General features: G+C 52.1%; 54 protein-coding genes, 1 tRNA gene and 1 pseudogene (2 of these 56 cut by a window edge). 28 read left to right on the forward strand and 28 right to left on the reverse strand.

Going from position 1 to position 57215, the window contains the following annotated elements:
• The 6 genes from recG to HMPREF3119_RS07080 form a co-directional block, all read right to left on the reverse strand.
• A protein-coding gene (gene recG, locus HMPREF3119_RS07050) for an ATP-dependent DNA helicase RecG (protein WP_070579124.1) crosses the window boundary here: on the reverse strand, positions 1–1313 show its 5' portion. 769 nt of this gene lie to the left of the window's left edge; the window shows 1313 of its 2082 coding nt (coding positions 1–1313); the start codon lies at positions 1311–1313; its stop codon lies beyond the left edge, outside the window.
• Between the two features lie 18 nt (positions 1314–1331).
• A complete protein-coding gene (trmH, locus tag HMPREF3119_RS07055) occupies positions 1332–2027 on the reverse strand; it encodes a tRNA (guanosine(18)-2'-O)-methyltransferase TrmH (protein ID WP_070579127.1) in 696 nt (231 codons plus the stop codon).
• Between the two features lie 9 nt (positions 2028–2036).
• Complete coding sequence (spoT, locus tag HMPREF3119_RS07060) at positions 2037–4142, reverse strand: bifunctional GTP diphosphokinase/guanosine-3',5'-bis pyrophosphate 3'-pyrophosphohydrolase (RefSeq protein ID WP_004236566.1); 2106 nt, start codon at positions 4140–4142, stop codon at positions 2037–2039.
• 17 nt (positions 4143–4159) lie between these two features.
• Entirely contained in the window at positions 4160–4435 is a 276-nt protein-coding gene (gene rpoZ / locus HMPREF3119_RS07065) for a DNA-directed RNA polymerase subunit omega (protein WP_004236565.1), read from the reverse strand.
• A 54-nt stretch (positions 4436–4489) separates the two neighbouring features.
• Positions 4490–5113, reverse strand: coding sequence for a guanylate kinase (gmk, locus tag HMPREF3119_RS07070; RefSeq protein ID WP_004236564.1), 624 nt, complete (start codon positions 5111–5113; stop codon positions 4490–4492).
• A 296-nt stretch (positions 5114–5409) separates the two neighbouring features.
• The gene (locus HMPREF3119_RS07080) at positions 5410–6027 is read right to left on the reverse strand and encodes a trimeric intracellular cation channel family protein (RefSeq protein WP_004236560.1); all 618 of its coding nucleotides are present in this window, start codon (positions 6025–6027) and stop codon (positions 5410–5412) included.
• A gap of 138 nt (positions 6028–6165) precedes the next feature.
• Between HMPREF3119_RS07080 and HMPREF3119_RS07085 the strand changes: the two genes are divergently transcribed.
• A complete protein-coding gene (locus HMPREF3119_RS07085; RefSeq protein ID WP_070579131.1) occupies positions 6166–7446 on the forward strand; it encodes a YidR family protein in 1281 nt (426 codons plus the stop codon).
• A gap of 10 nt (positions 7447–7456) precedes the next feature.
• On the opposite strand, the gene HMPREF3119_RS07090 is transcribed toward HMPREF3119_RS07085, so the two are convergent.
• Together HMPREF3119_RS07090 and HMPREF3119_RS07095 are read right to left on the reverse strand one after the other, a co-directional pair.
• Entirely contained in the window at positions 7457–7795 is a 339-nt protein-coding gene (locus HMPREF3119_RS07090; protein ID WP_015422403.1) for a YceK/YidQ family lipoprotein, read from the reverse strand.
• A gap of 487 nt (positions 7796–8282) precedes the next feature.
• Positions 8283–8855, reverse strand: coding sequence for a DNA-3-methyladenine glycosylase I (locus HMPREF3119_RS07095; protein ID WP_004240757.1), 573 nt, complete (start codon positions 8853–8855; stop codon positions 8283–8285).
• A 185-nt stretch (positions 8856–9040) separates the two neighbouring features.
• Between HMPREF3119_RS07095 and glyQ the strand changes: the two genes are divergently transcribed.
• Together glyQ and glyS are read left to right on the forward strand one after the other, a co-directional pair.
• Complete coding sequence (gene glyQ, locus HMPREF3119_RS07100) at positions 9041–9949, forward strand: glycine--tRNA ligase subunit alpha (RefSeq protein ID WP_004236554.1); 909 nt, start codon at positions 9041–9043, stop codon at positions 9947–9949.
• Positions 9950–9958: 9 nt separating this feature from the next.
• On the forward strand, positions 9959–12028 hold the full coding sequence (gene glyS / locus HMPREF3119_RS07105) for a glycine--tRNA ligase subunit beta (protein WP_004236552.1): 2070 nt from the start codon (positions 9959–9961) through the stop codon (positions 12026–12028).
• A gap of 42 nt (positions 12029–12070) precedes the next feature.
• On the opposite strand, the gene HMPREF3119_RS07110 is transcribed toward glyS, so the two are convergent.
• The gene (locus tag HMPREF3119_RS07110; RefSeq protein WP_070579134.1) at positions 12071–13348 is read right to left on the reverse strand and encodes a two-partner secretion domain-containing protein; all 1278 of its coding nucleotides are present in this window, start codon (positions 13346–13348) and stop codon (positions 12071–12073) included.
• Between the two features lie 267 nt (positions 13349–13615).
• Between HMPREF3119_RS07110 and HMPREF3119_RS07115 the strand changes: the two genes are divergently transcribed.
• The 9 genes from HMPREF3119_RS07115 (at position 13616) to HMPREF3119_RS07155 (ending at position 24323) form a co-directional block, all read left to right on the forward strand.
• Positions 13616–13692: transfer RNA gene (locus HMPREF3119_RS07115), tRNA-Pro, on the forward strand.
• Between the two features lie 163 nt (positions 13693–13855).
• Positions 13856–15409, forward strand: a complete 1554-nt coding sequence (locus HMPREF3119_RS07120; protein ID WP_070579136.1) for a ShlB/FhaC/HecB family hemolysin secretion/activation protein — start codon at positions 13856–13858, stop codon at positions 15407–15409.
• Between the two features lie 438 nt (positions 15410–15847).
• A complete protein-coding gene (dppA, locus tag HMPREF3119_RS07125; protein ID WP_036409105.1) occupies positions 15848–17461 on the forward strand; it encodes a dipeptide ABC transporter periplasmic-binding protein DppA in 1614 nt (537 codons plus the stop codon).
• Positions 17462–17661: 200 nt separating this feature from the next.
• Positions 17662–18681: a dipeptide ABC transporter permease DppB gene (gene dppB, locus HMPREF3119_RS07130; RefSeq protein WP_015422405.1), complete on the forward strand. Its 1020-nt coding sequence runs from the start codon at positions 17662–17664 to the stop codon at positions 18679–18681.
• Between the two features lie 12 nt (positions 18682–18693).
• Positions 18694–19596 (forward strand): dipeptide ABC transporter permease DppC, encoded by a 903-nt coding sequence (gene dppC, locus HMPREF3119_RS07135; RefSeq protein WP_004236547.1) that lies wholly within the window; start codon positions 18694–18696, stop codon positions 19594–19596.
• A gap of 10 nt (positions 19597–19606) precedes the next feature.
• Positions 19607–20590, forward strand: coding sequence for a dipeptide ABC transporter ATP-binding protein (gene dppD / locus HMPREF3119_RS07140; RefSeq protein ID WP_004236546.1), 984 nt, complete (start codon positions 19607–19609; stop codon positions 20588–20590).
• Positions 20583–21581 (forward strand): dipeptide ABC transporter ATP-binding subunit DppF, encoded by a 999-nt coding sequence (dppF, locus tag HMPREF3119_RS07145; RefSeq protein WP_004236544.1) that lies wholly within the window; start codon positions 20583–20585, stop codon positions 21579–21581. Before dppD ends, dppF begins: the two co-directional genes overlap by 8 nt.
• Before the next feature lie 190 nt (positions 21582–21771).
• The gene (locus tag HMPREF3119_RS07150) at positions 21772–22479 is read left to right on the forward strand and encodes a HAMP domain-containing protein (protein ID WP_004236543.1); all 708 of its coding nucleotides are present in this window, start codon (positions 21772–21774) and stop codon (positions 22477–22479) included.
• Between the two features lie 164 nt (positions 22480–22643).
• On the forward strand, positions 22644–24323 hold the full coding sequence (locus tag HMPREF3119_RS07155) for a M16 family metallopeptidase (RefSeq protein ID WP_036417396.1): 1680 nt from the start codon (positions 22644–22646) through the stop codon (positions 24321–24323).
• Positions 24324–24379: 56 nt separating this feature from the next.
• On the opposite strand, the gene HMPREF3119_RS07160 is transcribed toward HMPREF3119_RS07155, so the two are convergent.
• The 4 genes from HMPREF3119_RS07160 to HMPREF3119_RS07175 all read right to left on the reverse strand — a co-directional run bounded on the left by HMPREF3119_RS07160 (position 24380) and on the right by HMPREF3119_RS07175 (position 27517).
• Positions 24380–25408 carry a serine hydrolase domain-containing protein gene (locus tag HMPREF3119_RS07160; RefSeq protein WP_004236541.1) on the reverse strand — a complete coding sequence of 343 codons (1029 nt, stop codon included), beginning with the start codon at positions 25406–25408 and terminating at the stop codon, positions 24380–24382.
• Positions 25409–25410: 2 nt separating this feature from the next.
• Positions 25411–25617, reverse strand: coding sequence for a 2-hydroxymuconate tautomerase family protein (locus tag HMPREF3119_RS07165; RefSeq protein WP_004236540.1), 207 nt, complete (start codon positions 25615–25617; stop codon positions 25411–25413).
• 67 nt (positions 25618–25684) lie between these two features.
• Positions 25685–26716 carry an inner membrane protein YhjD gene (gene yhjD / locus HMPREF3119_RS07170; RefSeq protein WP_070579139.1) on the reverse strand — a complete coding sequence of 344 codons (1032 nt, stop codon included), beginning with the start codon at positions 26714–26716 and terminating at the stop codon, positions 25685–25687.
• 411 nt (positions 26717–27127) lie between these two features.
• On the reverse strand, positions 27128–27517 hold the full coding sequence (locus HMPREF3119_RS07175; RefSeq protein ID WP_070579142.1) for a DUF1090 domain-containing protein: 390 nt from the start codon (positions 27515–27517) through the stop codon (positions 27128–27130).
• A gap of 189 nt (positions 27518–27706) precedes the next feature.
• Between HMPREF3119_RS07175 and HMPREF3119_RS07180 the strand changes: the two genes are divergently transcribed.
• Positions 27707–28549, forward strand: coding sequence for a 23S rRNA (adenine(2030)-N(6))-methyltransferase RlmJ (locus tag HMPREF3119_RS07180; RefSeq protein WP_036417394.1), 843 nt, complete (start codon positions 27707–27709; stop codon positions 28547–28549).
• A 69-nt stretch (positions 28550–28618) separates the two neighbouring features.
• On the forward strand, positions 28619–29971 hold the full coding sequence (gene gorA, locus HMPREF3119_RS07185) for a glutathione-disulfide reductase (RefSeq protein WP_004236534.1): 1353 nt from the start codon (positions 28619–28621) through the stop codon (positions 29969–29971).
• A gap of 621 nt (positions 29972–30592) precedes the next feature.
• Here gorA and HMPREF3119_RS07195 read toward each other — a convergent pair.
• From HMPREF3119_RS07195 to mobA, 5 genes and pseudogenes are all read right to left on the reverse strand, one after another.
• Entirely contained in the window at positions 30593–30994 is a 402-nt protein-coding gene (locus HMPREF3119_RS07195) for a GNAT family N-acetyltransferase (protein WP_036417392.1), read from the reverse strand.
• Positions 30991–31512 (reverse strand): isopentenyl-diphosphate Delta-isomerase, encoded by a 522-nt coding sequence (gene idi, locus HMPREF3119_RS07200; RefSeq protein WP_015422407.1) that lies wholly within the window; start codon positions 31510–31512, stop codon positions 30991–30993. The genes HMPREF3119_RS07195 and idi overlap by 4 nt, the downstream gene beginning before the upstream one ends.
• 127 nt (positions 31513–31639) lie before the next feature.
• Positions 31640–31942 (reverse strand): HdeA/HdeB family chaperone, encoded by a 303-nt coding sequence (locus tag HMPREF3119_RS07205; RefSeq protein WP_004236529.1) that lies wholly within the window; start codon positions 31940–31942, stop codon positions 31640–31642.
• A gap of 209 nt (positions 31943–32151) precedes the next feature.
• On the reverse strand, positions 32152–32670 hold the full coding sequence (mobB, locus tag HMPREF3119_RS19715; protein ID WP_225806429.1) for a molybdopterin-guanine dinucleotide biosynthesis protein MobB: 519 nt from the start codon (positions 32668–32670) through the stop codon (positions 32152–32154).
• Positions 32671–32706: 36 nt separating this feature from the next.
• Positions 32707–33249 (reverse strand): annotated as a pseudogene (gene mobA / locus HMPREF3119_RS19720) (molybdenum cofactor guanylyltransferase MobA); the annotation flags it as partial.
• A gap of 220 nt (positions 33250–33469) precedes the next feature.
• On the opposite strand from mobA, the gene HMPREF3119_RS07215 reads away from it, so the two are divergent.
• The 4 genes from HMPREF3119_RS07215 to polA all read left to right on the forward strand — a co-directional run bounded on the left by HMPREF3119_RS07215 (position 33470) and on the right by polA (position 38514).
• Entirely contained in the window at positions 33470–33739 is a 270-nt protein-coding gene (locus tag HMPREF3119_RS07215) for a YihD family protein (RefSeq protein WP_004240741.1), read from the forward strand.
• 8 nt (positions 33740–33747) lie between these two features.
• The gene (locus HMPREF3119_RS07220) at positions 33748–34734 is read left to right on the forward strand and encodes a serine/threonine protein kinase (RefSeq protein WP_370531212.1); all 987 of its coding nucleotides are present in this window, start codon (positions 33748–33750) and stop codon (positions 34732–34734) included.
• A gap of 18 nt (positions 34735–34752) precedes the next feature.
• Entirely contained in the window at positions 34753–35376 is a 624-nt protein-coding gene (gene dsbA, locus HMPREF3119_RS07225; RefSeq protein ID WP_004236525.1) for a thiol:disulfide interchange protein DsbA, read from the forward strand.
• A gap of 345 nt (positions 35377–35721) precedes the next feature.
• On the forward strand, positions 35722–38514 hold the full coding sequence (gene polA, locus HMPREF3119_RS07230) for a DNA polymerase I (protein WP_036417388.1): 2793 nt from the start codon (positions 35722–35724) through the stop codon (positions 38512–38514).
• 305 nt (positions 38515–38819) lie between these two features.
• Here polA and def read toward each other — a convergent pair whose 3' ends face one another.
• Both def and yihA read right to left on the reverse strand, forming a co-directional pair.
• Positions 38820–39332, reverse strand: a complete 513-nt coding sequence (def, locus tag HMPREF3119_RS07235) for a peptide deformylase (protein ID WP_036413535.1) — start codon at positions 39330–39332, stop codon at positions 38820–38822.
• Between the two features lie 448 nt (positions 39333–39780).
• Positions 39781–40404, reverse strand: coding sequence for a ribosome biogenesis GTP-binding protein YihA/YsxC (gene yihA, locus HMPREF3119_RS07240; RefSeq protein WP_004236522.1), 624 nt, complete (start codon positions 40402–40404; stop codon positions 39781–39783).
• Between the two features lie 556 nt (positions 40405–40960).
• Here yihA and ppiA point away from each other — a divergent pair.
• From ppiA to HMPREF3119_RS07255, 3 genes are all read left to right on the forward strand, one after another.
• Positions 40961–41527, forward strand: coding sequence for a peptidylprolyl isomerase A (gene ppiA / locus HMPREF3119_RS07245; RefSeq protein WP_004236521.1), 567 nt, complete (start codon positions 40961–40963; stop codon positions 41525–41527).
• A gap of 266 nt (positions 41528–41793) precedes the next feature.
• Entirely contained in the window at positions 41794–42369 is a 576-nt protein-coding gene (locus HMPREF3119_RS07250; RefSeq protein ID WP_004236520.1) for an aminodeoxychorismate synthase component II, read from the forward strand.
• Between the two features lie 112 nt (positions 42370–42481).
• Positions 42482–43702 carry a bifunctional acetylornithine/succinyldiaminopimelate transaminase gene (locus HMPREF3119_RS07255; RefSeq protein ID WP_024473599.1) on the forward strand — a complete coding sequence of 407 codons (1221 nt, stop codon included), beginning with the start codon at positions 42482–42484 and terminating at the stop codon, positions 43700–43702.
• A 67-nt stretch (positions 43703–43769) separates the two neighbouring features.
• On the opposite strand, the gene crp is transcribed toward HMPREF3119_RS07255, so the two are convergent.
• Complete coding sequence (crp, locus tag HMPREF3119_RS07260) at positions 43770–44402, reverse strand: cAMP-activated global transcriptional regulator CRP (RefSeq protein WP_004240730.1); 633 nt, start codon at positions 44400–44402, stop codon at positions 43770–43772.
• 303 nt (positions 44403–44705) lie between these two features.
• Here crp and HMPREF3119_RS07265 point away from each other — a divergent pair, with 303 nt between their 5' ends.
• The gene (locus tag HMPREF3119_RS07265) at positions 44706–45113 is read left to right on the forward strand and encodes an OsmC family protein (protein WP_015422409.1); all 408 of its coding nucleotides are present in this window, start codon (positions 44706–44708) and stop codon (positions 45111–45113) included.
• 63 nt (positions 45114–45176) lie between these two features.
• Here HMPREF3119_RS07265 and HMPREF3119_RS07270 read toward each other — a convergent pair whose 3' ends face one another.
• From HMPREF3119_RS07270 to HMPREF3119_RS07280, 3 genes are read right to left on the reverse strand one after another with little or no spacing between them, the layout of a single operon-like run.
• On the reverse strand, positions 45177–46052 hold the full coding sequence (locus tag HMPREF3119_RS07270; protein WP_004240728.1) for a phosphoribulokinase: 876 nt from the start codon (positions 46050–46052) through the stop codon (positions 45177–45179).
• A gap of 21 nt (positions 46053–46073) precedes the next feature.
• On the reverse strand, positions 46074–46292 hold the full coding sequence (locus HMPREF3119_RS07275; RefSeq protein WP_004236514.1) for a YheU family protein: 219 nt from the start codon (positions 46290–46292) through the stop codon (positions 46074–46076).
• Positions 46289–47275 (reverse strand): hydrolase, encoded by a 987-nt coding sequence (locus HMPREF3119_RS07280; RefSeq protein ID WP_015422410.1) that lies wholly within the window; start codon positions 47273–47275, stop codon positions 46289–46291. Before HMPREF3119_RS07280 ends, HMPREF3119_RS07275 begins: the two co-directional genes overlap by 4 nt.
• Positions 47276–47367: 92 nt before the next feature.
• Here HMPREF3119_RS07280 and HMPREF3119_RS07285 point away from each other — a divergent pair, with 92 nt between their 5' ends.
• Positions 47368–47970 carry a LysE family translocator gene (locus HMPREF3119_RS07285; protein ID WP_036413539.1) on the forward strand — a complete coding sequence of 201 codons (603 nt, stop codon included), beginning with the start codon at positions 47368–47370 and terminating at the stop codon, positions 47968–47970.
• Between the two features lie 88 nt (positions 47971–48058).
• On the opposite strand, the gene murP is transcribed toward HMPREF3119_RS07285, so the two are convergent.
• Both murP and murQ read right to left on the reverse strand, forming a co-directional pair.
• Complete coding sequence (gene murP / locus HMPREF3119_RS07290) at positions 48059–49504, reverse strand: PTS N-acetylmuramic acid transporter subunit IIBC (RefSeq protein WP_004236511.1); 1446 nt, start codon at positions 49502–49504, stop codon at positions 48059–48061.
• Positions 49505–49519: 15 nt separating this feature from the next.
• Positions 49520–50431: an N-acetylmuramic acid 6-phosphate etherase gene (gene murQ / locus HMPREF3119_RS07295; protein WP_015422411.1), complete on the reverse strand. Its 912-nt coding sequence runs from the start codon at positions 50429–50431 to the stop codon at positions 49520–49522.
• A 263-nt stretch (positions 50432–50694) separates the two neighbouring features.
• On the opposite strand from murQ, the gene HMPREF3119_RS07300 reads away from it, so the two are divergent.
• Positions 50695–51555: an SIS domain-containing protein gene (locus HMPREF3119_RS07300; RefSeq protein WP_004236509.1), complete on the forward strand. Its 861-nt coding sequence runs from the start codon at positions 50695–50697 to the stop codon at positions 51553–51555.
• A 36-nt stretch (positions 51556–51591) separates the two neighbouring features.
• On the opposite strand, the gene HMPREF3119_RS07305 is transcribed toward HMPREF3119_RS07300, so the two are convergent.
• Positions 51592–53520 carry an ABC transporter ATP-binding protein gene (locus HMPREF3119_RS07305; protein WP_070579145.1) on the reverse strand — a complete coding sequence of 643 codons (1929 nt, stop codon included), beginning with the start codon at positions 53518–53520 and terminating at the stop codon, positions 51592–51594.
• 148 nt (positions 53521–53668) lie between these two features.
• Here HMPREF3119_RS07305 and kefG point away from each other — a divergent pair, with 148 nt between their 5' ends.
• From kefG to slyD, 4 genes are all read left to right on the forward strand, one after another.
• The gene (kefG, locus tag HMPREF3119_RS07310; RefSeq protein WP_004236507.1) at positions 53669–54235 is read left to right on the forward strand and encodes a glutathione-regulated potassium-efflux system ancillary protein KefG; all 567 of its coding nucleotides are present in this window, start codon (positions 53669–53671) and stop codon (positions 54233–54235) included.
• The gene (kefB, locus tag HMPREF3119_RS07315) at positions 54222–56075 is read left to right on the forward strand and encodes a glutathione-regulated potassium-efflux system protein KefB (RefSeq protein ID WP_004236506.1); all 1854 of its coding nucleotides are present in this window, start codon (positions 54222–54224) and stop codon (positions 56073–56075) included. The genes kefG and kefB overlap by 14 nt, the downstream gene beginning before the upstream one ends.
• Positions 56072–56275 carry a YheV family putative zinc ribbon protein gene (locus HMPREF3119_RS07320; protein WP_046024786.1) on the forward strand — a complete coding sequence of 68 codons (204 nt, stop codon included), beginning with the start codon at positions 56072–56074 and terminating at the stop codon, positions 56273–56275. The genes kefB and HMPREF3119_RS07320 overlap by 4 nt, the downstream gene beginning before the upstream one ends.
• 125 nt (positions 56276–56400) lie before the next feature.
• A complete protein-coding gene (gene slyD, locus HMPREF3119_RS07325; protein ID WP_004236504.1) occupies positions 56401–57030 on the forward strand; it encodes a peptidylprolyl isomerase in 630 nt (209 codons plus the stop codon).
• Positions 57031–57099: 69 nt separating this feature from the next.
• Here slyD and HMPREF3119_RS07330 read toward each other — a convergent pair whose 3' ends face one another.
• A protein-coding gene (locus tag HMPREF3119_RS07330; RefSeq protein ID WP_004240722.1) for a SlyX family protein crosses the window boundary here: on the reverse strand, positions 57100–57215 show its 3' portion. It continues 103 nt past the right edge of the window; only the last 116 of its 219 coding nucleotides appear in the window; the start codon falls outside the window, past its right edge; the stop codon is at positions 57100–57102.

Raw genomic sequence — 57215 nt, forward strand, 5'->3', positions numbered from 1 at the left:
GTCATGGCCAGAGTACGCGGGATCGGCGTGGCGGTCATGATCAGCTGATGTGGATGGAATCCCTGCTGTTCGCCTTTTTCCCACAATGCCAGCCGCTGGTGGACACCAAAGCGGTGTTGTTCATCGATAATCACCAGCGCCAGGGAATGAAAACGGATATGTTCCTGAAAAATGGCGTGTGTGCCGATAACCATGGCCACATCACCGGCAGCAATGGCGTCTTCCTGTGCCTGTCGTGCCTTGCCTTTCTGTTCCCCGGCACCCCAGCCGACACTGATACCCAGCGGCTCCAGCCACTGACGGAAAGTACAGGCGTGTTGTTCAGCCAGCAATTCTGTCGGTGCCATCAGCGCCACCTGTCTGCCGTGTGCGATAGCGCGAAGTGCCGCCAGCGCGGCGACCAGCGTTTTCCCTGAGCCGACATCCCCCTGAATCAGGCGCATCATCGGTACCGGTTTTTCCAGATCCTGCTCTATTTCCGCCACCACGCGCTGCTGGGCATTGGTTGGTGAGAAGGGAAGTTGTGCCAGAAACTGATTTTTCAGTGTTTCCTGCGGTGACAGCGGCAGTGCGTGATAACGCTGTGCCCCTGCTCTGACCGCCAGCATGCTGAGGTGATGCGCCAGCAGTTCTTCCAGCACAATCCGTTTCAGTGCCGGATGCTGCCCGCTTTCCAGTTCGGCAAGCTGTGTATCCGCCGGTGGCCGGTGCAGCGTTTTCAGCGCCTGCGGCAGGCTCATCATAGAGCGGGTCAGTTCCGGCGGCAGTAATTCATTAATGGCGCAGGTATCGAGCAACTCCAGCGCCTGATCGAGCAGTTTGCGGAGTGTGGCCTGGCGGACACCTTCGGTGGTCGGGTAGATAGGGGTGAGTGTTTCCTGTAATTCAACGGAAGTATCACTCTGGCGGACTTTGTATTCGGGGTGGAAAATCTCCGGGCCATTTTTGCCGCGCCGGATTTCACCGTAAGCGGTGACCTGTTTTCCGGCCACCAGCGCATTTTTCATCGCCGCTGAAAAGTTAAAGAAACGCAGGGTTAAGATGCCGGTACCGTCGCTTATCTGGCAGGTCATCATCCGCTTGCGGCCAAAGACCACATCGGTGCGCAGCACTTCGCCGCTGACGGTGGCATAAATCCCGGGTAACAGATCGGTAATGGTATAAAGCCGGGTCTGGTCTTCATAACGCAGCGGCAGATGGAAAAGCAGATCCTGAAGGGTGTGCAGACCGATACCGGCCAGTTTGCCTGCCTGCCCGGCCCCGACGCCGTGTAAAGTCGTGAGTGGGATAGCATCAAGCAGTTGACCTTTCATTTTCTGCTCCGTTTCGTATCAGGCGGATGGTTTCTTCTGTTGCATGGCAGCCCACCAGCTGTCCGGCGCAATAATATGACCCTGTTCATCAATCTGCGGACGGGGCAGTTTTTTCTCGCGGGCGACCTGGGCCAGCACCGGATAACCGCGTTCAAACAGCAGGCGCTGCTGTTCATCCTGTGCCAGGGCACAACGGGGATGCTCATAGAGACCGGCAGCTTCACGCTGGCGTTGTGCCTCATAGAGGATCACGGCGGCGGCAACAGACACATTCAGTGACTGTACCATGCCGGACATCGGGATCATAATATGCTGATCTGCCAGCCGGATGGCTTCCTGAGATATGCCGGTTTTCTCCGAGCCCATGATAATGCAGTTCGGGCGGGTAAAATCGATCGCCCGGAAATCCACCGCGCTGTCAGACAGATGAGTGGCAAGAATCTGCATACCCTGTGATTTCAGGAGGGTCACGGCATCAGCGAGTGTGTCGTGGTTATGCACATTCACCCAGCTGTTGCTGCCGGCGGCGGAAGAGACCAGCGTTTTGATTTTTTCCGGCCAGACCGCATGCAGATCATGGATACCGACTGCATCCGCACTGCGGATCACGGCGGAGACATTGTGCGGCTTATGCACTTCCTCGAGACACAGGGTGAGGTCAGGCTGGCGCATCGCCATCATCCGGCAGATGCGCTCATAACGTTGGGAATTCATACCGTGTGATTAATTCCGGTTACGGCTGACGCGCAGGACATCCGGCATAATGCGGATCTTACGCATAATATTCGCAAGCTGGATACGGTCTTTTGCGGTCAGGCGGATAAAGGCGCAGTAAACGCGGCCATCTTTCTCCTCGGTATTCATGCTCTGAATACTGGAGTTGGCATCATTAATTGCGGCAGTCAGGTTAGCCAGTGCGCCCTGGTGGTTAAACATATCCACTTTGATTTCAGCAATAAAATCGGTGTCGATATCATTATCCCACTCAACAGCCATGAATTTTTCCGGCTCTTTTTCATATCCGCGGATATTACGGCAGGATTCATGGTGGATAACCAGCCCTTTACCCGGACTGATATGGGCGATAATCGGGTCACCCGGTACCGGACGGCAGCATTTGGCGAAGGTGATAAGCACTCCGTCCGCGCCTTTGATCGGCAGCTTGCGGGTGGTGCTCTCTTCGGTATTACTTTCCGGCTCGTTCAGCAGGTTACGGGCAACCACCACACTCATGGCATTCCCCAGGCCGATTTCCGCCAGCAGGTCATCCAGAGTCGCCAGTTTCATCCGCACCAGCTCACGGCTGATATTTTCCTGAGGGATATCTGTGATCTTACGGCCGTTACCGAGTGCATGGTTGAGCAGACGGCGGCCCAGGTTGACAGAATCATCCCTTTTGAGGTTTTTCAGTAACTGACGGATTTTCGCCCGGGCTTTTGAGCTGACAACAAAGTTCAGCCACGCGGCATTCGGCCGTGCGCCCGGTGCGGTAATAATTTCAACGGTTTGTCCGCTGGTCAGTTGCTGGGAGAGCGGATACGGCTGGCGGTCAACGCGCGCGCCGACACAGGAGTGGCCGATGTCCGTATGCACGGCATAGGCGAAATCCACCGGGGTGGCGCCGGTCGGCAACTCCACAATCCGGCCTTCCGGCGTGAAGACATAAATTTCATCCGGGAAGAGATCGGATTTCACGCTCTCAATAAATTCAAAGGTGTTGCCGGTGCTTTGCTGAAGTTCTATCAGGCTCTGCATCCAGCGGTGGGCACGCACCTGTGCGGTAGTGCCGGATTCACCGTGCTCTTTATAAGCCCAGTGTGCTGCCACCCCCATTTCCGCCATCTGATCCATATCTTCGGTCCGGATCTGCACTTCCACCGGCACCCCGTGAGGGCCGATAAGGGAGGTGTGTAATGACTGATAGCCGTTGGCTTTCGGGATGGCGATATAATCTTTGACGCGGCCGGGACGCGGCTTGTACAGGCCGTGAACCTGACCTAATACGCGGTAACAGGTGTCGACAGTGCTTACAATCACGCGAAATGCATAAATGTCCATGATCGAGTGAAAACGCTGCTCTTTCAGGTGCATTTTCCGGTAGATGGAGTAGAGATGTTTTTCCCGTCCGCTGACTTTGCAGCTGATCCCGGCTTCCGTCAGACGCCCTTCGATTTCGGATAAAATCTTCTGGATCATCTCTTTACGGTTGCCGCGCGCGGCTTTCACCACTTCTTTGATGACGCGGTAGCGGTTCGGGTAAAGGGCTTCGAATCCCAGCTCCTCAAGCTCCGTTTTGATATGGTGAATACCGAGACGGTGAGCCAGAGGACTGTAGATTTCAAGGGTTTCGCGCGCAATACGACGACGCTTATCGGGACGCAGAGACCCGAGCGTGCGCATGTTATGCGTGCGGTCTGCCAGCTTGATGAGAATGACACGGATGTCTTTCACCATCGCCATGACCATTTTGCGGAAGTTTTCAGCCTGAGCTTCTTTTTTATCGCGGAAGTTCAGTTTGTCTAACTTCGATACCCCTTCCACCAGCCCGGCAACCGTGGTGCCGAACAGTTGTTCAATATCCTGAAAGGTGGCAGGCGTATCTTCAATAACGTCGTGCAGCAGTGCTGCCATCAGTGTTTCGAGGTCGAGACGCATCTCGGCCAGGATACAGGCAACAGCGACCGGATGGGTAATATACGGTTCGCCACTGGAGCGGGTCTGCCCTTCGTGAGCATCCCGCGCAACGATATAGGCTTGTTTTAACAGATCAATCTGCTCTTTCGGCAGATAATCCTTAACAATATGGTTCAGGCTTTCAAACAGGTACAAGGCAGACCTACCTTAACTTAACGACGTCCTTCGGCGATTGCAGAAACCGCTTGCATTTCAGCAGCTTCCTGCTCCTGTTGTTCCTGGCGCTCACGGGCGTCAAGGATCTGGCCGTTGATCAGATTTTCTTCGATTTCGCGCAGGGCGATCACGGTGACTTTATCGTTTTCTTCCGGAACCAGAGGCTCTTTGCCGCCGGCCTGTAACTGACGCGCACGGCGTGCTGCCACTAATACGAGGTCAAAACGGTTACCAATTTTTTCTACTGCGTCCTGGACTGTTACGCGTGCCATAGGTGTGCTACTCCACAGATAAATAAATGACTCGGCATGATACTGAAAGTTGTATCACTGTGCCAATAATTTGGCGATTAAAGCATCATGTCGCTGAACCTGGCGACCTGAACGCAGACGTTCCGCACGGATAATCGTCTGTAAATCGGTCAGCGCGACATTAAAATCATCGTTCACAATCAGATAATCGTACTCGCCATAGTGCTGCATTTCACTGACCGCCTGTGCCATACGTCCGGCAATGACTTCGTCAGTGTCCTGACCACGGCCGCGCAGGCGGCGCAGCAATTCCTCACGGGACGGCGGCAGAATAAAGATACTGCGGGCTGCCGGCATCTGTTCCCGGATCTGGCGGGCTCCCTGCCAGTCAATATCAAGAAATACATCAACACCGGAGTTCAGGATATCTTCCACTGTTTTACGGGCGGTTCCGTAGTAATTTCCGAAGACACAGGCATGTTCGAGAAACTCATTACGGCCGATCATGCTTTTGAATTCATCTTCAGTGGTGAAGAAATAATGCTCTCCGTGCACTTCGCCCGGGCGGATACCACGGGTGGTGTGCGAAACAGAAACCTGGGTGTCATATAAAGGCTGTGTTTTCAGTAATGCCTGAATAAGACTCGATTTTCCCGCACCACTCGGCGCAGAGACAATATATAACGTACCTTGGGTCATTGTTGATGTCTTGTCTGATTGGGGGTTGAAAAAGCCTCGGGGAATAAATCCCCGCATATAGTATACACACACGCGCAGCGACATGCAGCGTTCAGGTGATTATCTGCTGAAAATTTCTTATTTTTCCGGGCAGATGAATACGGATGTTTCATTTTTCCGCACCGGCGGAATAAAAATGTATGCATATACCCGTCAGTTACATGACAGTGCGGGACAACAGGAAAAAACAGACAAACAGGGCAGATAAGCAGAACCGGAACCGGTATTGTCCGGTTCCGGGTGAGCGGTTATTGCCGTTAATCCTGATTTTCGTAATTAAAGACCGGTAACCCGAGGCGGTAGCGGATGGCAATTAACCGGGACGTCAGGCCGGCCACCAGGGTAATAATAATGACGGCATCGCGCGGCAGCGGCGTGTAAAACAGTAATCCCATATAGAGCCAGGCAGCGGCAAAGGAGATACCGGCATATAATTCTTTCTGGAAAACCAGCGGAATGGTGTTACACAGCATATCGCGCAGCACACCACCGAAAACACCGGTGATAACGGCGGCAATAGCCGCAATGATCGGCCCGTAGTTCATATCGAGTGCTATCTGAGCGCCGATAATGGAAAATACCATCAGCCCGATAGCATCCAGGATCAGGAAAAGGCGGCGCAGATGCTTCATCATCGGCGCAACCCAGATAGTAATAACGGCAGCACAGGCAACCGTAATAATATATTCAGGATGTTTTACCCAGCCCAGCGGGTAATGGCCCAGCAGCATATCGCGGACAGATCCGCCGCCGATAGCAGTGGCGGAGGCGATAATAATTACGCCGAAAACATCCATTTTCCGGCGGCCGGCGGCCAGTGCTCCGGTCATGGCTTCAGCGGTAATACCAATAATGTACAGGATACTGAGTAACATAGTCTTATCATTGCCGGTTTATCGGAAGGTTAGCATAGTCAGCACAGCCGAAAGTCTCGACTGAGTTTTTTTAGTCTGACCCAATTGGATTACCTGAGGTTATCCGAACTGATGGTATAAAAAGAGAGTATCACTCTAATGAATGAATATCAGATAACAACAACACCCCGTCATCATCAGCTTACTAATATTAATGTATGGACGCCGGATAGCCAATGGCTGGTTTATGATGTCCGCCCTCAGGGGTCTTCGTTTATCGGTAAAACGATAGAAAAAATTCATGTGAATACAACAGAAATCCGTGAAATTTACCGGGGAACCGCCGGGGCCTGTGTGGGTGTGGTGACTGTCAGCCCGCAGTTGCCGGTGCGGTATGCCTTTATCCGCGGGCCGCTGAACCCGGATCCGCAGTGGCAGTATGATTTCCATCATCGTCAGGGGGTGATGGTCAGTGATGATGTACCGGGTGTTGCACACAATATTGATGCTTTCTGTATTACGCCGCCTTATCAGCCCGGCGCTCTGCGCGGTGGTACACATGTGCATGTGTTCAGCCCGGACGGGGAATGGCTGAGTTTTACTTATAACGACCATGTACTGCACGAGCGGGATCCGGTGCTGGATCTGCGTAATGTGGCGGTGGCGGTTCCGCTGCATCCGGTATGCAGCGGGAAACATCACCCGCGTGAATATGACGGAGAATTTTTTTGCTGTGTGGTCTCGCGGACAACTCCGGCGCCGCAGCCCGGCAGTGATGAAATCAGCCGGGCATACGAAGAGGGCTGGATTGGTGAGCAGGGGTATCTGCGGGCAGACGGCTCCCGTCAGCGGCGGGCGATTGCGTTTATCGGGGATACCCGGTCAGAAAACGGTGAGGTGATCCCGGAGATTTTCCGTCTCGATCTGCCGGAACGGCCTGAAGATTATACCGTTGCCGGCGATTTGCCGCTTGAGGGAACTGACAGTACGATGCCTGCTCCGCCGGCCGGTGTCAGCCAGACGCGGCTGACATTTACTCATCATCGCCGGTATCCGGGGCTGGCAAAACAGCCGCGCTTCTGGCTGCGCAGCTCACCGCAGGGCGACAAAATTGCGTTTCTGATGCAGGACGATCAGGGAATTGTTCAGTTGTGGACGATTTCCCCGCTGGGCGGTGAGGTGCATCAGGTCACTTCCGGCAGTGACAGTATTGAATCTGCATTCAGCTGGGACAGCACCGGGCGGTATCTGGCTTTTGTCCGTAAAGGACTGGTCATGGTGTGTTGTGCTGAAACCGGGGTATGCTGCGCGGTGACGGCACCATCGGCAGAACCGGTGTCAGGGGATGCGGTGGTGTTTTCACCGGATAACAGCCGGGTGGCATTTCTGCGCCGCACAAACGGCTGGCAGCAAATCTGGGTGGCAGACACCGGGCTGTAACGGCGGCAGATTACTCCTGCGGCAATGGTGCCGGGGCGTTATGGGCGGTTTCCGCTGCTTCCAGGCGTTTTACCCGTTCCGCAGGGGATGACTCACTGTTGTCTTTGCCGCCGGTGGCATAATCGACCGGAGCCAGAAGGGTATCGAGGACAGCGGAGAAGGGCAGGTCAATGGCGACAATCGGCTTCATTACCCAGCCGGTTTCGTCATCCTGCAACATGGCGATACTGTTTTTGGTGCCGGGATAGTAGCCCTCTGTCGGGCCGGTCCGGGTCATAATACTTGAGCAGCCGCTGAGTATCGTACTCAGTCCCAGCAATCCGCTTATTATCATACATTTGCGTGTCATAACATGTCCCTGCATATACAGCGGGCGGGTACCGGTAATTATTTCACCCGACCGGCGTACTATTCCATAAATAGAGTGTACTGAGAAGTTTTTGTTTTTTTGTGTGATCCGGATTTCCGTTTAACGGCGGAACGTGAGTGCTGTCACCGGAAAATGATCACCGGCAAATCGTCACCGGTAAAACACGCAGATCACAGGCAAAGGGTACCACCCCCGTGGAATTGTTTTAACAGAACCGGCGGAATTATCTGTCAGAAAGTGTGACTGAATTTATTGAACAGTGCGGTTTGTCGGCGCTAATACAATGATAATAGCAGGATTATTACAGCCATTACCGGAGGCACTTGCGGGTAAACTGGGACGCATTACTGAACGGTGTGAGGTAAATGCCTTGTGCTTTATGCCGGCCGGTGATGTCAGTTAACAGATCCAAAGTCCTCGTTATACCTTTACCCCGTTATGTACTTACCACATAACGGGGATTTTTTTAACGGCGGCTGCAACAGTGCGGCAGATGATCATCAATCATGCCGACGGCCTGCATAAAGGAATAACAGATAACCGGCCCGCAGAATTTAAACCCGCGTTTTTTCAGTGCTTTTGCCAGAGCATGGGACAGCGGGGTATCCGCAGGGATGGTGCTGCTGTCTGTATAGTGGTTAATCAGCGGCGTGTTACCGGTGAAATTCCACAAAAAATCACTGAAATCTTCACCGGCCTCCTGCATCGCCAGGTAGGCTTTTGCATTACTGATAATGGCATTGATTTTCGCCCGCTGGCGGACAATTCCCGGGTTTTGCATCAGTTTGTCCACATCGGCTTCTGTCATGGCCGCCACTTTTTCCGGATCAAACTGAAAGAACGACTGCCGGTAATTTTCACGCTTTTTCAGGATCACCAGCCAGGAAAGACCCGCCTGCTGGCCTTCAAGGCAGATCATCTCAAATAATTTATGGTTATCACGCTCGGGGACACCCCATTCGGTGTCATGGTACTGAATATAGAGCGGGTCATCAGTAACCCAGGCACAGCGGGTCTGAGCAGCGGCGGACAGTGACATTGTGTTCTCCCGGAAGACGGCTTTCCGGTTAATTTATACTGGATAAATATCCATGTAAACGGGTATATTACCGGTTTTTCGATCCGGGCGGAAAAAGATCGGAGAAGCGCTGTATAGTCCGGCGGTCAGAGGGTATACTGAATGACTTTTATTTTATTATTCATTTTCTCGCGTGCGGATCCAACATGCAAAAGTTTGATACCAAAACCTTCCAGGGTCTTATCCTGACATTACAGGATTACTGGGCGCGCCAGGGCTGTACCATTGTTCAACCACTGGACATGGAAGTCGGCGCCGGCACTTCACACCCGATGACGTGTCTGAGAGCGTTAGGGCCGGAGCCGATTGCGGCGGCCTATGTGCAGCCATCCCGTCGTCCGACGGACGGCCGTTACGGGGAAAACCCGAACCGCCTGCAGCACTACTATCAGTTTCAGGTCATCATCAAACCGTCTCCGGATAACATCCAGGAGCTGTATCTCGGCTCCCTGAAAGAGCTGGGTATTGACCCGACGGTTCATGACATCCGTTTTGTTGAGGATAACTGGGAAAACCCGACACTGGGTGCCTGGGGATTAGGCTGGGAAGTCTGGCTGAACGGCATGGAAGTTACACAGTTTACTTACTTCCAGCAGGTCGGCGGACTGGAGTGCAAACCGGTTACCGGGGAAGTCACTTACGGTCTCGAGCGCCTGGCGATGTACATCCAGGGCGTGGACAGCGTTTACGATCTGGTCTGGTGTGACGGCCCGCTGGGCAAAACCACCTATGGTGATATCTATCATCAGAACGAAGTTGAGCAATCCACGTATAACTTTGAATACGCCGATGTGGACTTCTTATTCACCTGTTTCGAACAGTATGAGAAAGAAGCACAGTCCCTGCTGGCACTGGAAACTCCGCTGCCGTTACCGGCCTACGAGCGTATTCTGAAAGCGGCTCACTCTTTCAACCTGCTTGATGCGCGCAAAGCGATTTCGGTGACGGAACGTCAGCGTTATATCCTGCGCATCCGTACCCTGACCAAAGCCGTTGCCGAAGCTTACTATGCCTCCCGTGAGGCACTGGGCTTCCCGATGTGTAAAAAGAACTAAGAGGCTGTCATGACACAACAGACTTTCCTGACGGAAATCGGCACAGAAGAGTTACCGCCGAAGGCGCTTCGTTCTCTTGCTGAATCTTTTGCGGCCAACCTGACTGCAGAACTGGCTGCTGCTAACCTGACTCACGGTGATGTGACCTGGTATGCCGCACCACGCCGCCTGGCGGTAAAAATTGCCGGTCTGGCGGAATCTGCCGCTGATCGCGAAGTGGAAAAGCGCGGCCCTGCTATTGCCCAGGCATTTGATGCCGAAGGCAAACCGACCAAAGCGGCGGAAGGCTGGGCACGCGGTTGCGGGATCACTGTCGATCAGGCTGATCGCATGGTCACTGACAAAGGTGAATGGCTGCTGTACCGCGCGGTGGAAAAAGGGAATAAAGCCAAAGAATTATTGGCAGATATGGTCAGCCGTGCGCTGGCAAAACTGCCTATCCCGAAACTGATGCGCTGGGGTGATAAAGAGACTCACTTTGTGCGTCCGGTTCATACCGTCACGATGCTGATGGGCGCGGATGTTATTCCGGGTGAAGTCCTTGGGATAACCTCTGACCGTGTTATCCGTGGTCACCGTTTTATGGGTGAAGCGGAATTTACTATCGCACACGCAGACGAGTATCCGGCAATTCTGGAAACCCGCGGTAAAGTGATGGCGGATTACGATGCCCGTAAAGCTATGATCAAACGTGATGCGGAAAAAGCAGCACTGGCACTGGGCGGCGTGGCAGACCTGACTGACAGCCTGCTGGAAGAAGTCACTTCACTGGTGGAATGGCCGGTTGTGCTGACAGCGAAATTCGAGGAAAAATTCCTCGCGGTTCCGTCTGAAGCGCTGGTTTACACTATGAAAGGTGACCAGAAATACTTCCCGGTTTACGACAAAAACGGCAACCTGATGCCGAACTTTATCTTTGTCGCCAATATCGAGTCTTCTGACCCGTCGCAGATCATCGCAGGTAACGAAAAAGTCGTCCGTCCTCGTCTGGCGGATGCTGAGTTCTTCTTCAAAACCGACTGCAAAAAGCGTCTGGAAGATAACCTGCCGCGCCTGAGCACGGTTCTGTTCCAGCAGCAACTGGGTACACTGCGTGATAAAACTGATCGCCTTGAAGCGCTCGCAGGCTGGATTGCCGGTCAGATTGGCGCGGATGTGAATCACGCCACCCGTGCGGGCCTGCTGGCCAAATGTGACCTGATGACCAACATGGTCTTTGAGTTCACGGACACCCAGGGTGTGATGGGCATGCACTATGCACGCCATGACGGTGAATCCGAAGACGTGGCACTGGCGCTGAAAGAGCAGTATCAGCCGCGTTATGCCGGTGATAACCTGCCGTCAACGCCGGTGTCTGATGCTCTGGCGATTGCTGACAAAATGGATACCCTGGCGGGGATCTTCGGTATCGGCCAGCATCCGAAAGGGGATAAAGACCCGTTTGCTCTGCGCCGTGCCGCACTCGGCGTGCTGCGTATCATCGTTGAGAAAGGTTACAACCTTGACCTGGAAACACTGACACAGGAAGCGGTCCGCCTGTATGGTGATAAGCTGACGAACGCGAATGTGGTCACTGATGTGGTTGATTTCATGTTAGGCCGTTTCCGTGCATGGTATCAGGAGCAGGGTTATGCGATTGATACTATCCAGGCAGTTCTGGCGCGTCGTCCGACCCGTCCGGCAGACTTTGATGCCCGCATGAAAGCGGTCACTCACTTCCGTACACTGGAGGAAGCCGCTGCTCTGGCCGCTGCTAACAAGCGTGTTTCCAACATTCTGTCGAAGAGTGATGATGCACTGAATGATACCGTTCTGGCGTCATTAATGAATGCACCGGAAGAGATCCGCCTGGCAGCCTATGTGACTGACCTGAAAACGCAGCTGGCACCGCTCTATGCGGAAGGCAAATATCAGGAAGCACTGACTGAACTGGCCTCTCTGCGTGAAGCAGTGGATGCGTTCTTTGATAGTGTGATGGTGATGGATAAGGATGACAATATCCGCCGTAACCGTCTGACATTATTAAATGAACTGCGCAACCTGTTCCTGGGTGTTGCGGATATTTCGCTGTTGCAGTAACCGGTGAAAGAGCTAAAAGCCCGGCAATGCCGGGCTTTCTTTTTACTGAAGTGGTTTTTTTATCTCAGATTCAAATACAGGCACGGATGTGATTTTTCCATTACCTGAATGATAGAGTTCATAAGCTCTGAACTTAGCTGTTTCATTCATTATCTCGCCATCATTAATATAGGCAAGAACATCACTATCTGCAGATATATCCAATGCTTCCAGATATTTTTTATTGTTAAATGCGATTTGATTTGCTTTAACCAATAAACTGCCTGTCAGATTGCCATAGTTATTAATACCAACACCGGATTTAACATTATTCAAACTGGTAATTTCGGTGATATCTGATGACATATTTCCTTTGTTATGGATAACAGCGCTGCCTATTGCCAGCATTTTATGTTTGTTATCAATATTGATATTGCCGTTGTTGGTAATCTGGCTGTTTTCCAGGATTGAATCCGCATCAGTTACACGGATATTACCTTTGCTGCCATTCATCAGGTGTGAATTGACCAAATCCAACGTCAGTTGACTATTCACAGCATGTTGCTTTTGTGCATCACCAACTGTAATCATACCGTGATTTTTTATATCAGTGTTATTTGTACTGATATACATATTATCCGTTTTAATATGGCTGTCTTTGCTGATAGTCAGTTTACTTTTTTGTGTACCACTGCTGCCGGGTAAGGCTTCCAAACCCCGGACTGTATCTGGTGAATATTTTACTAATTCATGGCCGCTGAACATCACCAGATTGGGCGTACTGATTTCACTGTTACGAATAGTGATGTTTTCAGCAATCACATTGAATTTGTTTACGGAAGAAAACGCATTTTCAGTGGTGTTACTAATGCGAATGTTGCTGTTATTTTTACTATTGTGATAACCCAGTAATTCTCCGTCCAGAGAGAATACTATTTTTCCGCCGGTCAGTGTTAACTGATCCGCGCCGGAAACACTGCACCCGTTACAGGCAATACCGTTCGGGTTAGCGATAATGAGATGGGCTTTTTGGCCATCCACATGCATATTGCCGCGCAGTTGTGATTTTTCGGTTGAAAGCACCTCGTTAATAATTATTCCGGCGCCGGATTCGCGGTTATTAAATACCACACCATGCTTGCCGACGTTAAACTTATCATAGGCATTATAAGAAACACCTTGCGTGTTTGCCGGTGCGATATTGATGGTGGTGTTGCTCCCCTGACGGACGATCTGAGTCGTCTCTGATGATACAGGATTAACGGTAATATCCGTTGCAGAGGCGAACTGAGCGAGGAAAAGGGCACTGCTGATAACGGACAGCTTTACTATTTTTGGCATAACCACTCCCTGGTTGTTGCTGAGGTATAAAATCCACGGGCAGGATAAATAAAGTCGCTGACAGCAGATATAAACAGAGTGGTTATTTTTTGTCAGTTTTCAGCATTCCGATAGCAAATAAAAAACATACCGTTTACCAATAAGCGGATAAAAAACAGAAATTTGGCTGATAAACCGGCGAAATAAAAATAATGGGGTGAAAAACAAAAAATTCCGGTTTCTGCTCTTGACGTTTAGCCTTTCCGGCAGTAATATCCATCCCGCTTTCGGCGAGTAGCGCAGCTTGGTAGCGCAACTGGTTTGGGACCAGTGGGTCGTAGGTTCGAATCCTATCTCGCCGACCATATTAAGAAAAACCCTGCTTTTACAGCAGGGTTTTTTGCTTTTCAGCATCTGCCATTTTTCCTCTTCTGTTACTTTCAAAAATTCCGCCGCTTTTTTGATATCGCTGTTTTCTGTTATCCGTTTAACTGCCCGCTGAAAGGATTTCATCAGACGGACGGATACATGATAAAAAAAACAGCGGCTGCTGCTGTGATGGCGGCGGCCTGTGGCTGCGCATGGGGCAGCACTTACACTTCTTCTCCGCCGGTTTCTCCGGCCTTCTGCGCCATACTGTCAGAGGTGGTGATTAAGCAGCGTGAATCAATTGAGCCTTCTTATCTGGCTGATGAATTTGAAAAAAGCATTACCGGACACTGTCTGACATCAGAACAGATGGCAGAAGCGGTAATGACACTGGAGTCGGTGGTGCATCAGGCCGGTTTTATCACAGCACAAATCAGTGTGCCGCCGCAGAATGTCAGCGACGGTACCCTGACACTTCACTATCTGCCCGGTTATCTGAGCGGCTACCGCGATAAAGAGAGCGGAGATGAGCATTTCGGGCTGAACCTGATTTTCCCGCAGCGGGCAGACGGACAGCTGAATATCCGTGATACTGAACTGGGAATGTCCCATCTGAATCAATTGCCCGGTCTGGGGGCTCAGGCTGCCGTTGAACCTGATCCGCAGAACCCCGGCAACAGCATCATCACCATTACCCGGCAGAAAAAACGCAGCATCAGCGGCTCACTTGAAATCAGCAACTACGGTAGCCCGTCAACCGGCAGCAGGCAGATAACTAACCGGCTCAGTCTTGAAAATTCGTTACAGCTGTATGACCGCCTGTTTATTTATACCCTGCGGGATATGGACCGCGACCATTCCGCCGGGGTGAAATTTATTTATGGCCAGTACCGGATCCCTTTCCGGTACTGGGAATTTACCGCAGGCGGCAGTTACAGTGAGCAGAAGCAGCAATACCCGGTATACCGGGGATCACTGGACTATTTTACCCGCAGCAAAACGCTGGATCTGAGCTTCGGCCGTAAGCTCCTTCTGACTCCGGCACATGATCTCACCCTCAGCAGCGGCATTTCTGCGGTAACCCGGCATGTCACACTCGGACATGCGCCGCTGATATTGCCTGAGCGCCGGTCTGTTTACTGGAATACCGGACTGAATCACCGCTGGTATCTGCCGGATTTCACCTTGCAGTATCAGGTGCAGTATAAGCATTCACTGAACCGCTTTGGTGCGCTGCCGGTAACAGAAAAAAAGCTGAAACCGACCCGGCAGCTGATGGCAGAAACAACACTGACAGTACCGTTCCGCCTTGCCAGTCAGCCGTTTTATTATGAAGGCGTTATGCGCGGCTTTATTAATGCAGATAAAGCAGATGAGATGGATTATGAATCCCTGAGTGGCCGTTATTCGGTACGCGGCTATCCGTTTTCCCACAGCATGAGCGCCGCGCGGGCTTTTATCAGCCGTAATGAGGTGGTCTGGCAGCAGGTATTGCCGGGACATAATCTGTATCTGGCAGCAGATGCCGGGCTGCCGGGGGCAAAAATTTCCGGAGGTGCGCGATCTCATAGTCTGGCGGGTACGGAGATCGGGATGAAGGGGTTTTATAAATCACTGAGCTATCAGGTCTTTGCCGGTCTGCCGCTGAAAGAAGCGGAACGTGTACGGGCCTTTTCACCGGCGGGAGGATTTTCTGTCAGTGTCAGTTACTGAGGACCGGTTTGATTTCAGTACGTGATAGTACCGCTGTATATCAGGCAGGGTGCGGATTACAGCGGCAGTTGTGGCAAAATGTGCAACGGAAAACACTGTGACAGTGATATCAGACAAAATAATCGCGCAGTAATTAAGCATTCAGTCACAAAATCCGGATAATTTTTATTAGCTGTTTATTCTGTGAACGTTTTATCCGGCAGCTGAATAAATGCTCAGTTGTGCACCCGTTCAAACATTTTAGCTGTTTTTGTTATCAAAACGTTTGATTTGTGTGTTTTATGTGTAGTCATCGTCCATAGTCAATAGTATTGACTGCCTCTGTGACAGTTGATTTAGTGAAGTGTCAGAAAATAATAAACAAACTGAAATTTGTGGTCCGGCACTGCCGGACGACAGAGCAAACACGACATTCAACGACAGGCGGAGATAATGATGATGAGAAGCGCCAAACGTAAGACAGGATTTGCGAAGCTGGGTATTACACTGGTTGCTCTGGCGGTATCCGCCAGTGTTAATGCGGCGGGAACGCTGGTTTTTTGTTCTGAGGGATCACCGGAAGGGTTTAACCCGCAGCTGTTCACTTCGGGAACCACTTATGATGCCAGCTCTGTGCCGCTGTATAACCGGCTGGTGGAGTTTAAAGCCGGTACCACAGAGCTGGAGCCGGGCCTGGCGGAATCCTGGGATGTGAGCGAAGACGGAAAAACCTATACGTTCCATCTGCGCAAAGGGGTGAAATTCCACAGCAGCAAGGATTTCAAACCAACCCGTGATTTCAATGCGGATGATGTGGTCTTTACCTTCGACCGCCAGAAAAACCCGGATAACCCGTATCACAAGGTCTCCGGCGGTAGTTATGAATATTTCAGCGGCATGGATATGGATAAAATCATCGATAAAGTTGAGAAGGTCGATGACAACACTGTCCGTTTTCAGCTGAGCCGCTCTGAAGCGCCGTTCCTGGCAAACCTCGGGATGGACTTCGCCTCCATTCTTTCCGCTGAATATGCCGATCAGATGCTGAAAGCCGGTACACCGGAGAAAGTCGACCTGAACCCGATCGGCACCGGGCCGTTTGTGTTGCAGCAGTACCAGAAAGATTCCCGTATCCTGTATAAAGCCAATGACGATTACTGGAACGGCAAACCGAAAATTGACCGCCTGGTCTTCTCCATCACCCCGGATGCCTCTGTCCGTTACGCCAAACTGCAGAAAAACGAGTGTCAGGTAATGCCGTACCCGAACCCGGCAGACCTGGAGCGTATGCGTGAAGATAAAAACATTGTCCTGAAAGAGCAGCCGGGCCTGAACGTCGGCTATCTCTCCTATAACGTCACGAAAAAACCGCTGGATAACGTCAAAGTACGTCAGGCACTGAATATGGCAGTTAATAAAGATGCCATCATTGACGCGGTGTATCAGGGCGCAGGCCAGAAAGCGAAAAACCTGATCCCGCCGACCATGTGGGGCTACAACAACAGCATTGAAGACTATCCGTATGATCCGGAAAAAGCCAAAGCGCTGCTGAAAGAAGCAGGTATGGAAAACGGCTTTGAAATCGACCTGTGGGCGATGCCGGTTCAGCGTCCGTATAACCCGAACGCCCGCCGTATGGCTGAGATGATCCAGGCAGACTGGGCGAAAGTCGGCGTGAAAGCCAAGATTGTGACCTATGAGTGGGGTGAGTACCTCAAGCGCGCGAAAGCGGGTGAGCCTCAGACTGTCATGATGGGCTGGACCGGTGATAACGGGGATCCGGATAACTTCTTCGCCACACTCTTCAGCTGTGCGGCCAAAGAGCAGGGTTCTAACTACTCGAAATGGTGTGATCAGTCCTTTGAAAACATCATTCAGCCGGCACGTACCACGGCTGATCCGAAAGAGCGCGCCAAGCTGTATGAGCAGGCTCAGGTAGTGATGAAAGAGCAGGCGCCTGCACTGATCGTTGCACACTCCACAGTGTTTGAGCCGGTGCGCAAAGAAGTGAAAGGCTATGTGGTGGATCCGCTGGGTAAACACCACTTTGACAATGTGTCTATCGAAAAATAAGTAAACCGGAAATGAGTGTTACCGGTCTGCCGCCTCCTCCGGGAGGCGGCAACCCTGTATCGAACCGCATTGCACGGACGACGCAGAACACATAACTAAAACAATATTATTCATCGTGTGAGTATAAAGGGAAAGTCCTCCCTTTCGTCCGGTCTTATGACCAGAGCGCTGTCAGCGGCCATTACAAGAGAAACAGGGATATGCTGCAATTTATCCTCCGACGGGTCGGGATGGTAATACCGACATTTATCGGTATCACGTTACTGACGTTTATATTTGTTCATCTGATTCCGGGAGACCCGGTCACTATCATGGCGGGTGAGCGGGGAATTTCCCCTGAACGCCACGCTCAACTGATGGCGGCCCTGGGGCTGGATCAGCCCTACTGGAAACAGTACCTTCATTATATCAACGGTGTCCTGCACGGTGACCTCGGCCTCTCTCTGAAGAGCCGTCAGCCGGTGTGGGAAGAGTTTGTTCCCCGCTTTAAAGCCACGCTGGAACTCGCTGCCTGTGCCATGATTTTCGCCATTTCTGTCGGGATCCCGGTCGGGGTACTGGCGGCCGTCAAACGCGGGTCAATCTTTGATCATACCGCTATAGGGGTCTCCCTGACCGGCTATTCCATGCCGATTTTCTGGTGGGGCATCATGCTGATCATGCTGGTGTCGGTGAATCTCGATCTGACACCGGTGTCGGGGCGCTTATCGGACAGTGTGTTCCTCGACGACAGTCAGCCGCTGACCGGATTTATGCTGATTGATACCCTGATCTGGGGTGAGGACGGCGATTTTCATGATGCGGTGATGCATCTTATTCTGCCGTCCATTGTGCTCGGTACCATCCCGCTGGCGGTGATTGTCCGTATGACCCGTTCGGCAATGCTGGAAGTGCTGGGTGAGGATTATATCCGTACCGCCCGCGCCAAGGGGCTGAGCCGCATCCGCGTGATTGTGGTGCATGCACTGCGCAACGCGCTGCTGCCGGTGGTGACCGTTATCGGCTTACAGGTCGGCGTGATGCTGGCCGGGGCGATTCTGACCGAAACGATTTTTTCCTGGCCCGGTATCGGCCGCTGGCTGATTGATGCCCTTCAGCGCCGCGACTATCCGGTTGTGCAGGGCGGCGTTCTGCTGATCGCCATTCTGATTATCCTGGTTAACCTGTGCGTGGATTTACTCTACGGCGTCGTTAACCCGCGGATCCGTCATAAAAAATAACAGGAGCGCACAATGTCTGAGACGACAAATACTACCGTGACCCGCGCGCCTGAGCCGCTTTCCCCGCTGCGCGAATTCTGGCACTACTTCCGGCGCAACAAAGGCGCGCTGATCGGCCTGATCTATATTCTGCTGATGCTGCTGATCGCCGTTTTTGCCCCGCTGCTCGCCCCGCATCTGCCGGATGAGCAGTTCCGTGATCATTTATTACAACCGCCGGTCTGGCAGGAAGGCGGCTCATGGCAGTTTATTCTCGGTACTGATGATATCGGCCGCGATATTCTGTCGCGCCTGATGTACGGCGCACGGCTTTCACTGCTGGTCGGTTGTCTGGTGGTAGCGCTGTCGCTGCTGCTGGGGGTGGTGATTGGCCTCGCTGCCGGGTATTTCGGCGGCTGGGTTGATGCCCTGATCATGCGTATCGTCGATATCATGCTGGCACTGCCGAGCCTGCTGCTGGCACTGGTGCTGGTGGCGATTTTCGGTCCGTCGATTGTTAATGCCTCGCTGGCGCTGACTTTCGTGGCACTGCCGCACTATATCCGTCTGACCCGCGCGGCGGTGCTGACGGAAGTGAGCCGCGACTATGTGACCGCTTCTGCGGTGGCGGGCGCAGGCCCGGTGCGCCAGATGTTTGTCAATATTCTGCCGAACTGCCTGGCGCCGCTGATTGTGCAGGCATCTCTGGGTTTCTCCAACGCTATTCTGGACATGGCCGCATTAGGTTTCCTCGGGATGGGCGCACAGCCGCCGACACCGGAGTGGGGAACCATGCTGTCCGATGTTTTACAGTTTACGCAGAGCGCATGGTGGGTGGTGACCTTCCCGGGCCTGGCGATTTTACTGACGGTACTGGCGTTTAACCTGATGGGCGACGGATTGCGTGATGCCCTTGATCCTAAGCTTAAGCAGTAGAGGTGCAGACATGGCGTTATTAACAGTTGATAAATTATCTGTTCACTTCGGTGAAAAAGAGATGCCATTCCGCGCCGTTGACCGGATCAGCTATCAGGTTGAGGAAGGTGAAGTGCTCGGGATTGTCGGGGAATCCGGCTCCGGTAAATCCGTCAGTTCACTGGCGATTATGGGGCTGATTGATTTCCCGGGCCGGGTGATGGCGGATAACCTTGAGTTTGACGGCCGCCATCTGCTGACCATCTCGGAAAAAGAGCGGCGCGAGCTGGTGGGCGCGGATGTGGCAATGATTTTCCAGGATCCGATGACCAGCCTGAATCCCTGCTATACCGTGGGATATCAGATCATGGAAGCCCTGAAAGTTCACCAGGGCGGCAACCGGAAAACCCGGTTACAGCGGACTATCGACCTGCTGACGCTGGTCGGTATCCCGGATCCGAAATCGCGGCTGGATGTCTATCCGCACCAGTTATCCGGCGGGATGAGCCAGCGTGTGATGATTGCGATGGCGATTGCCTGCCGTCCGAAGCTGCTGATTGCCGATGAGCCGACAACAGCACTGGATGTGACTATTCAGGCACAGATCATTGAACTGCTGCTGGAGTTACAGCAGCAGGAAAACATGGCACTGGTGCTGATCACCCATGACCTCGCGCTGGTGGCGGAAGCCGCTCACCACATTATTGTGATGTATGCGGGGCAGGTGGCGGAGTCCGGCAAGGCGTCGGATATCTTCCGCGCGCCGCGCCATCCGTATACTCAGGCACTGTTACGGGCACTGCCGGAATTCGCCGGTAACAAGAGCCGTCTGGCATCACTGCCGGGGGTTGTGCCCGGTAAATATGACCGGCCTGAGGGCTGTCTGCTGAACCCGCGCTGCCCGTACGCCACGGATTTATGCCGCAGCACGGAACCGGAACTGCGTACTGTCGGGGCGCGTCAGGTGAAATGTCATACCCCGCTGGATGATGAAGGGAGACCGGGCCATGAGTGAAACCACACAGCCGCTGTTACATGTCAGTGATCTGAAAAAATATTATCCGGTGAAGAAAGGCTTTTTCTCGCCGGAGCGGATGGTGAAAGCCCTCGACGGCGTATCGTTTGATCTGAATCGCGGGAAAACCCTGGCGGTGGTCGGGGAGTCCGGCTGCGGGAAATCGACACTCGGCCGTCTGCTGACCATGATTGAAAAACCGACCGGCGGGGAGCTGTTCTACCAGGGGCAGGATCTGCTGGTGGCAGATAAACATGCGGAGAAACTGCGGCGGCAGAAAATCCAGATTGTGTTCCAGAACCCGTACGGCTCGCTTAATCCGCGTAAAAAAGTCGGGCAGATTCTGGAAGAGCCGCTGGTGATCAATACCTCCCTCAGCGCGGCAGAGCGTAAAGAGAAAGTGCTGGCGATGATGGCGAAAGTCGGCCTGAAAACTGAGCATTACAGCCGTTATCCGCATATGTTTTCCGGCGGTCAGCGCCAGCGTATTGCCATTGCCCGGGGGCTGATGCTGGATCCGGATGTGGTGATTGCCGATGAACCGGTATCCGCGCTGGATGTATCCGTCCGCGCTCAGGTGCTGAACCTGATGATGGATCTTCAGGATGAGCTGGGTCTGTCGTATGTGTTTATTTCTCATGACTTATCTGTGGTGGAACATATCGCGGATGATGTGATGGTGATGTATCTGGGACGTTGTGTGGAAAAAGGTACCAAAGCGCAGATTTTTGAGAATCCTCGCCATCCTTACACACAGGCTCTGCTCTCCGCGACACCGAGGCTGAATCCGGCACAGCGCCGTGAGCGGATAAAACTGACCGGCGAGCTGCCGAGCCCGCTGAATCCGCCGCCGGGATGCGCCTTTGCCGCCCGCTGCCGTCATGCATTTGGCACCTGTACTCAGTTCCGTCCGGAGCTTAAATCCTACGGCGGACAGCTGATTGCCTGTTTCGCGGTGGACAGGGAAGAAGAGGCAAAAATTTCCGCATAACATTCTGTTTTACAGTAAATTACAGAAAAACATGTTTTAACTGAAGACAAACAGCGATAATGGAGGGCTCCGTTATCGCTTTTTGCTGTCTGGCGGGTGAGATTAGATCAGCACAAAGCACAATGATGACGTATAATCACTGCGTATGGCGAAAGATGTGATAACTGAATTGTAACGAAAGGCGTGGAATATGCGTGTAAAAGTCAGAAAGTCACTGACTATCAAACAGATGTCAGTTGTCGCTGCGGTGACTTTGGTGACGATCGCACTTTTTATGACGCTTCTGTTATCACATCTGATACAACAGCGGAAAGATGATTACATCAATCAGCTTTATAATTCGTCAGTACAGGTCAGGAAACCGCTGGCAGATGCCTTGTTAGGGTCGGACTTAAACGCAATAAAATCGACGCTGATAACATTGCGGGCCAGCGGGATTTTAGGACGCGCGATTGTGATGACGCCGGAAAATGTTCAGGTGATAAGCCTGGATTTTGCCACACACCGTCCTATTCCCGGCACAGCAAAAATGATTTTCGGGATCCCGGTTGAGATTAAGGTTCCGCTTTACGCCTACGGCGTGGCACATACCGGCAAACCCCCGCAGGGTTATCTTATTCTTCAGGTGGATGATAACCGCATATACCGCTTCGCGATGAATGTCGTGGCACTGATGGTGACCAGTTATTTGTTACTGGCGCTGGTGCTGGTGATCGCGATAAGCTGGTGTATTAACCGCCTGATCGTGCGGCCGCTGCGTAATATGGCCCGTGAGCTGAACAGTGATGAGCCTGCAGAGCAGCTCAGTTGTTCAGCATATCATGAGGATGATGAACTTGGTTTGCTGGCGAAGGGGTACCGGAACCAGCTGAACAAACATAAAACGGAGTCATCATAAAACTTCCCGGACGGTTTGCTGTCTAAACCCAGACGAATCAAAAGGGCGTCCCGGAAGCCGGTCAGTTTTTGCCTGTACGTATCGTCTGACATAACAGTATTTCCGGCATCAGTGGTAAACCTCAGAAGAAGGCATACCAGGGATTCATATTAAAAGAGGTTAGCATGCAACGCTCTTATTTACGTGTTTTACTCGGTGGCGTCCTGATTGCCGTCACATCTCAGTTACACGCAGAAGCATTACAGCCGGACCCGGCATGGCAGCAGGGTAAACTGGCAAACGGATTCAGCTGGCAGCTGCTTCAGACGCCGCAGCGCCCGAATGACCGCATACAGATGCGCCTTTCTGTTCAGACCGGCTCCATGATGGAAAAACCGGCTGAAAAAGGGTTCGCTTACCTCATCCCGAAAGTGGTGATGTTTAACAGCCAGAGCCTGAACACACAGCAGTTATCGAACCTGCTGCGTAACGGCATAAGCCCGGATATGCCGCTGCCGCCGGCGATTGTTTCCTATGATTTCACACTCTATAACCTGAGCCTGCCGAATAATAATCCGGAGGTGCTGAAAGCGGCACTGAGCTGGATGGCGGATGTCTCAGGTCATGGAATTTTTAATCAGGAAACCGTTGCTGCCGCCCTGGCCGCGCCGGATTCTCCGGTCGCCACTTATCCGCCGAATATCAATGATCCTATCTGGCGTGCCCGGTTAAAAGGCACTACTCTCCAGGGGTTTGACCCGGTGCCGCCGCCTGCAGGCAAAATTGATGTTGAGGCACTGAACAGTTTCTATCAGCGCTGGTACACACCGGATATGGCGACGCTCTATGTTGCCGGACCGGTTGATAAACGCGCGCTGGAAGACGGTATCAGCAAAGCATTCGGCTCCCTGGAAGGTAAACGTCAGACTCCGGTCAGTGTCGCCACACTGCCGCCGATGAAACCACGCTCAGTCCATGCTGTGAATGAAAATCAGAAAGACGATATGCTGGCGCTGGTCTGGGATCTGAACTGGTCTTCCGTTAAAGATTCAGATGCACTCAACCGCTACTGGTTAAACGATCTCGCCCGTGAAGCCCTTTTTGGTGCATTACAGCAGGGCATCGGCAAGAAAAATGAAAAATTCATGGCAATGAATATGGATTGCCGGATGCAGTATCAGCGTGCCAGCTGCATGCTCAGCCTGCGTGCGCCGAATGAAAAAATGCCGGTGATTGTCTCTGAGCTGGCCGGTGAACTGGCTGTGCTGAAAGAAAAAGGGATTTCCGCTGAGAATTTTGATGCGCTGATTGCCCTGAAACAGGCTCAGCTTCAGCAGCTATTTGCTATTTATGCCCGGACTACCACGGATATTCTGATCAACCAGCGTCTGATGTCCCAGCAGAGTAATATCATTGATATTCCGCCGGAGCAGTATCAGCGTCTGCGTCAGGCGTTCCTGAACAACCTGACACCGGATGTGCTGAACGCAGAAATTCATGCAATTTTAGAGCAGGATACCGCATTCTTCTTTATTCAGCCGAAAGGTGAGACAGAAATGAATGTGGATCAGCTGCGTGCTCAGTTCGATAAGATAATGCATCCGGAGAAAGCGGTTGCTGCGGCAGAGAAACAGGCTGCGGCGGATGCGGAATCCGCTGAGAAAGCGGCAGCCGAAAAAGCAGCGGCAGAAAAAGCCGCCGCAGAGCAGGCCAAAGCCCCGGCGGTAACCCCGGAAGCGGCAGCGCCGTCACAGGAAGCGAAACCGGCAGAACCAAAAGCACTGGCTCCGGCTAAAAAAGGCGGGCAAAACGGCAATGCCGAGCCACCGGCGGCAGATAACAACACCGACGGTGTCAGTGCCTGATTTCGGGTAATGGTATGAAATAAAAAGGGTATCTTTCAGATACCCTTTTTTAATGGCTATTCATCGTCCTGACACAAGCTGCTTTCCAGCAGATTCATCAGCCACGGCCGGGTGTCCCTGTTATTCACAAAGCCCGCCGCCGCGATTTTTTTCTGCGGGTGATAGTAAGCTGCGGTTCCCCAGAATCCCAAATGATACCAGAGTGTCTGGCCGTCCCGCTCTGTCACCATCACCCCGCAGCGGTAATCTTCCGCACCGTCATGGCTGCCCGGTTTCAGCATGGTTTCAAGGGTGTCCGGCTTGTCAAAAATACGGCCCTCAAACAGATTTGCCATAAACACCGCCAGGGCGTTTACCGACATAATCAACCCGCCGCCGCCCCAGAGATCCATGGTCGGACTGATGGTCTCCCCGTCAATATTGCCGAGATACTGATGTGCCCGGGGCGGAAGACCCGCCGGCGCAGGCTCTTCCAGTTCCCAGTAAGCGGATTCCATGCCCGGTGCATCAAAGCGCAGCAACTGCCGGACCGCCTGTGCCAGCGGCAGTTGTGTGATCCGCTCAATAATATCGCCCAGCAGCAGATACCCGGTATCGGAATAGAGGAAACAGAGGCCCGGTTTCATCAGCGGATAGCCCCGGCTGACATACAGGCGGATCTGCTCATCCCGTGTCCAGAGATGGCCGGGATCCGCGAGCACATCACGGATATACTTCTCATCGGCATGATCATACAGCCCGCTGCTGTGACTGAGCAGATGCTGCACCGTGATGGCATTCAGATCATAACCCGCCTCTGTCAGCCAGCGGACATACTGCGGGGAGAGCAGCGGCGCGACCGGTGAACTGAGACTGAGCTTCTGCTGTTCATACAGGCGCAGCACTGCCGCCGCGGTAAACGTTTTGGTATTACTGGCGATCCGCACCGGGGTATCCGGGGTGACCGGCGTGCTGTCGTTTTTGCTCAGTCCGCCGTGTGCCGCACCGTCCGGTAATTCACACCCTTCGCCGGTGAAACAGAATGCCGTGGCAAAACCGTCCGGCTGAACATCCTGCAGCAGGGCTGATAAATTCCGCGCCGGCATGATTATTTCTTCGCGTCAGCGCGCAGTTTCGTCACACTCTGTCCGCCGACACCCCAGTTGTCTGTTTCCACCTCATCAATAATCACAAAGGTTGAAGCCGGGTTTTTTCCCAGTACATCAACAAGTAATTGTGTGGCACCTTCAATCAGTTTTTGCTTTTGTTCTGCGGTCGCACCTTCTTTGGTGATGCGGATATTGATGAATGGCATAGAGGCTCCTGATAGATGTGGTTGTCTGCAACTGTCTGAATATCAGCCGGTAACGGTTCAGTATCCATTACACTGACTGATATTCATACCATATTGCAGCCAAAATCTCAGGCGGTTTTTTTTTTTGGATGTCAGTCGCAATCCAGGCGGCTGAAAAGAGGATCAGGCGCGCGAAGAAATAGAAAAAGGCCATCAGGCCGATAACCGAACCAAACGCAGCACCGGACGGGGAGGCCGCCATGTTCGGCAGCAGCCAGGTCATAATGGTTTTCAGGATCTCAAAACCGATCGCGGCCAGCAGTGTGCCTTTCAGCAGGGAGCGGCGGCTCAGCTTCATGCGCGGCAGGATCCAGAGAATCCAGGTAAACAGCAGATAGTTGGCGAGGATGGAGATGGTCAGGCCGATAGTTGTCCAGGCAGGACGCAGCCATTCGACAGCATCCAGGCCGAGAAACGCGACTATCCGGGCTTGTGCGGCCCCGGCAATCGAGGTCAGCGAGAGAGTAACCACCAGCGCCACCAGCAGACCGATCAGCGCCAGGAAATCCCGCAGATAGCGCAGGAACATGTTCTCTTTGACTTCGATATCCGGCTCCCACTGGTCGTGGTACTGCGCCCGGATAGCCATCCGCAGATTACCCACCCAGTTCACCCCCGAATAGAGTGCCAGTGCCAGACCGGTTAACCCGACGGTCGCACGCTGGCGGATTGCGGTATCAATACTGCGCTCAATAGTGGCGGCGAGTGTCGGGTCGCTGATACTGTTGGCGACACCGCGGATAAGTCTGGTCAGCAGTTCCGGATTAAAGGCCAGCACATAACCGGCGGCGGCAAAAGAGACCATCAGGATCGGGATCATGGATAAAAACGAGAAATAGGTAATCGCTGCACCGAACGGGCTGCCCATTCTGTCATTAAAGCGGGTGGCGGTGCGGATCAGATGGGCAATAAACGGAATATTGCGGATATAATTTCCGGCTTTCACACTCCATTTCAGGGCTTTTTTCCCCTGTTTTAACCCTTCATCAAAATTCTTCCGCAGGGGTTTTAATGATGATGTGCTGTTGTCATCTTCCGGTGTGTCGTTTTCCCGGGTCATGTATCCTCGCTTGTTCGGAAATTGATTCCGTTTAAGTTTACTACAGGACTCACCGGATGAACAATTCAGGTTCCGGTATAACGGGCTTCAGAATTTCCCGGTTGATTAACCGGGATAATAATATGTAATCAGCCGCGCTTATTTCTTCTCAGAATAATTAAAATAAATACCAATTTATAAGATGTTCACAATATGAATAATAAATGTGTCTTTCCCGGAAATAACCGGGGAATTTACCGTTGTTTGCTGATACCGGTTATTCTGCTGCTTATTACCGGGTGTGTTTATAAACCGGAAGGGCCTTATTTTGAAGTCCGCTTTCAGCTGACTAATTATTTCGGGCAGTTAAGAGCAACAGCGTTTTAATACTGTTTGCCGGTTTCTGTTGTCAGAAAACCGGCAGCGGTATGATTACTTTAATAATGAATCCAGTTCCGCCTGTGCTTCTTTTAATTCCGCTTCGGCTTCGGCCAGTTTGCGTTCGCGTTTGGCAATCTTACTGATATCGCCTTTATCGATGGCTTTCTGTAAATCGGCTTTGCGCTCTGCCACTTCTTTTGTCCGGTCACTGACTTCATCGCGGGCATCATCACGCAGGCTGTTTGGTGTGCAGTAAGTATTCACATTCTGCAAAGCCAGCTCCAGCCCCTGCACCCGGTGTGTATTGCCGTGAGCTTTGGCGTAGCTGAGCTGCTCCTGAATTTTGCTTTTTTTGATGTCACAGCCATTCTGCGCACTCAGCGCGGAGGTGCTTACCAGTAATGCACCCAGAGCCAGTGCAGCAGTTGTAAAACGTGTCATGTTTACCTCGTTATTTATACTAGTCGTCATTTTATGACTATCAATAATGACAATGGTTCATTATCACGCCGCACAGATGAGGAAAGGGCATTGGTTCTTTCCTGCCGAAATCAGGTTATACTGAGCACTTCAATCTGTACTGATATTCTTGTTCCGGGTGGTGCACACCCGACCATCTGAGGCCCTTGTATGCTTAGTTACCGCCACAGCTTTCACGCCGGCAACCATGCGGATGTGTTAAAACACACCGTCCAGAGTCTGATCATTGAGTCATTAAAAGAGAAAGACAAACCCTTTTTGTATCTGGATACGCACGCCGGTGCCGGGCGTTATCAGCTCAGTGGTGAGCATGCGGAGCGTACCGGGGAGTACCTGGAAGGGATCGCCCGTATCTGGGCGCAGGAATCGGTGCCGGAAGAACTGAAAACGTATCTTGAAGCTGTCAGTGCACTGAATCCGCGTGGTGACCTGCGTTTTTATCCGGGTTCGCCGCTGATCGCCGCACATTTGCTGCGTGATCACGACAAATTAAATATCAGCGAACTGCATCCGTCTGATTTCCCGCTGCTGCGCAATGAATTTAGCCGCGATAACCGCGCCCGTGTGGTGCGGGAAGATGGTTATCAGCAGCTGAAATCACAGTTACCGCCGTTGTCCCGGCGCGGATTTGTGCTGATTGACCCGCCGTATGAACTGAAAAGTGATTATCAGGCCGTGGTGAAAGGGATTCAGGAAGGTCACCGCCGTTTTGCGACCGGGACTTATGCGGTCTGGTATCCGGTGGTGCTGCGCCAGCAGATCAAACGGATGGTAAAAGATTTCCAGGCAACCGGGATCCGCAAGATTCTGCAAATCGAGCTGGCGGTGCGCCCTGACAGTGATCAGCGCGGTATGACCGCATCCGGCATGATTGTGATTAACCCGCCGTGGAAGCTGGAATCGCAGATGAAATCTGTGCTGCCGTGGCTGCATAACGTGCTGGTACCGGAAGGTACAGGGCATACACTGGTTGAATGGATCACACCGGAATAATTCGTTTCCGCTGCGGGCATGACGGCAGCGGGTGTTTATGTATTGACTGATAAATGGAACGAGCCAACTATGAGCAAACATTACGATTATATTGCAATCGGCGGCGGCAGTGCCGGTATTGCGTCTGTAAACCGGGCAGCAATGTACGGGCAGAAATGTGCCCTGATTGAAGCAAAAGCGCTCGGCGGCACGTGTGTTAACGTCGGTTGTGTCCCGAAAAAAGTGATGTGGTACGGTGCGCAGATTGCGGAAGCTATCCGCCAGTACGGCCCGGATTACGGGTTCGATACCACCATCAATCATTTCAGCTGGGACAAACTGCTGGAAAGCCGTTCTGCGTATATTGATCGTATTCACCAGTCTTATGAGCGCGTTCTCGGCAATAACAAAGTGGATGTGATCACCGGTTTTGCCCGTTTTAAAGATGCGCACACGGTAGAAGTGAACGGTGAAACGTACACCGCGGATCATATCCTGATCGCCACCGGCGGCCGTCCGGTTCCGCCGTCCATCCCGGGCGCGGAATACGGGATTGATTCTGATGGTTTCTTCGCACTGAAAGCTCTGCCGTCACGTGTGGCGGTGGTCGGTGCCGGGTATATCGCCGTGGAACTGGCCGGGGTGCTGAATGCACTGGGCAGCGAAACACATCTGTTCGTCCGCAAACATGCACCGCTGCGTAATTTTGATCCGCTGATTACGGAAACGCTGGTCGAGGTGATGAACACCGAAGGGCCGTCACTGCACACCAACTCTGTACCGAAAGCAGTTGTGAAAAATGCCGACGGCAGTCTGACCCTGCAACTGGAAAACGGCCACGAGCAGACTGTAGATTGCCTGATCTGGGCTATCGGCCGTGAACCGGCAACAGACAACATCAATCTGGATGTGACTGGCGTGAAACTTAACGACCGTGGTTATATTCAGGTGGATAAATACCAGAACACGTCGGTTCCGGGCGTGTATGCGGTGGGGGATAACACCGGCGCTGTCGAACTGACGCCGGTTGCGGTTGCCGCAGGCCGCCGTCTCTCTGAGCGCCTGTTTAACAACAAGCCGGACGAGCACCTGGATTACACCAATATCCCGACTGTTGTCTTCAGCCACCCGGCTATCGGCACCGTGGGTTTGACAGAACCACAGGCGATTGAGCAGTACGGCGCGGATAATGTGAAATGCTACAAATCCTCTTTCACCGCCATGTATACCGCTGTCACCAGCCACCGCCAGCCATGCAAAATGAAGCTGGTGTGTGCGGGTAAAGACGAAAAAATCGTTGGTATCCACGGCATCGGCTACGGTATGGACGAAATCCTGCAGGGCTTTGCGGTTGCACTGAAAATGGGCGCCACCAAGAAAGATTTCGATAATACCGTGGCAATCCACCCGACAGCAGCGGAAGAGTTTGTGACAATGCGCTGATGGTCTGAGGATGTAATAAATGAAACCGGCTGTATGCATGTCATATAGCCGGTTTTTTTATTTATGTGCTATCGTTGGTATTCAGTCATAACATGCAGATTTTGTACCGCTAAGCTGAAGGGATTGGTAATAAACCGGATAATATAATCACCGAATGAAAGTTATAGAGTGATACTACAGGGATTAATTTCGGAGCTGAAAGTGAATGGATTTAAATTGAGTAAACTGATTATTTTTCCGCTGTTTATTTTTTTTCTTTTCGTTACAGTCATATTTTTATTCCTCCCGGGAAACAGAGAATATACAAAATTAAATATAGTTTACTATTATTTATATACGTTTGATGAGATAAATAAAATATCCAATGATATCAGGTGAATATGAGATAAATTATGAGCCTGTGGACGGAAATTCAGCTGAGTTTAATGATATTGTTTTCTTTAATGTCGATACAAAGAGAAACCATGAACTCTTTGACTATGTCAAACGGTCAGGTTTCTCAAAGAAGTTTGATCAGTACCGGAAGAGAGAACGATGGGTTAAGGATAATACAAAAATTGATATTATCATCAATGAAGCGGAGCAAACCACATCGTTTCTGGTAGAAAAAAATTAGATATTTCACCTGAACTTCTTCGACATTCCCTCTGATGCCGGGCCGACCGGTTTCCAGCCGAGTTTTTCATAGAAACCGGGTTTATCCGCGACCATCGAGACATAAGAACCTTCGAGTGTGGCAGATACAAGATAGCCATCGATACAGTCCATAACCCAGCGGCCGAGCCCCGCGCCCTGATATGCCGGATCAACGGCGACATCAACCACCTCAAAATTACAGGCACCGTCACCGACCACTCGCCCCATGGCGATAAGTGTTCCGGCGTCACGGATGGTCACGATATATAAACTGTTGGGCAGCCCGATCTCAGCGGCTTTCAGTGATTTTGCCGACAATCCGGCTTTAATGCGCAGCGCGCAGTATTCCTGTGCGGAAGGCGCACGTTCTTCTGTAATCAGTGTCATGAGGTTGTTATCTGTAACAGCGGGAATTTTTTTGCAATGACCTTAAACCATTCGGCAAATTGCTGCGGATGGTCACGCATCTCTTGTTTCAGGTCAGTGAGTGATATCCAGCGCACGGCAGCGACCTCCTGCGGATTCAGGGAAAACGGGCCGTTATAGTGGCCGGTAAACAGGTGATCATATTCATGTTCAGTCAGGGACGGCGGAACATCCGCACGATAAATGATATGTCCGGCAGGCCGCAGAGGACAGGTGATCCCCAGCTCTTCCTGCAGACGGCGCTGTGTCGCCTGTTCCAGCGATTCACCACGGCGGGGATGACTACAGCAGCTGTTGGCCCACAATCCGCCGGAATGGTATTTGCTGAGCGCGCGCTGCTGGATCAGCAGTTCACCCGCATCATTAAACAGGAACACAGAAAACGCACGGTGCAGTAATCCGAGCTGATGAACGCGGAGTTTTTCGTCATACCCGAGGGTATTATCATGTTCATCGACCAGAATCAGTTCGTCACTCATTATATCTTTTATCCGGTAAAGCGGCTGAAAGATATACTGTAGCAAATATGCAGCGGAAAGTTTGCCGGAATAGTGGCATAAAAACGCCGGAATATATCTCCGGCGTTTTATTATTTATTTTCAGGGATTATTTATTGCGGGCAGCTAGGTAATCCTGAAGGGTGCCTTCCGGGAATTTCTTACAGAATTCAACAATTTTTGGTGCTTCTGCAACCCCTTTTTCTGACAGTGCCACAAAGTCACCGCCCGGGTATTGTGTGTCTTTGCTGATCACCCACAGGGCAACCGGCGCCCAGCTTTGCGGGTTCAGATTAACGAATTCTTTGCAGGTCATTTTATCGGGTACCTGAATATCAGCAGGTTCAGCGAGAGCCACTGAGGAAAATGCACTTGCAGCAACCAGACACGCGGTGACGAAATACTTTTTCATGATAAATAAACCTCGTTTTTTGTTTCAGGAAATACAACAAATACGTTTTCAGGATAGATCAAATAACGTCATATTCAATATTTCTCTATTTTTAAAGAGGAAATAATAATATTAAATGGTTTTTTCAGGATAAAAAGTATGAGCATGCAGATGAGACTCATATCGGGCCGGGTAACATGATTTTATGTCAGGCCCGATATGAGTGACGATTACGGATGGTGTTCCAGCCAACTGACAATAAAGTCACGGATGGCAGTGATATTGTTGATATCCAACTGCGGTACAGTAACATCCAGCCGTGGCTTATCTGACGCAAACGCAATAACAAATTCATCCAGCAGTGTCTGATACGGACGGTCAGTCACATCGCGGAACAGGGCGATTTTCGGTACGGATTCCCCCTTGAACCCTTCCACCAGGATAAGATCCAGTTCCCGTGTATCAAAGCGGGCGGCCAGCTGCATCAGATCAGGCTCCGCGCCACCCGGGGTTTCGGTCATCAGTGCAAACCGCTCCTGACTGACCACCAGAGTCTGATAAGCACCAGCTTTACGCAGCTCGTAGCTGTCTTTCCCCGGGGTGTCCACATCCATATCGTGATGCGTGTGTTTGACCAGGCCGATGCGCAGCCCGCTTTCCCGTAACTGCGGGATCAGCTTTTTCAGCAGTGTGGTTTTACCGGTGCCGCTGTAGGCAGTGACGGCCAGCAGTGGTGCCGGGTGCGGCAACCGGTGCTGTTTTTCCCATTCCCGGCACTCGGCAAGGGTATTGAGATTAATAAAATCACCGGGATTGGCATCAAATGTGACGGCTTTGGCGCCGATTTTATCCATAAACAGCAGAAGTTTGCGATCGCCGCCGGTGAGGTATTCTGTCAGCGGCGTGATCAGCGAGCGGTGACACAGCGCAAAGGCCGGATGCGCCCGCTGGTGATCACAGGCATAAGCGCACAGGGCATCACCTTTCTGCTGCCAGAGTTTTTCTGCCAGATCCGCCGGGAACTGCGGCACATCACAGGGTACGAACAGCACCCAGTCGTGCAGGGCATTTTCAAGACCGGCGAGCATCCCGGCAAGCGGGCCCGGAAAATCCGGTAATGTATCGGCGACCACCCGCAGGCCGGTGGCGTGATAATCCTGCGTATTGCGGTTGGCATTGATAAAAATATCGTCTGTCTGCGGGGCGAGCAGTTTTACACTGTGCTGATAAAGCGGGATCCCGCCCAGTAATACCAGACCTTTGTCCTGTCCCTGCATCCGGGTGGCCCGGCCGCCGGCAAGAATACAGCCGCTGAGTTGCATCATCATTTTCAGTTTCTCTGACAATCTCTGATAAATATTCTGAACTTATCTTAACAAGGATTCCGGTATAGTGAGCGCGAATATCAATGCAATGGTCGTTATAATCACGGATAATACGCCGCAGTTATTACAGCCTGCCAATATTTACGCATCCTGACAGTCCTGTTCTTTCCGGAGCGGCGGATAATTGGTAATGTGTTACGATCTTGCTTATAAGGAATTTATTATGAAATGTCATCGTCTTAATGAGGTTATCGAACTTCTGCACCCTGTCTGGCAGCAACATTCTGATCTGAACCTGATGCAGATGTTACAGAAACTGGCTGACGAAGCCGGGTTTGAGGGTGAATTATCTGACCTGACCGATGATATTCTTATTTATCACCTGAAAATGCGCGGCTCTGAGGCAACAGACGCCATTCCGGGTCTGAAAAAAGATTACGAAGAAGATTTTAAAACCGCCCTGTTACGTGCACGCGGCATCATCAAAGAGTAATGCAGACGATTACCCCGCCGGTTTTCACTTTTCAGGATTTCCGGCCTGACCGCCTGATCGACAGCCTGAGCCGTTACGGTATCTGGCTTGATTCCGGTCTGACGGAACTGAACAGCTATGAAAACCGCGTATATCAGTTTACGGATGAAAACCGTACCCGCTATGTGGTGAAATTCTATCGTCCGGCCCGCTGGAATGAGGCGCAGATCCGTGAGGAGCACGACCTGACCCTGACACTGGCTCAGGCCGGGCTGCCGGTCGCGGCACCGCTGGCCTTTGACGGCGACACGCTGCTGTCACAGGACGGTTATCTGTTCGCGCTGTTTCCGTCGGTCGGCGGACGGGCGTATGAGACGGATAATCTTGATCAGCTGGAAAGCACCGGGCGGCTGCTCGGACGGCTGCATCAGATAAGCCGGGAACGCTGTTTTGAGCACCGGCCGGCGATCGGACTGCAGGAATATCTGCTGACACCGCGTGAAATCCTCGCGCAGTGCCCGCTGATCCCGCAGGCGCGTCGTGACAGCTTTATCGCGACACTGGATACCCTGATCCGTGAGACATCCGCCCGCTGGCACGACGACTGGCACGCCATTCGCCTGCACGGGGATTGTCATCCGGGTAATATTTTATGGCGTGATGAACCGTGGCTGGTGGATTTCGATGATGCCCGCAACGGTCCGGCAGTGCAGGATCTGTGGATGCTGCTCAGCGGGGATACGGATTCGCGCCGTTATCAGTTGGATATTCTGCTCGATGCCTATCAGGAGTTTTGTGACTTCGATACGCGGGAGCTGGCACTGATTGAACCGCTGCGCGCCATGCGCATGGTTCATTTTTTATCCTGGGTGGCACGCCGCTGGCAGGATCCCGCTTTTCCCCGGGCATTTCCGTGGATGGCGGAAGGTGATTTCTGGTCACAGCAGCAATCACTGATGACTGAACAGACAGCCGTACTGGCGGAGCCTCCGCTGACGCGCTTTCTGCCTTATTGATTTTCAGGAGAGATAAAGATGAAGAAACTTTGGTTAGCGCTGATTGGATTTGCGATGTCATTCAGTGTCTTTGCAAACCCGGTATCGGGAAAAGAGTACACCGAACTGAGCACACCGGTAACAAATCAGCCTGACGTGGTGGAGTTTTTCTCCTTCTACTGCCCGCACTGCTACCAGTTTGAAGAAAACTTCAAAGTACCGGAATCCATCAGCAAAAACCTGCCGGAAGGGGCGAAACATGAACGTTATCATGTTGATTTCCTCGGCGGTCCGATGGGGCCTGAACTGACCAAAGCCTGGTCTGTGGCAATGGCGATGGGTGTTGAGGACAAAGTGACTCCGCTCCTGTTCGAAGGCATTCAGAAAACCGGCACAATTAAAACCCCTGCTGATGTCCGTGACGCCTTTATCAAAGCAGGTGTGACCGGCGAGGATTATGATTCCGCCGCGAACAGCATCTTTGTTAAATCCCTGATTGCCAAGCAGCAGAAAGCGGCTGCGGATTACAAATTACGCGGTGTGCCGGCAGTCTTTGTCAAAGGTAAATACCAGATCAACAACGCCGGTCTGGAAGTCAAAGATGTGAATGAATACGGTAAAGCGTTCTCTGATACGGTCAATTATCTGATCAAACAGAACTGATCACAGTATCTGTATCTCCGGGAAGCAATGGCGGTAACGCCATTGCTTTTTTACTATCCACATTAATCAAGTGATTACAACGGCAGATTATCTTGCGGTATTCGTTTATAACCTATTGATTTTTTTGAACGAGATTCAGGCATATCGCGCTGCAGACAGTGATTTACATAGGGTTCATAAATTTACCCACAAAGTTATCCACAGCTTGTTATTTTTTATTTCCAGGGCAAACCCGTCCTGTTCTGAGTGCGGGAAGATTAACGGCTGAGGCTGATAATAGTCGTCTGATGCCGCAGTCTGTGGCATGCTACCCGCAAGAATCCATTTAATACTGTGAAGGCAATTATGGCTCAGATTGCAGACAACCCTTTGATTTTAGTCGATGGTTCATCGTACCTCTATCGTGCTTACCACGCATTCCCTCCGCTGACTAACAGCGCCGGACAACCGACCGGTGCCATGTACGGCGTGCTGAATATGCTGCGCAGCCTGATAATGCAGTATGAACCCAGCCATGTTGCCGTGGTATTTGATGCCAAAGGTAAAACATTCCGTGATGAATTGTTTGAAGCCTATAAATCACACCGCCCGCCGATGCCGGATGATCTGCGTGAGCAGATAGTGCCGCTGCATGACATGGTCGTCGCGATGGGGATGCCGCTGTTATCTGTTTCCGGCGTGGAAGCGGATGATGTTATCGGGACACTGGCGAAACAGGCGGCGGCAGAAGGCCGTGCCGTGCTGATCAGTACCGGTGATAAAGATATGGCGCAGCTGGTGACCCCGGATATCACCCTGATCAATACCATGAACAATACCATTCTCGGGCCGGAAGAGGTGGAAACCAAATACGGTGTTCCGCCGTCACTGATTATTGATTATCTGGCGCTGATGGGCGACTCCTCCGATAACATCCCGGGCGTGCCGGGCGTCGGCGAGAAGACCGCTCAGGCCTTATTACAGGGGCTGGGCAGCCTGGATGATATTTATGCGGACCTGGATAAAATTGCCGGACTGAGCTTCCGTGGTGCCAAAACCCTCGCACCGAAGATGGAAACCAATAAAGAGATGGCATATCTCTCTTACACTCTGGCGACCATCAAAACCGATGTGGAACTCGATTGCACCTGGGATTCCCTGGCACTGACGGAACCGGACTTAGATAAGCTGCATGCATTATTCACGCAGTATGAATTTAAACGCTGGATAAGTGATCTGGAAAACGGCGGCTGGCTGGCGAAGAAAAGTACTCGCAGCGCGTCGTCAAAGGCAGCGGTAACCACCGCAGTACAGACCCCGGCTGCACCGGCGGTCACGCCGGACATCAGCAGCGAAAACTATGAAACTATTCTTGATGAAGAGGCGCTGAACCGTTGGGCTCAAATCCTGCGTGAAGCCGGTGAGTTTGCGTTTGATACCGAAACCGATAGCCTGGATAATCTCTCCGCGCGTCTGGTCGGGATGTCTTTTGCAGCAAAAGCAGGCCATGCGGCGTATGTGCCGATTGGTCATGATTATCTGGATGCACCGGACCAGTTGTTAACTGAGCAGGTGCTGCGGGTGATGAAACCGATTCTGGAAGATGAAAAAATACGGAAAATCGGTCAGAACCTGAAGTTTGATCGCGGGATTATGGAAAATTACGGTGTGGAACTGCGCGGAATCGCCTTCGATACCATGCTGGAATCCTATGTGCTCAACAGTGTCGCCGGACGTCATGATATGGACAGCCTGGCCGACCGTCATCTGAATTACAAAACCACCACCTTTGAAGATATCGCCGGGAAAGGCAAAAAGCAGCTGACGTTTAATCAGATCCCGCTGGAAGAAGCTGCCAATTATGCGGCGGAAGATGCGGATATCACACTGCTGCTGCATCAGGCGCTGTATCCGCAGCTGGAAGCCGAAAAATCGCTGCTGCATGTCTATCAGGATATCGAAATGCCGCTGGTGCCGGTGCTCTCCCGTATGGAACGGACCGGGGTTCTGATTGACGCCAATGTGCTTGCCGCACAGTCAGTGGAGCTGACAGCCCGTCTGGATGAGCTGGAAAAACAGGCGTTTGCGATTGCCGGAGAGGAGTTCAACCTCTCTTCACCAAAGCAGCTGCAAACTATTCTGTTTGAAAAACTGAATCTGCCGGTGGTGAAGAAAACTCCGGGCGGTGCACCGTCAACCAATGAGGAAGTGCTGGAAGAGCTGGCGGATAACCATGAACTGCCGCGCGTGATCCTCGAACACCGCAGCCTGTCCAAACTGAAAACCACCTATACCGATAAACTGCCGCTGATGGTGGATCCGAAAACCCGCCGTGTGCATACCTCGTATCACCAGGCAGTGACCGCGACCGGCCGTCTTTCTTCCCGTGACCCGAACCTGCAGAATATTCCGGTCAGAACCGATGAAGGCCGCCGTATCCGTCAGGCATTTATTGCCCGTGACGGCTACTGCATTATGGCCGCGGACTATTCTCAGATTGAACTGCGCATCATGGCGCATCTGTCACAGGACAAAGGGCTGCTGAAAGCTTTTGCCGAAGGTAAGGATATCCACCGCGCAACCGCCGCCGAAGTGTTTGGTATGCCGCTGGACGAAGTGACGGCGGATCAGCGCCGCAGCGCGAAGGCGATCAACTTCGGCCTGATTTACGGCATGAGTGCATTTGGTCTTGCCCGTCAGCTGGGGATCCCGCGCGGCGAAGCGCAGCGCTATATGGATCTCTATTTTGAGCGCTATCCGGGCGTGCTGGAGTATATGGCCCGAACCCGTGAACATGCGGCAGAAAAAGGCTATGTGGAAACACTTGAAGGCCGCCGTCTCTGGCTGCCGGAAATTAATTCCCGTAATGGTATGCGCCGCAAGGCGGCTGAGCGCGAGGCGATCAACGCCCCGATGCAGGGCACCGCAGCAGATATCATCAAAAAAGCGATGATTGCCGTGGATGACTGGCTGCAAAAAGAGAACATCGATGCGCTGATGATTATGCAGGTGCACGATGAACTGGTGTTTGAAGTACGAAAAGAACAACAGGCTGAGATGGCAGAGAAGATCCGCGGGCTGATGGAAGCCGCGATGAAACTTGATGTGCCGTTAAAAGTAGAAGCGGGGGTAGGCGCCAACTGGGACGAAGCCCACTAATTTACGCGTCATCTTTCAATCCATGGCCGCGTTGGCCGCACTCAGAAATCCGGGTCACATACTGGTGTATGCTCCCCGGATTTCTTCCTTTGCCGCCTTGCCACAAATTGAAATCTATAGCGTAAAGGCATTGTGCTCTGAATCGTGTTTGTTTGATCACGCGTCATCTTTCAATCCGTAGCTGCGTTGGGCATGCTCAGAAATCCGGGCCACATACTGATGTATGCTCCCCGGATTTCTTCCTTTGCCGCCTTGCCACAGACTGAAATCTATAGCGTAAAGGCATTGGTCCCGGAACGGGTCTGTCAGGCGTTTTCTTCCCGCATTTTCAGGGTTTTCTTCACTTTTTTCTCAATGCGCTGGCGCTTCAGCGGCGAGAGATGATCGATAAATAACTTGCCGTTGAGATGGTCGATTTCATGCTGAAGGCAGCCCGCCTGTAATCCTTCCGCCTCAAGGGTATGTTCTGCACCGTTTATATCCTGATAACGGACAGTAACAGCGGAGTAGCGTTGTGTCTCCGTATAACTCTCCGGCAGGGACAGACAGCCGTCCATCATCATCATTTCGCCGTCGCACTGAATAAATTCCGGATTAATCAGCGCCATCGGCTGATCGCGGTTTTCAGAGACATCCACGATAATCACACGCTTACAGACACCCACCTGCGGCGCGGCAAGGCCGATGCCCCGTTCGGCATACATGGTTTCTGTCATATCCGTGACAAATGTTTTCAGTTCGTCATCAAAAACCGTGACGGGTTGGGCCGTTTCCCGCAGGCAGGGATCAGGAAAATGCCGTAATGTCAGTAATGCCATAGCTAACTCACTAATATAAATAAAAATTATGGGGAGACGTACTCCCGGATGCGCTCAGACTATCATAACAGTATGGTGTGAAAACGGCATCATTTGTGCTGTTTTGTTGCTATTTTGTGCGGATAGTCCCGGACTACCTATAGATCCAGATCGCATAAATATGTAATTAAAGTACATTTGGAGGGAATTTGACGGTTTTATGACAAGCTGAATCGTGCGCAATCTGAAAAAAAATTACAAAAAAGGTTTTTTTGTCGGCAAATTTGCGGTAAAGTTATTCGCGTAGGGTACAGAGGTAAGATGTTCTATCTTTCAGACCTTTTACTTCACGTAATCGGATTTAGCTGAATATTAGCTGCTCCGGTCAGACAATGTCTGACCGGAGCATTTTTTTTGCATAAAAAAACCCGCTGTCGCGGGCTTCTTCATGAGCGGATATTTCAGAGGATCACTCTGCGTCGCTTTCGCTGAACCAGGTGTCCAGTTTCAGACGTAATTTATCAATGCCGATTTTTTTCAGGGCGGAGAAATATTCCACCTGAATATCGCCGGTTTCACTCAGGTCAGTCAGTGCATCACGCACCGCCATCAGCTGCTTTTTACGTGCGCCGCTGGCCAGTTTGTCGGCTTTGGTCAGCAGTGCCAGAACCGGTACCTGCATAGCCACAGCCCATTCAATCATCTGCATATCCAGGTCTTTGAGCGGATGGCGGATATCCATCAGCACCACCAGACCGCGCAGACAGTCGCGCTTTTGCAGATATTCACCCAGCGCTGCCTGCCATTTGCGTTTCATCGCTTCCGGTACTTCGGCGTAACCGTAGCCCGGCAGGTCAACCACACGGCAGCCCTCAGTGACTTCAAACAGGTTAATAAGCTGGGTGCGTCCCGGGGTTTTACTGGTCCGCGCCAGGCTTTTTTGTTGTGTCAGTGCATTCAGTGCACTGGATTTTCCGGCATTGGAGCGACCGGCAAACGCCACCTCGATCCCCGTATCTTCCGGTAAATGGCGGATATCCGGTGCGCTGATGACAAAATGGGTCGCTTGGTAGTTGTGCGTTTTAATGGTCAAAATCTGTTCTCCTCAGGTCGAAACCGGGATGATTATAGCCTAATGCCTGTTGTTTAAGAACTGTGGCAGACAGATTACTGTGTCTGTTTATTCTCAGAGCGGAAAAAAGTAATAACAATAATCGGGCTGTGTGTGGTAACCGATATAATCCGGAAAAAACAAAGTCTTCCCGGTGGAAAAAACACGGATATTTACGCGCAAAAAGATAAAAAAACAGAGCGGTTTATTATCGGTTATACAGGCAGGTGTTATTTTTTATTTGGCATAAGTTGAATTTTTCATCAAAAAATGAAATTTACGCATAAAAATCAATATGATATTTATATTTACGCGTTAAATGCAATAAAAGCATCAGCAGAATGAACGGTTCCGTCTTATTTTACTAAATTACGGGCTGTGCGCAGAATATCATCAGTACAAATACGTGAAAAATTCTTATATTAATTAGTTATCCCGGCAGTAAAGGTAAATTAAAGTAAATCTGTGGCGCTCAGCGCCATTGCCCATTAAAATCGGTAAGATTAGTGTCAGTTTATTTCGTTGAAAGGAATTGGGAATGTTAAAACGTGTTTTAGTTACATTTGTGGCAGCCTGTACCCTCAGTGCAACGTCGCTGGCGTTCGCGGCGGAGCAGACGCATGTTAAATTTACCACCACCGCAGGCGATTTTGAAATTGCGCTGGATAATGAAAAAGCGCCGCAGACTGTGGAAAATTTCAAACAGTATGTCACCGATAAATTCTATGACGATACAACATTCCACCGTGTCATCCCGGGCTTTATGGTGCAGGGCGGCGGCTTTACGGCGGATATGAACCAGAAACAGACCCGCCCGCCGGTAAAAAATGAAGCGGATAACGGCCTGCGTAACCTGCGCGGCACCATTGCGATGGCGCGTACCGCAGATAAAGACAGTGCAACCAGCCAGTTCTTTATTAACGTAGCGGATAATGCATTCCTCGACCACGGCCAGCGTGATTTCGGCTATGCTGTGTTTGGTAAAGTCGTGAACGGCATGGAAGTTGTCGATAAAATCTCAAAAGTGAAGACAGAAAACATCGGTCCGTACCAGAACGTGCCATCGACACCGATCAAAATTATTTCTGCAACTATCGTAAAATAAACCGTATTTTCGTGCAGACTAAGGGGAATATTTCCGGATATTCCCCGTAAGCATGTCAAACTCCCTGATAGTCTGAATAAGACGATATCTGCCTCTGCGGCACCATGCCGCATTCGGGCTATTTTCTCTGTCCGGCTGTGGTATTATAGCCCGCTTCATGAAACTGTCTGTGCAATCCCCCGGGGTTGCAGGGTATTGTCAACGTGTGCCTGATACAGCAGTTTGAAAATAAAAAAGATAAATATATCAGTCGGATATAGATAATCATGCTATTAATTATCGATAATTATGACTCATTTACTTATAACCTGTATCAATACTTCTGTGAGTTAGGTGCAGATGTACAGGTTAAACGAAATGATGCCGTCAGCCTCAGTGATATTGAGCAATTATCGCCATCTCACCTGGTGATCTCACCGGGTCCCTGCACGCCGTCAGAAGCCGGTATTTCACTGGATGCGGTCAGCCATTTCGCCGGTGAAATCCCGATCCTCGGGGTGTGTCTCGGGCATCAGGCTATCGGCCAGGCATTCGGCGCGCAGGTGGTGAAGGCGCGTAAAGTGATGCACGGCAAAACCACAGCAATCCATCATAATCAGCAGGGTGTGTTCAAAGGGCTGAACCGTCCGCTGACCGTCACCCGCTATCACTCGCTGGTGATTGCCCCGGAAACATTGCCTGCCTCGTTTGAGGTTACCGCCTGGAGTCTGCATGACGGCAATGTGGATGAAATCATGGGGATCCGCCATAAAACCCTGCCGATTGAAGGTGTGCAGTTCCATCCGGAAAGTATTCTCAGTGAACAGGGGCATGAACTCCTGAATAATTTCCTGAAATACTAATCAGTTATCGCTTATTTTATCCCCGGTTCTGTTTTTTCATTCGTTTTGATTTGATTTTTTATTCATATTTGGTGATTATATTTTCACTTGTGGATAGATCAGGTAAGGAACGATGACAAAACAGAATGCGGTTACGCGCGGCACTTATGATGAAGTGATGCTGCCAATTTATGCACCGGCTGATTTTATTCCTGTCAGAGGTCAGGGAAGCCGGGTGTGGGATCAGAACGGCACTGAATATGTTGATTTCGCCGGTGGTATTGCCGTACTGGCGCTGGGTCATTGTCATCCGGCACTGGTCGCGGCCCTGAAAGCCCAGAGTGAATCGCTCTGGCATGTCAGCAATATTTTTACTAATGAACCGGCGCTGACACTGGCGCAGAAGCTGATAAAACATACGTTTGCGGAACGGGTTTTCTTTGCCAACTCCGGTGCGGAAGCAAATGAAGCCGCATTCAAACTGGCGCGTCATTATGCACTGACCCGTCATCATCCTTATAAAACCAAAATTATCGCTTTCCATCACGGCTTCCACGGCCGGACACTCTTTACCGTTTCTGTCGGCGGCCAGCCGAAATATGCCGATGGTTTCGGGCCGAAACCGGCTGATATCATTCATGTGCCTTTTAATGACCTTGATGCTGTTAAAGCAGTGATGGACGATCACACCTGTGCCGTGGTGCTGGAACCTGTCCAGGGCGAGGGCGGGATCACGCCGGCCACACCGGCCTTTATGCAGGGCCTGCGTGAATTGTGTGATAAACATCAGGCGCTGCTGGTATTTGATGAAGTGCAGAGCGGGATGGGGCGCAGCGGCAAACTGTTTGCCTATATGGATTACGGCATTGAGCCGGATATTCTGACCACGGCCAAAGCGCTGGGCGGCGGTTTCCCGATCAGTGCCATGCTGACAAAACAGGACATTGCACAGGTGATGGTACCCGGTACGCACGGTACAACCTACGGCGGCAACCCGCTGGCCTGTGCGGTCGGTAATGCGGCCTTTGATCTGATCAACGACCCGGCATTGCTGGCGGGGGTGAATGAGCGCCATCAGTGGTTTGCGGATGCACTGCAATCTCTGAACAGTACATTCGGTGCATTTGCGGAGATCCGCGGGAAAGGGCTGCTGATTGGTGCCGAACTGGCGGGCATTTACCGCGATCAGTCAAAAACCCTGCTGGGGCTGGCAGCCAAAAACGGCCTGATGCTGCTTAACGCCGGTACCAATGTTCTGCGTTTCACGCCATCGCTGATTATTGAAAAAGCCGATGTGGATGAAGGAATGAAACGGCTGGCGAAAACCCTGAATGATTTCCGGGAAATGCAGTAAACGGCGGGATTCAGAAACAAAAAAACAGGCGCAGATGCGCCTGTTTTGGTGATAAGGGCGGTCCGGATTAACGGGTGCCGTATACCACGATGGTTTTACCGTGTGCGGAGATCAGGTTTTGATCTTCCAGCATCTTCAGAATACGGCCGACGGTTTCGCGGGAACATCCCACAATCTGGCCGATTTCCTGACGGGTAATTTTGATTTGCATGCCGTCCGGATGAGTCATCGCATCCGGCTGTTTTGCCAGGTTCAGTAATGTCTGGGCGATGCGGCCCGTCACATCAAGGAATGCAAGGTTTCCGACCTTTTCTGATGTGGTTTGCAGGCGGCTTGCCATCTGCGCGGAAAGGCGCATAAGGATATCCGGGTTAACCTGGATAAGCTGGCGGAACTTTTTGTACGAGATTTCTGCAACTTCGCAGGCGCTTTTTGCCCGTACCCACGCTGTACGTTCCTGTCCTTCCTCAAATAATCCGAGTTCACCGATGAAATCACCCTGGTTGAGATAGGATAAAATCATCTCTTTGCCTTCTTCATCTTTGATCAGCACCGCAACAGAACCTTTTACAATATAGTAGAGTGTTTCTGCCTTTTCGCCCTGATGAATAAGCGTGCTTTTGGATGGATATTTGTGGATATGGCAGTGAGACAAAAACCATTCAAGCGTGGGGTCTGTTTGTGGCTTGCCGAGAACCATTCGCGTTATCCTCTGTTGTTAGTTATTGCAAACCGTTGTTTACGCTCTGCAATTATATAAAGTCTTAGCTTATCATATTAACTTGCTGAATTTCCGGCAAGTTAGTTTATTAAAATAGTATAATAATCCTCACGGAAAGATATTGATCTTAGCCATAGATAAATCCTTGCCGTGTTTTTAGCACAGGAAAACTGTCCTGTCTTCCACTGTCTCGCTTCAGCATAATAAACTATGGGATAGATTGCCAGCCCGTGAATGAAAGGGTAGTCTGTCGTGAATTATATTGATGATGAGGGTATAAAAATGGAAGCGCGTGTAAAGTGGGTTGAGAACATGACTTTCTTAGGGGAATCCGCGTCAGGACACCAGATTACAATGGACGGTAATGCCGGTGAAAAAGCTCCGAACCCGATGGAGATGGTACTGATGGCAACCGGCGGCTGCAGCGCCATTGATGTTGTCTCTATTTTGCAAAAAGGCCGTAATCAAGTCATTGATTGTGATGTAAAACTCACCGCTGAACGTCGTGAAACCGCGCCACGTTTATTCACTCATATTAATCTGCATTTTATTGTGACCGGCCGTGACCTGACTGAAAACGTTGTCGGGCGTGCCGTGCAATTATCCGCTGAGAAATATTGCTCTGTTTCATTAATGTTAGGCGAAAGTGTTAACATTACGCATAGTTTTGAAGTAAAGAATATTGAATGATTTTTTGAAATATTATTTTTATTTTTGAAAATAAACCGGGTAATACATTATTACCCGGTTTTTTTATCGCTTGTTTATTTGTTTTCCCTGCAATAATTGCTCTGCCAGCGGTGCCATTATTAATTCCATCGCCAGCCCTAATTTTCCGCCGGGGACGACGATGGTATTTGAGGCGGAAATAAAGGAGCCCTGAAGCATGGATAACAAATAGGGAAAATCGATTTTTTTCAGGCCGCGGAAGCGGATCACGGTAAAGCTTTCATCCTGTGACGGAATGGATTTGGCCGAGAACGGGTTTGAGGTATCCACCGTCGGCACCCGCTGGAAGTTAATGTGGGTGCGGGAAAACTGCGGGGTGATATAGCGGATGTAATCATCCATCGAACGCACGACAGAATCCATTACCGCCTCCCGTGAATGGCCGCGATCATTGGTGTCACGGACTAACTTCTGTATCCACTCCAGATTGACTATCGGTACCACGCCGACCAGCAGATCCACATGTCCGGCAATATCATGTTCCGGCGTGACCACGCCGCCGTGTAATCCCTCATAGAAAAGTACATCCGTCCCGGCAGGAAGTGCCTCGCGGGGGGTGAAGGTGCCGGGCAGCTGATTATAGGGCACGGCTTCATCATAGGTATGCAGGTATTTGCGGCGTTCGCCGCTGCCGTTTTCGCTGTACTGGCGGAATGTGCTTTCGAGCAGGCCAAAATCGTTGGCTTCGGGCCCGAAATAGCTGATGTGGCGGCCCTGCTCGCGGGCCTTGCGGATGGCGGCATCCATTTCCGGCCGCGTGTAACGGTGGAAACTGTCACCTTCAATAATGGCCGGAACCGCATCCAGTTGCTGGAAAATTTTACGGAAAGCCTGACTGGTGGTAGTGGTACCGGCTCCGCTGGAGCCGGTAACGGCGATAATCGGGTGGGTCCGTGACATGCGGCGTTTCCTCCGGCTGAATCAGCCGCGGAATTGTGCCGACGGCATGATGTTGAGTGTTTCGTGTAATTCTGACCAGACAATCACAATGTCGCCGTTTTTGAGTTGCGTGTAAAGATCCGCCACTTTATCACTGAGTGATTTTTCATGTTCGCCGTAGTCGGTGCCTTCGCGCAGCACCACACTTTCCAGGATACTTTCCAGTGTTTCCGGCGCGATATCCTGCCAGGGAATAATCATGGTGTCTCCTTTGCGGCCAGATGCGGCGCGAGCCATTCAGGGATGCGCTCCTCCAGCCATAAACGCGGACGGCGCCAGCTGCCGGACACAAAGCCGACATGGCCGCCGTGTTCGGTCATCTGGTACTCCACACACGGCGGCAGTTGTGACAGATCCGGCACCACTTCCTGTGCCATAAAAGGATCATCTTTGGCGTGGATGATCAGCATCGGCTTACGTACGGCTGGGAGTTTCGGCAGGGCACTGCAGCGGCGGTAGTAATCCGAGGCATCGCGGAAGCCGTGGATCCGTGAGGTGATAATGTCATCAAATTCGCGGATCCGTTTAATCGCGCGGATATGCAGCAGGTTTGTCGGCAGTGAATTCGGGTAGCGCACCAGTTTGCGGGTGGCATTACGTTTCAGCCCTTTCAGCAGATACCACTGATAAAAACGGGAAAAGCCTTTTTCCATTTTGAAAGAGCACGGCTCCAGCATCAGCGGGGCGGAAACCACAATACCTGCATCCACTGCGGCATTCTCACCCTCTTCGGCGAGATAACAGGCCAGCATATTGCCGCCGAGTGAATAACCGACCGCGCCGGTCGGTACTTTCCCGTAGGTATCCTGCAGCCAGTTCAGCAGATAACGGGCATCTTCGGTTTCACCGGAGTGGTAAATCCGTCTGGAGCGGTTCGGCTCGCCGCTGCATCCGCGAAAATGCATAACAACACCCAGCCAGCCCTGACGGGCGGCCGCAGCCAGGATACCGTGCGCATACGGGCTGCGGAAACTGCCTTCCAGCCCGTGAAAGATGACCAGCCGTGGTTTATGGCGTGCGGTATCGGGATCTTCGCTCCATGCAAGATCAATAAAATCATCATCCGGCAGTGTCAGGCGCTGCCAGAATGGTTTTATCGTCGGTTTCCGGCGGAAAATCCGGGGCAGCAACGTTTGCAGGTGCGGGTTGGTTGCCCAGGAAATCGGTTGAAAATGACTAGACATAGTTAGATTCGTAATGAAAAAACATCTCTTGTTTAATGAAAAACATACTGGTAATTTTCCGGGAAGAAAATGACCACGTTGCCGGATTACTCATGACCGCACATCTTTTTATCTCACTTTCCGTATTTATGTTTATCGCGGCAGTCACGCCCGGCCCCAATAATATGTTACTGACCGCCTCCGGTGCACAGCTCGGCTTTCGCCGTACGCTGGCACTGATGGCTGGTATTATGCTCGGCATGCAGACGGTATTATACCTTTCAGCCTTTGGTGTTGCGGCTATTTTACTGATTTATCCCAAATTGCATACTGCTATGAAAATTGCGGGTAGTCTTTACCTTCTGTGGCTTGCCAAAAAACTGGCTACCGCACCGTATCAGGAGCTTAATGAACCGCAGGTCAGTAAGGCCGTCACCTGGTATCAGGGGGCGCTGTTACAGTTTATCAATCCCAAGGCCTGGCTGATGGGACTGGGGGCGGTCGGCAGTTACAGCCTGAGCGGTGATGCGTATATGCTGTCTGTCGGAGTGATGAGTATTGTGATGGTCTCTGTGAATCTGGTTGCCGGGCTTATCTGGATCGGATTCGGTGCCTTTATCGGCCTTTTTCTGCGCAGCCGCAATGCCTGGTTCACCTTCAATATTGTGATGGGGTTACTCACCGCCGCCTGTGTGCCGCTCATCTGGCTTGAATAGCAGACATAATATAACCTGCGGAACAAAAACAGAAGCTGAATGAAAAACAGACCGCATTGCGGTCTGTTTTTTTATCGCTGCAGCGAAATCAGCTTAAATCCACATTCTTACTGCCGAACAGCAGGGTAAACAGGAATCCGGCCAGATAGGCGACGAGTAACCCGCCGGTATAGACCGCCATCCCCATGAAGATACCACTGTCGGATGTCATCACCGGAATGGCGATAATCCCCGATGGCCCGAAAACAGTATTCAGCCCGACCGGATAGCCGAACCAGGCGACAAGCCCGATAAAGAACCCGCCGGCTGCACCACCGCAGCAGGCAGTGATAAACGGCTTCACGCGCGGCAGGGTCACGCCGTAGATTAGCGGTTCGCCGATGCCGAGGAAGCCCGGGATAATTGCTCCCCGGATTTGATTACGCAGCACCGAGTCTTTTTTCGCGCGGACATACAGTGCCAGCGCAGCACCGACCTGACCGGCACCCGCCATGGCGAGGATCGGGAACAGGGAGTTAAAACCCTGAGTGCCGACCAGCGCGGTATACACCGGGATAAAGCCCTGGTGGATACCAAACATCACCGCTATCAGGAACAGACCGGCGAGAACAGCAGCGCCGAACGGGTTAGCGTTAAGGTGCATAAACAGCCAGGACATGCCGTCAAACAGCCAGACGCCGACCGGCATAATCACAATAAAGGTCAGTGCGCCCATAATCAGCAGGGTGATGGCGGAGGTCAGAATGATATCCAGGTTAGCAGGGATAAAACGCCGCACCTGCCGTTCCACCCATGCACCGGTGATGGTGGCGATCAGAATACCGATAATGTTACCGCGCGGGTCAATGCCGTGACCGAAGAACGTTTCCATACCGGAGTAGAAACCTTTGGTCGCCTGCGGATCATAACCGAGGATAAACAGTGCCGCGATGATCGCACCATTGACACCGGATCCGCCGAAGGCTTTCTGCGCGTTATAGCCGATCAGGATCCCCATAAAGGTAAACAGCCCTTTGCCGAAGACCTTCATGTAACTGAGCACTTCGACCAGTGTGCCGTTCGGGGACGGATTTCCGGTGACCCAGAGCGATTCAAACAGTGTGGCAAAGCCGAGCAGCAGACCCACACCGATAAACCCGGGAATGAGCGGGGTAAAAATAGTGGCGAATTTGGCGAGAAAACGCTGTACCGGGTTTGTTTGTTTTTCTTTCAGATGCTGCTTCTGATCAGCGGCAATCTCTTTCAGGCTGCGGCTGTCCGGTTCACTGCCCGGTACATGCTCATCCAGATATTTCTGCATCAGCTCTGCGGCGGTTTGTGCTTTGCCCGGCCCCAGCACAATCTGGAACTGCTCATCACTTTCAATCACACCCAGCACGCCCTCAATTTTTTTGATGGCGATTTTATCCGCCAGCTGTGTGTTGTTCAGTGTCAGACGCAGGCGGGTCATACAGTTACCGCTCTGTGCCACGTTACCCGGACCGCCGATGGCATCCAGAATCTGTATGATGGTTGACTGATTGATTTTGGCCATGGTGATTACCTTGCGTTAAGAGTGCGCCGCGCCGGTCAGCGCGTCACGGATAAACCCCTGATGCTGTGCCAGCAGGGCTTTGGCGTCACCGGCACTCAGCTGTGCCAGGATCATCACGATGGCGGTCTTGCAGTGTCCGTCACAGGCGGCAAGGGCTTGTTCTGCGGTCGCTCTGTCACATTCCGTTGCGGCCATCACAATACGTTTCTGCCGCTCAACCAGTTTGGCGTTGGTCGCTTCCACATCCGCCATCAGGTTGCCGTACACTTTCCCGGAGCGGATCATGGCGCCGGTGGTGATCATATTGAGTATCAGTTTCTGGGCGGTGCCGGCTTTCATGCGGGAGGAACCGGTAATGACTTCCGGGCCGACCACCGGTGTGATGGCGATACCGGCCAGACGGCTCATTTCACTGTCCGGATTACAGCTGACAGCGGCTACCGTTGCACCGAGTGACAGTGCGTATTCCATACCGCCCAGCACATAGGGGGTACGGCCGCTGGCGGCGATCCCGACTAACACATCTTTTTCATTGAAATTCAGGGCTTTCAGATCACTCACCGCCAGTTCGCGGTTATCTTCCGCATTTTCAACGGCTTTCAGGATAGCTTTGTGACCACCGGCAATCAGACCGACCACCTGCTCTGCCGGGGTGCCGAAGGTCGGCGGACACTCACTGGCATCCAGTATCCCGAGACGGCCGGAGGTGCCCGCGCCCATATAAATCAGCCGTCCGCCCAGGCGGAATGCCTGTGCCACCGCATCCACCACCTGTGCCACCTGCGGCAGTGTTTTTTCCACGGCAAGGGCCACGGTCTGGTCTTCGCGGTTAATCACCCGCAGCATATCTAATGTCGGCAGGCTGTCGATATCCGCGCTTGCCGGGTTGCGGCTCTCGGTAATCATTGAGGTTAAGTCAATCTTCATGCGTGATCCTTTGTATAAGATATAATCGCATGCTAGAGAATTAAATATTCTTTTTGTGTGAGAATTATCACAGAGTAATCTATTCAACTATGATGCTATAGCAGGAATAGTTTCATTTCCCATCATCATTTTATTTTTTATATTTAATTGAATATAAATGTATTTTTTATTAGTCAGATACGTCCTTTATCAGGAATAATTCGTCATTTTAGTTAAAATAATTTATTCCTTTTTTATTCTCCGCAGAAGGAAAACAGGTACACATGGCGATCCTGACAAAAATCAGCTGGGTAAAAGCAGAGCTGGCGACCAATCAGCAGCATATTGCCGATTTCATCCTGGCGCAGCCGGAAGAAACCGTGACACTTTCCTCCCAGGTACTGGCGGAGCGGGTGGGCGTGAGTCAGTCCGCTATAGTGAAGTTTAGTCAGAAACTGGGATTTAAGGGTTTTCCGGCACTGAAAGTCGCTATCAGCGAAGAGATTGGCCGCAACCGGGTGCTGGCAGCTAATCAGCAGCAGGCGCTGCATAACCGGATAGAAGCACATGATCCGCTGCTGGTGATCGCGCAGAAACTGGCACAGGAAAAGCAGAATTCCATTACGGAAACCACACGGCGGCTCGATTTTGAACAGATGGCAGAGATTGTCGCCTGTCTGGATAATGCCCGCTGTATTCAGGTCGCCGGTATCGGCGGCTCCGGGCTGACGGCGAAAGATCTGGCCTATAAACTTCAGAAAATCGGGCTGATGACACTGGCGGAAGCCGATCACCATATCCAGATCGCTTTTTCCCAGACGCTGACCGAAAAGGATGTGCTGGTGGTATTGTCATTCAGCGGCAAACGCAAGGATATGCTGGTCACCGCCGCCACGGCGAAAAAACAGAATGCCACGCTGATTGCGATTACCGGGAACCGTCAGTCACCGCTGGCAAAAATGGCGGATTATGTGCTGGAAACGGTCGCGGAAGAAAACGAGTGGCGCAGTTCGTCTATTTCTTCACGGACGGCGCAGAATACAGTGACGGATCTGCTGTTTATGGCGCTGTTACAGCGGCGGGAAGAGCAGGCGCGGCGGCTGGTGATCAATGCCCGCACCATGATTAACAGCCTGGACGGCTGATAAGAAAAGAGAGCGGCAGGGGCCGCTCTTTATCATTTACTGATTTTCAAAGGCCTGTGTCATGGCTTCGAGGTTTTCCTGAATCTCCATCCAGGCCATTTCCGCCTCTTCCAGCTCAGCTTTGAACTGCGCCTGTTCCTGAAGGCAGGTGTTCAGCTCGGCTTTGCGGGACTGATCATACAGGCCGCTGTCACCGAGTTTTTCCTCAATCACGGCAATGGCGTCCGATAACCGGCTCATGGTTTTTTCCAGTTTCTCAGATTCTTTGCGCAGCGGCTGAGTCTGCTGGCGGAATTCCGCCTCACGGCGTTTCTGCTCTTTGCGATCCTGCGCGGTGACGGTATTTTTTTCCTCGCCGTTTTCCGCCGCCGGCTCCGCACTCTGGCGCATCTGTTTCTGACTGTCTGCCAGCCAGCGCTGATAATCATCCAGATCGCCGTCAAACGGCTCGACCTGACCATCATGCACCAGGTACAGATCATCGGTGGTGGATCGCAGCAGGTGACGATCGTGGGAAACCACGACGATCGCACCCTCAAATTCGATCAGGGCTTCGGTCAGCGCCTGGCGCATATCCAGATCCAGGTGGTTTGTCGGTTCATCGAGCAGCAGCAGATTCGGGCGCTGCCAGATAATCATCGCCAATACCAGACGCGCTTTTTCCCCGCCGGAGAAACGGCCGGTGTTATCGGTCACCTGATCACCTTTGAAACCATAACCGCCGAGGTAATCACGCAGTTGCTGTTCGGTCTGATCCGGCGCCAGGCGCACCATATGCTGTAACGGGGATTCATCCGCCCGTAAAAATTCCAGCTGATGCTGGGCGAAATACCCCAGTTTGATGCCTTTGGCGAGACCAATTTTGCCCTGTAACGGCTCCAGTTCACCGGCGAGCATTTTAATCAGGGTGGATTTACCTGCGCCGTTACGGCCGAGCAGGCCGATACGCGAACCGGGCACCAGGTTCAGTTTGATATTATCCAGCACCACTTTCTCACCGTATCCGGCGCTGACTTTTTCCATTTTCAGCAGCGGGTTCGGCAGTGCCTCAGGCGGGCGGAAACTGAAACGGAACGGGTTATCCGCCAGTGCCTGGGCAATCATCTCCATGCGCTCCAGCATCTTCAGACGGCTTTGTGCCTGCTTGGCTTTGGTCGCCTGAGCGCGGAAACGATCGACATATTTCTGCAGATGTGCGCGGCGTAACTGCTGGCTTTCATACTGTGCCTGCTGCTGGGCCATTTTCTCGGCACGCTGCACCTCAAAGGAGGAGTAGTTACCGGTGTATTCAAACAGGCCGTTTTGTTCAATGTGCAGGACTTTATCAATGATCGGATCGAGGAAATCGCGGTCATGGGAGATCAGAATCAGAGTGCCGGGATAGCTCTTCAGCCATTTTTCCAGCCAGATCACCGCATCGAGATCCAGGTGGTTGGTCGGTTCATCGAGCAGCAGCAGATCAGAGCGGCAAATCAGTGCCTGTGCCAGGTTCAGGCGCATCCGCCAGCCCCCGGAGAAGGCCCGTACCGGGGTGTCCAGCTGTTCCTGTGAGAATCCCAGCCCGTGCAGCAGTGTGGCGGCACGGGAACGGATGGTCCAGGCATCGAGGGTGTCGAGCTGGCCGTGGATCACGGCAATGGCGTGGCCGTCATTCTGTTCATTCGCCTGCTGTAATTTTGCCTCAAGCTCACGGAATTCGCGGTCACCGTCAATGACATACTCGATCGCCGGTTCATCCAGTGCCGGGGTTTCCTGGTTAACCCAGGCCATGGACCAGTTTCCCGGAAATGACACACTGCCTGCTTCAGCCTGTAATTCGCCCTTAAGCAGTGCCAGCAGCGTGGATTTACCGCAGCCGTTTTTTCCCACCAGTCCGACTTTCTGGCCCGGATTGATGGTGGCCGTTGCGTTGTCGAGCAGAACACGGACGCCGCGGCGAACCTGAAGTGAAGAGAAAACAATCATAAATATCGATAGGGTAAGTAATTGAGAGTAAAATTAATGTAATTCGTGCGTTGTCAGCAGCAAATCACCCGTCAGCAGGCGAGGAGTATCGTTGCAGCGGGCATAGTAGCGAAAATCACAAAGATTCTCACGTTTTTAAGAGGAAGTGATGATAAATAATCCGACTATATTACTGATTTACGCCCATCCGGAACCGCATCACTCCATCGCCAACAAGGCGCTTATCTCTGCGGCGTCGGAACTCGGGCATGTGACGGTGCATGACCTGTACGGCACCTATCCGGACTTTTTTATCGATATCCGCCATGAGCAGGAACTGCTGCGGCAGCATGACATCATTGTGTTTCAGCACCCGCTGTACACTTACAGTTGCCCCGCGCTGCTGAAAGAGTGGTTTGACCGCGTGCTGACCCGTGATTTCTCCGGTGAACAGGGCGGCAGACAGCTGTCCGGCAAATACTGGCGCCAGGTGATCACAACAGGGGAACCGGCGGAAGCTTATCAGCACGGCGGCTATAACCGTTTTCCGATCAGTGAGTTACTGAGACCGTTTGAGCTGACGGCGGCACTGTGTGAAATGCACTGGCTGGCACCGGTTATTCTCTATGCCGCACGCCGCCAGGGAAAAGCCATGCTGCATGAGCAGGCGCAGGCGTATTGTGACTGGCTGCGGGCACCGCAACTGACCGGAGGGCGTAAAAATGGAGCCAGCTGACGGCAACCTGCTGCATGCAGGCATTGTGTTTCTCGCGGCAGCCGTGGTGATGGTGCCGGTGGCGCAGCGGCTGCGTATCGGCGCGGTACTGGGATATCTGCTGGCGGGGATTGCTATCGGCCCGTGGGGGCTGGGCTTTATCAAGAACGTCAATGAGCTGCTGCACTTCTCTGAGCTTGGTGTGGTGTTCCTGATGTTTCTTATCGGGCTGGAGCTGAATCCGCGTGAACTGTGGAAACTGCGGCGATCTATTTTCGGTACCGGCACCGCGCAGGTGGTGTTCTCCGCCCTGATCCTCGGGGTGCTGCTCTGGCTGACGGATTTCTCCTGGCAGGCGGCAGTGGTCGGCGGGCTGGGAATGGCGATGTCCTCCACAGCGATGGCATTACAGCTGATGGATGAAAAAGGCATGACCAACAACGACAGCGGTCAGATGGGATTCTCAGTGCTGCTGTTCCAGGACATGGCAGTGATCCCGATTCTTGCGGTGATCCCTCTGCTGGGCGGGGAAACGGCGGGCAGTGACTGGTATCGCATCGGTATCAAGATTCTGGCCTTTGCCGGACTGCTGATCGGCGGACGCTATCTGCTGCGGCCATTGTTCCGGCTGGTGGTAAAATCCGGGGTCAGTGAAGTCTTTACCGCCGCCTCGCTGCTGGTGGTGATCGGCTCTGCGGTGTTTATGGAGCAGCTCGGGTTTTCCATGGCGCTCGGAACATTTATCGCGGGTGTGATGCTGGCGGATACGGAATACCGCCATGAGCTGGAGATCACCATCGAGCCGTTTAAAGGGCTGCTGCTGGGGATGTTCTTTATTTCTGTCGGTATGTCACTGAATATCGGCGTGCTGTGGCAGTATCTGCCGCAAATTCTGCTGGGTGTGATTGTACTGGTGAGCGTCAAAATGACGGTGCTGTATCTGCTGGCACATCTGACCTGCCGGCGCAGCGGGCGCTTACAGTTTGCCGGGGTGCTCAGTCAGGGTGGGGAATTTGCATTCGTGCTGTTCTCGGCGGCGCTGGCCAGCCGTGTGATTACGGATCATCAGATGGCGCTGCTGCTGGTGGTGGTCACCCTTTCCATGATGACCACGCCGCTGCTGATGCAGGGCATCGATATGATTCTGGCGCGCCGTTACAATAATGCCGAACCGGGAACGGGCGAAACCCCGTTTGTGGAGGATAACCACCCGCATGTGATTCTGGTCGGTTTCGGGCGGATGGGGCAGGTCATCGGCCGCCTGCTGATGGCGAACAAAATACATCCGACGGTACTGGAAAAAGATGTCAGCGCGGTCAGTGCCATGCGCCGTTACGGCTATAAGGTTTATTACGGGGATGCGACAGGACTCGCATTGTTGCGCTCTGCCGGGGCAGAGACGGCAAAGGTGATTGTCATTACCTGTGATAAGCCGGAAGATACTATGACCATTGTGCAGTTGTGTCAGGAGCACTTCCCGCATCTGCAGATTATTGCCCGCGCCCGGGGACGGGTGGAGGCACACGAGCTGCTTACACACGGCGTAACACAGTTCAGCCGCGAAACCTTCTCGTCAGCGCTGGAACTGGCGCGCAAAACCCTGATCGGGCTGGGCACGCATCCGGCGGAAGCACACCGGGCGCAGCAATTATTCCGCAGGCTGGATATGCAGTTGCTGCGTGAGCTTATCCCGCAGGCGGAAGAGGAAATTTCGCATATCTCCCGCGTGAAAGAGGCGCGGCGCGAGCTGGAAAATCTGTTTGATAATGAAATGAAACGGGAAAAACATCTGCCGGACAGCTGGAACCTGACGGAAGACTCACCGGGCAGCGGACGGACAGAGACAGGAGCAGAAAAATGAGTAACCGGAAACGGTTTATTGCGGGTGCGGTATGCCCTGAGTGTCAGGCACAGGACACCCTCGCCATGTGGCGTGAGGATAATGTGGACGTGGTGCAGTGTGTGACGTGCGGCCATCTCGAACGCCGGGCGGACGCGCATGCGGAGCAGCATGTGCGCAAAGATGAACAGGTGATTGGTATCTTTACACCGGGGGAATAACAGGCTGCTGCTTTTCACAGAGAATTTGGGGGAATTTGTCCCAAAACAGATACAGTGGCTGTAAATTCCGTTACAATCGGCGCGTTAATTAAAATCTTATCCCCCGCGGATGTGTAGGAGATACCATGAAAGTAGCAAAAGACCTGGTAGTGAGCCTGGCTTATCAGGTAAGAACAGAAGACGGTGTATTAGTTGATGAGTCTCCGGCAAGTGCTCCGTTAGACTATCTGCACGGTCGCGGCGCGCTGATCAGCGGGCTGGAAAGTGCACTGGATGGCCGTGTTGCCGGTGATGTGTTCGACGTTGATGTCGGCGCAAACGACGCTTACGGTCAGTATGACGAAAACCTGGTTCAGCGCGTACCGAAAGACGTTTTCGTCGGTGTTGATGAGCTGGAAGTCGGCATGCGTTTCCTGGCAGACACCGATATGGGCCCTGTGCCGGTTGAAATCACCGGTATCGAAGGTGACGAAGTGATCGTTGACGGCAACCATATGCTGGCCGGTCAGAACCTGAAATTCCACGTCGAAGTTATCGGTGTGCGTGAAGCAACAGCAGAAGAGCTGGAGCATGGTCACGTTCACGGTGAAGAAGGCGGCTGCTGCGGTGGTCACGACCACGGCGAAGAAGGCGGTTGCTGCGGCGGCGGTCATGGTCACGATCACGACCATGGTCACGAACACGGTGAAGGCGGCTGCTGCGGCGGTGGCGGTCACGGTAAAGGCCACGGTAACGGCGGCTGCGGTTGTCACTGATAACCCGCATCTGAACCGGACAAAAAAAGCGCATTCTGACGGATGCGCTTTTTTTATACCTGTGTTTTATCAGTAGTGCGGTGGCGGCACTTCTTCTGACAGCGGTGCCACATTTGAGCCCGGAGTGGCTTTCAGGCGTTCGGTCAGCAGGCGGAGCCTTTCATTCAGCCGGGTGATATCCATCT

It is taken from the genome of Morganella sp. HMSC11D09 (assembly GCF_001807955.1).
Taxonomy (GTDB): domain Bacteria; phylum Pseudomonadota; class Gammaproteobacteria; order Enterobacterales; family Enterobacteriaceae; genus Morganella; species Morganella morganii.

Excerpts from the sequence above, each read along its gene's own strand:
- trmH (WP_070579127.1), bottom strand. The coding sequence starts at position 2,027 with ATGAATTCCCAACGTTATGAGCGCATCTGCCGGATGATGGCGATGCGC.
- rpoZ (WP_004236565.1), bottom strand. The coding sequence starts at position 4,435 with ATGGCACGCGTAACAGTCCAGGACGCAGTAGAAAAAATTGGTAACCGT.
- gmk (WP_004236564.1), bottom strand. The coding sequence starts at position 5,113 with ATGACCCAAGGTACGTTATATATTGTCTCTGCGCCGAGTGGTGCGGGA.
- HMPREF3119_RS07080 (WP_004236560.1), bottom strand. The coding sequence starts at position 6,027 with ATGTTACTCAGTATCCTGTACATTATTGGTATTACCGCTGAAGCCATG.
- HMPREF3119_RS07085 (WP_070579131.1), top strand. The coding sequence starts at position 6,166 with ATGAATGAATATCAGATAACAACAACACCCCGTCATCATCAGCTTACT.
- HMPREF3119_RS07090 (WP_015422403.1), bottom strand. The coding sequence starts at position 7,795 with ATGACACGCAAATGTATGATAATAAGCGGATTGCTGGGACTGAGTACG.
- HMPREF3119_RS07095 (WP_004240757.1), bottom strand. The coding sequence starts at position 8,855 with ATGTCACTGTCCGCCGCTGCTCAGACCCGCTGTGCCTGGGTTACTGAT.
- glyQ (WP_004236554.1), top strand. The coding sequence starts at position 9,041 with ATGCAAAAGTTTGATACCAAAACCTTCCAGGGTCTTATCCTGACATTA.
- glyS (WP_004236552.1), top strand. The coding sequence starts at position 9,959 with ATGACACAACAGACTTTCCTGACGGAAATCGGCACAGAAGAGTTACCG.
- HMPREF3119_RS07110 (WP_070579134.1), bottom strand. The coding sequence starts at position 13,348 with ATGCCAAAAATAGTAAAGCTGTCCGTTATCAGCAGTGCCCTTTTCCTC.
- HMPREF3119_RS07120 (WP_070579136.1), top strand. The coding sequence starts at position 13,856 with ATGATAAAAAAAACAGCGGCTGCTGCTGTGATGGCGGCGGCCTGTGGC.
- dppA (WP_036409105.1), top strand. The coding sequence starts at position 15,848 with ATGAGAAGCGCCAAACGTAAGACAGGATTTGCGAAGCTGGGTATTACA.
- dppB (WP_015422405.1), top strand. The coding sequence starts at position 17,662 with ATGCTGCAATTTATCCTCCGACGGGTCGGGATGGTAATACCGACATTT.
- dppC (WP_004236547.1), top strand. The coding sequence starts at position 18,694 with ATGTCTGAGACGACAAATACTACCGTGACCCGCGCGCCTGAGCCGCTT.
- dppD (WP_004236546.1), top strand. The coding sequence starts at position 19,607 with ATGGCGTTATTAACAGTTGATAAATTATCTGTTCACTTCGGTGAAAAA.
- dppF (WP_004236544.1), top strand. The coding sequence starts at position 20,583 with ATGAGTGAAACCACACAGCCGCTGTTACATGTCAGTGATCTGAAAAAA.
- HMPREF3119_RS07150 (WP_004236543.1), top strand. The coding sequence starts at position 21,772 with ATGCGTGTAAAAGTCAGAAAGTCACTGACTATCAAACAGATGTCAGTT.
- HMPREF3119_RS07155 (WP_036417396.1), top strand. The coding sequence starts at position 22,644 with ATGCAACGCTCTTATTTACGTGTTTTACTCGGTGGCGTCCTGATTGCC.
- HMPREF3119_RS07160 (WP_004236541.1), bottom strand. The coding sequence starts at position 25,408 with ATGCCGGCGCGGAATTTATCAGCCCTGCTGCAGGATGTTCAGCCGGAC.
- HMPREF3119_RS07165 (WP_004236540.1), bottom strand. The coding sequence starts at position 25,617 with ATGCCATTCATCAATATCCGCATCACCAAAGAAGGTGCGACCGCAGAA.
- yhjD (WP_070579139.1), bottom strand. The coding sequence starts at position 26,716 with ATGACCCGGGAAAACGACACACCGGAAGATGACAACAGCACATCATCA.
- HMPREF3119_RS07175 (WP_070579142.1), bottom strand. The coding sequence starts at position 27,517 with ATGACACGTTTTACAACTGCTGCACTGGCTCTGGGTGCATTACTGGTA.
- HMPREF3119_RS07180 (WP_036417394.1), top strand. The coding sequence starts at position 27,707 with ATGCTTAGTTACCGCCACAGCTTTCACGCCGGCAACCATGCGGATGTG.
- gorA (WP_004236534.1), top strand. The coding sequence starts at position 28,619 with ATGAGCAAACATTACGATTATATTGCAATCGGCGGCGGCAGTGCCGGT.
- HMPREF3119_RS07195 (WP_036417392.1), bottom strand. The coding sequence starts at position 30,994 with ATGACACTGATTACAGAAGAACGTGCGCCTTCCGCACAGGAATACTGC.
- idi (WP_015422407.1), bottom strand. The coding sequence starts at position 31,512 with ATGAGTGACGAACTGATTCTGGTCGATGAACATGATAATACCCTCGGG.
- HMPREF3119_RS07205 (WP_004236529.1), bottom strand. The coding sequence starts at position 31,942 with ATGAAAAAGTATTTCGTCACCGCGTGTCTGGTTGCTGCAAGTGCATTT.
- HMPREF3119_RS07215 (WP_004240741.1), top strand. The coding sequence starts at position 33,470 with ATGAAATGTCATCGTCTTAATGAGGTTATCGAACTTCTGCACCCTGTC.
- dsbA (WP_004236525.1), top strand. The coding sequence starts at position 34,753 with ATGAAGAAACTTTGGTTAGCGCTGATTGGATTTGCGATGTCATTCAGT.
- polA (WP_036417388.1), top strand. The coding sequence starts at position 35,722 with ATGGCTCAGATTGCAGACAACCCTTTGATTTTAGTCGATGGTTCATCG.
- def (WP_036413535.1), bottom strand. The coding sequence starts at position 39,332 with ATGGCATTACTGACATTACGGCATTTTCCTGATCCCTGCCTGCGGGAA.
- ppiA (WP_004236521.1), top strand. The coding sequence starts at position 40,961 with ATGTTAAAACGTGTTTTAGTTACATTTGTGGCAGCCTGTACCCTCAGT.
- HMPREF3119_RS07250 (WP_004236520.1), top strand. The coding sequence starts at position 41,794 with ATGCTATTAATTATCGATAATTATGACTCATTTACTTATAACCTGTAT.
- HMPREF3119_RS07255 (WP_024473599.1), top strand. The coding sequence starts at position 42,482 with ATGACAAAACAGAATGCGGTTACGCGCGGCACTTATGATGAAGTGATG.
- crp (WP_004240730.1), bottom strand. The coding sequence starts at position 44,402 with ATGGTTCTCGGCAAGCCACAAACAGACCCCACGCTTGAATGGTTTTTG.
- HMPREF3119_RS07265 (WP_015422409.1), top strand. The coding sequence starts at position 44,706 with ATGGAAGCGCGTGTAAAGTGGGTTGAGAACATGACTTTCTTAGGGGAA.
- HMPREF3119_RS07270 (WP_004240728.1), bottom strand. The coding sequence starts at position 46,052 with ATGTCACGGACCCACCCGATTATCGCCGTTACCGGCTCCAGCGGAGCC.
- HMPREF3119_RS07275 (WP_004236514.1), bottom strand. The coding sequence starts at position 46,292 with ATGATTATTCCCTGGCAGGATATCGCGCCGGAAACACTGGAAAGTATC.
- HMPREF3119_RS07280 (WP_015422410.1), bottom strand. The coding sequence starts at position 47,275 with ATGTCTAGTCATTTTCAACCGATTTCCTGGGCAACCAACCCGCACCTG.
- HMPREF3119_RS07285 (WP_036413539.1), top strand. The coding sequence starts at position 47,368 with ATGACCGCACATCTTTTTATCTCACTTTCCGTATTTATGTTTATCGCG.
- murP (WP_004236511.1), bottom strand. The coding sequence starts at position 49,504 with ATGGCCAAAATCAATCAGTCAACCATCATACAGATTCTGGATGCCATC.
- murQ (WP_015422411.1), bottom strand. The coding sequence starts at position 50,431 with ATGAAGATTGACTTAACCTCAATGATTACCGAGAGCCGCAACCCGGCA.
- HMPREF3119_RS07300 (WP_004236509.1), top strand. The coding sequence starts at position 50,695 with ATGGCGATCCTGACAAAAATCAGCTGGGTAAAAGCAGAGCTGGCGACC.
- HMPREF3119_RS07305 (WP_070579145.1), bottom strand. The coding sequence starts at position 53,520 with ATGATTGTTTTCTCTTCACTTCAGGTTCGCCGCGGCGTCCGTGTTCTG.
- kefG (WP_004236507.1), top strand. The coding sequence starts at position 53,669 with ATGATAAATAATCCGACTATATTACTGATTTACGCCCATCCGGAACCG.
- kefB (WP_004236506.1), top strand. The coding sequence starts at position 54,222 with ATGGAGCCAGCTGACGGCAACCTGCTGCATGCAGGCATTGTGTTTCTC.
- HMPREF3119_RS07320 (WP_046024786.1), top strand. The coding sequence starts at position 56,072 with ATGAGTAACCGGAAACGGTTTATTGCGGGTGCGGTATGCCCTGAGTGT.
- slyD (WP_004236504.1), top strand. The coding sequence starts at position 56,401 with ATGAAAGTAGCAAAAGACCTGGTAGTGAGCCTGGCTTATCAGGTAAGA.